Source organism: Micromonospora sp. ATLC16, from assembly GCF_057196645.1.
In genome coordinates this window covers 1-55937 of the sequence record NZ_JBXUOW010000008.1, presented here as the reverse complement: position 1 = coordinate 55937, position 55937 = coordinate 1, and the positions used below count along the sequence as shown (strand labels likewise).

Sequence of the window (55937 nt, the reverse complement as noted above, 5' to 3'; positions counted from 1 at the left end):
GGGGCTGCCGCCGCTGTGGGGCTTCGCCGAGGTGGTCGCCTCGACCGTCAGCGGGGTCGAGGTGGGGCAGCGGGTTTACGGCTATCTTCCGCCGGCCGGGCACCTGGTGGTGCGGCCGTCGAGAGTGGATGGATCAGGTTTCCGGGACGCCAGCGCGCACCGGGCCGAGCTGCCCTCGCCGTACAACGGGTACCGCTCGACCGTCGATGACCCGGCGTACCGGGCCGACCAGGAGGATCTGCTGATCCTGTTCCGGCCGCTCTTCTTCACCTCGTTCATGCTTGCCGACCAGATCGTCGACAACGACTGCTACGGCGCGACGTCGCTGGTGTTCTCGTCGGCGTCCAGCAAGACCGCGTACGCCGCCGCCGTCGAACTGCGCGGGCGCGGCCCGCGCCTGGTCGGGCTGACCTCGCCCGACAACCTCGCGTTCACCCGGGCGCTCGGCTGCTACGACGAGGTGCTGCCGTACGACGGGATCGCCGCCCTCGACCCGGTGCCGACCGCCTACCTGGACCTGTCCGGTGCGCCCGTCACCCGGGTCGGCCTGCGGCGGCACCTCGGTGACCGGCTGGTCCGTGACATCGCGGTCGGTCTGACCAACCAGATCCCGAACGCCGATGCCGCCGGGGAGGTCTTCTTCGCCCCGGTGCAGATGCGCAAACGCCGCCTGGACTGGGGGCGCGACGGGCTCGACCGACGCTTCGCCGACGCCTGGGGGCGCTTCGCCGAGCTGGCCGGCGGATGGCTCGACGTCCAGCTCGGCACCGGCCCGGCCGCGCTGGAGCGGGCCTGGCTCGACGTGCTCGCGGGCCGTACTGCGCCCCGGGTGGGGCGGGTCGTCCAGCTCTGACCGGAGCGGAGCCGGCCGGAGACAGCGGCGACCGGGTGTGGGATGGATCACCGTTGGCGTTCCCTCCCTGTGCAACGATCGTTGGGCGTCATGCCGACTGCCCGGCTCCGTCGGTCTGCCCGAGCATCGCTGGCAGGCGGGCGGGAAGGCGCCACACCTCATACCCCTTTGGAGAGCACGATGTCCCTCTCTCCGGCTCGGATCCTCGCCGCGCTGAACGCGGTGCGACCGTCCGACCAAACATCCCCTGTCATGGGCAAGGCGGTGGTGATCGGCGGCAGCATCGCCGGCCTGCTGGCCGCCCGGGTGCTCTCCGATCACGCCGAGAGTGTGGTGGTCATCGACCGCGACGACCTGCAGGCGACCGGTGGGCGACCGGGCGTGCCCCAGGGGACCCAACTGCACGCCCTGCTGCCCGGCGGCTTCCTCCAGTTGGAGCAGCTGTTCCCCGGATTCCGGGACCAGGCGCTGGCCCAGGGGGCGATCGAGGCGCCGCCCGCGGCCCGGCGCAACTACCTGGACGGCCGGCTGAAGGTCGTCGTACCGGACGACGCCGACAGCCTGGCCGGCAGCCGGCCGCTGCTGGAGTCGTTGATCCGGCAGCAGGTGTTGCGGCTACCCAATGTCAAGACCGTCACCGCGCGGGCCACCGGGCTGGTGTTCGACGGTCCGGTGACCAGCGGGGTCCGGTGCGAGGTCGGCGGTTCGCCCGGTGTCGAGCACGCCGACCTGGTGGTGGACGCCATGGGACGGTCCAGCCGGCTGTCCGACTGGCTGGCCGAGGCCGGGTGGGAGCGGCCGGCGCTGCGGCGGATGACGGTGCACCTGAATTACGCGACCGCCCTGTTCCGGCGCCACGAGGCGAACCCGGAGCACGCGGTGGTGCTGGCGCTGCACAGTCCGACGAGGTACGTGGACGTGGCCGGTGCGGCGTTCTTCGCGATCGAGGACGGTCGGTGGATGGCGATGATGGCCGGTTACGGGGAGCACCGTCCCGGCCGTACCGCCGAGGATTTCGTCCGCCGGCTGCGGGAGCAGTTCCCGCCGGAGTTCGCGACGGTCGCCGACAGCGAGATCCTCGGCGACGTGCAGACCTACCGGCACGCCGACAGCCGGCGTCGGGACTTCCACGCGGTGACCCGGCTGCCGGGCGGGCTGGTCAGCGTCGGTGACGCGGTCGCCTCGTTCAACCCGGTGTACGGGCAGGGCATCACCGCCGCCGCGCTGCACGCGGCCTGCCTGGCTCACTACCTGCGGCCCGGTCCGGACCTCGCGCTGCCGGCCCGCCACTTCTTCGCCCTTCAGAGGATCGTGGTCGATGCAGCCTGGTCGATCTCGACCTCGGCCGACCTGGCGTTGCCGCACGTCGAGGGTCCCTACCCACGCGGCTACCGATTCTCCAGCTGGGTGAGCCGGCAGATCGTCGCGGCGACCGTCACCGACGTGACCACAGCCCGCCGGTTCAACGACGTCGTCTCGATGCGCAGGCACCCGAGTTCGCTGGCCACACCGAAGGTGATCCTCGGCGCCCTGCGCGCCAACCGGCGCGTGCGCTGACGTCCTCCGCGCCGTGCCTCCCTCTCACCCCCGAGCGGCCGAGCCTCGGCCGGCGACCGCTGGAGGACTGGGATCCGGTCCACCACGCCCGCGCCGAGGTGCGGTTCCCGGACCGGCCGGGTCCGCCGACGTCGCCGGCTGAGCACCGCGCGCTCACCTGCGTCGCCTTGTCGACCGGTTGGGGCCTGCCGCTCTCCGGGAGACCTGGCTCCGCGTCGCCGGAGTCGACCTGCCCGAGGCCGTCCGCCGCCAGGTGACCGCCGGTGGTGCCGGCTCGCCGAGTCACTGAGGCTCCTCGCCGGACCGTCGAGGTCAGGCCCGATGCTTGCGCTCATAGCAATGTACGCATATTTTAGGGGGCGGTGAGAGGGGACACGGGTGGGTGCCGGGCACGATCACGGGCAGCAGGCTGCCCGGGCGGGGGAGAAGCACCGCGGGCGACTGTGGGCGGCCTTCGCCCTGTTGGCGATCTTCATGCTGGTGGAGGCGGTCGGAGCCTGGGTGACCGGCTCCCTGGCCCTGCTGTCGGACGCCGGGCACATGTTCACCGACGTGCTGGGCATCGGCATGGCGCTCGCCGCGATCACCGCCGCGAGCCGGGCCTCCCGGGACGGTCAGCGCACCTTCGGCCTGTACCGGATGGAGGTCCTGGCGGCGCTGGCCAACGCGGTGCTGCTCTCCGGGGTGGCCCTCTACGTGCTGGTGGAGGCGCTGCGGCGGTTCGACGAACCGCCGGAGGTGCTGGTCGGCCCGATGCTGGCGGTGGCCGTCGGCGGGCTGGTCGCCAACGTGGTCGCCTTTCTGCTGCTGCGCGCCGGGTCGACGGAGAGCCTCAACGTGCGCGGCGCCTACCTGGAGGTCCTCGGTGACCTGCTCGCCTCGGTCGGCGTGCTGGTCGCGGCCGGGGTGATCGCGCTGACCGGCTGGTGGTACGCGGACCCGATCGTCGCCGTCGGGGTGGGCCTGTTCATCCTGCCGCGCACCTACCGCCTCGCCCGCGCCGCGCTTCGGGTCCTGGTGCAGGCCGCGCCGCCGCACCTGGACGTCGCCGAGGTACGCGACGGGCTGCGCGGGCTCGATGGCGTCGCCGACGTGCACGACCTGCACGTGTGGACGCTGACCTCGGGGATGGAGGTGGCCTCGGCACACCTCACCCTGGACGCCGGAGCCGAGCTGACCCCGGTGTTGGCCGCCGCCCGCCAGCTACTGCACGACCGCTTCACCATCGAGCACGCCACGTTGCAGGTCGAACCACGCGATGCCGAAGGCGTCTGCGGCGGCGCCCACTGGTGAGTCGGTCAGCGCAGCTGGACATCGTTCATCACCGTGCCCAGCTCGCGCTCGGCGATGTGTCGACTCTCATGGCGCGGGTACGACCTCCTGCCCCAACGGCCAGATCGCCGCCGGGACGAGCTTGAAGTTGGCCACGCCGAACGGGATTCCGATGATGGTCAGGCAGAGGCCGACGCCGGCGACGATGTGCGAGAGCGCCAGCCACCAGCCGGCCAGCAGCACCCAGATGATGTTGGCCAGACCCGAGGCCACCCCGACGCCGGGCTTGGGCGCCAGGGTCCGGCCGAAGGGCCACAGCGAGTACGACGCCAGCCGCAGCGACGCCACGCCGAACGGGATGGTGACGACGAGCACGAAGCAGATCAGGGCGGCGATACCGTAGCCGATCGCCAGCACCAGGCCGCCACCGAAGATGAGCCAGAGCACGTTCAGCAGGAATCGGATCATGCTCCCATGATGACCGCTGCGGGCCACCGGCCACCCGGGAGGCGGCGGGTGGCGCGGGCGGGTCAGCCGGTGACCCCGGTGACGTTGCCGCCGGACCTGGTGACGCGGTAGGTGACCTGGGCGCCACTCCAGTAGTGGAAGGTGAGGGTGACCGCCGCGCCGTCGCGGACCTCGCCGAAGAAGGTATCCGTCAACGTGATCCGGTTACCCGGGTAGTCGGGGCTGAAGGCCACGTCGAACTCCTTGAACGACGTCCAGTCGTGCGGGCCGGCGTTGCTGCCGTCGGCGTACCTCGCCTCCATGGTGGCGAGCTGGTCACCGTGGAACTGGGTCGGAATGGCGAAGGCGGCCGTCGTTCCGGTGGCGTTGGACAGGACCGCAGTGTCGTAGCTGATCACGTCGATCCGCCAGGGCACACCGGCCGAGAAGCGGGCCTGGAGGCTGGCGTTGACTCCGTACGCCCGGTTGCCGGCCAGCCGGGTCAGCGCGCTCGCGGTGATGGTGAGCTGGTTGCCGGAGACCGTGTAGTCGGTGCCCTGCGTCAGATTCGCGCTGCCCTGGCGCAACCCGGAGAAGGTGGTGCCGTTCAGGTTGAGGGTCAGCGACTTCGCGGTGATCGAGCCGGTGCGCGGCACGTACACCTGGTCGGACGACGCGGTGCCGGAGCGGGTCGTCCAGCTCGACCTGATCTGGGCCCACAGCTCCGGGTCCTTCCACTGGAAGGCGACCCGGTCGAAGTGCTGGCCATTGTCCCAGAGCTGAGTGGTGATCCGCCTGGATCGCGCGTAGTGCCCGAGGAACTCGAAGAACTTGAGCTTCTCGCCCTGCTGGATGGTGCCGGTGTGCCGGTCGAAGCCGAGCAGCCCGTACTCGCCGATGACGACCGGGATGTTGCGGGTCACGAAGGCGTCGTGCACCCGGTCGAAGGAGTCGGTCAGATCCTGCCGGGTGGTGGCGTCGAAGCGGGTGCCACCGGCGACGTTGACGCTGAACGGCCAGTAGCCGTAGAAGTGCACGGTCGCGATCAGGTTGCGGTCGTCGAGCTGGTTGATCGTCGTGGTCAGCTCGTTGATCCGGGCCTGCTCGGATGAGGTGTGCAGGGTCGGCAGGACCAGCATCCGGGTGGCGTTGGTGCCGCCCGAGGCGCGCACGATCCGGTGGAAGTTCACGTTCAGTTCGTGCAGCAGCTCCGCGTTCTGGGCGTCGCCGGAGCTGTTGGCGAACTGCGGCTCGTTGACGCTCTCGAAGTGCAGCCTGGGCGAGTGGTCCCGGAACGCCGCGGCGATCTGGGTCCACAGCGCGTTGTAGCGGTTGAGCACCGTGGTCCGGTTCGTCGGCATCTCGTGAATCCACTGCCACGAGTCGTGGTGCAGGTTGATCATCACGTAGAAGCCGTCGTCCAGGGCCCAGCCGACGACCTCCTTGACGCGGTTCAGCCAGGCCGCGTCGATCGTGTACGACGGCGCGGGGCCGTGGTGGTTGCTCCAGGTCACCGGGATCCGGATGCTGTTGAAGCCCTGCGCCCGTACGGCGTCGAGTTGGGCCTCGGTGACGCGTGGGTTGCCCCACGCGGTCTCGTCGGCGCCGACCGCGTCGAAGGTGTTGCCGAGGTTCCAGCCGGGCTGCATCGCGGCCACGTAGGCCATCGGGTCGCCGGCCGGCGGCGGGGTGCTCGGCGGTGGGGTGGTGCCGACGCTGCCGGTGCAGGCGACGCCGTTGAGCGCGAACGTGGTCGGTGCGCTGTTGCTGCCGGACCACGACCCGTTGAAGCCGAACGAGACGGTCTGGTTGGTGCCCAGGGCGGCGTTGTAGCTGACGTTGCTGGCGGTGACGTCGTTGCCCGACGAGGTGACCGTGGCGTTCCACGCCTGGGTGACCCGCTGTCCCGAGGGGAACGTCCAGGTCAGCCGCCAGCCGTTGAGCGGGTCGCCGAGGTTGGTCACCGCGACGTTGGCGGTGAATCCGCCCGGCCACTGGCTGGCCGCGGAGTACGCCACCCGGCATCCGGCCGCCGCGTGGGCGCTGCCGGCGGTGATCAGGCCAGCCCCGGCGAGTAGTACGGCGATGCCGCTGGCGACCACGCCGAATCGCCAACGTGTCCTGCGTGGTGTGCCCTTCAGCCCAGCCATGACGCTCCTCGCGTGGTGATGGTGTCGACGGGGTGGCTGGCCGGGCGTCGCCGGGCCACCGGAAACATCCGGCCGGCTCGCACCATAAGTTGGGATCATCAACTTTGTCAATCGACGCTCCGCGATATACGCACCTTCTGTGCAGGTGGGGACGGCGGTTTGGCGGGGGCCGCACCGGATCAGCGCACCGGAACGGTTGAATTTGGGCTTTCAGAGGATCGGTGACGACCCGTGGGGCGGGAGCGACGCCGGAGCCTGGAGTTGTACGCGATCCTCGCCGTCCAGGCGGGCGTGGCCGCTGCGCTCGCCTGGACGCTGGCGCACGAGCTGCTGAACCACCCGTCGCCGGTTGTTCGCCCCCAGCGCCGCGTCGGCACCATCGCCGCCGCGATCGGCCGGCGGCCCCGCCGCACTCTCGAACTCGCGCGGTACGCGCACGGGTTGCTCAGGACGACGTGGTTGAGGTAGCTCGTGGTGTGCCGCCACAGTCCGGCCAGGGCCGGGGAGGCGGGGGTCAGTCCGTTCTCGCGGCGCATCCGTCGCGCCGGTGGATCTCGCTCGTTGTCGATGTCAGGGGAGTTTCGTTTTTTGGGCTGATCGGTGCGGTCCGGCGTGCGCACCAGGCTGGCCGGCGACCCTCCGTGGCCATGATCATGCGAAGGGTGTCGAACGAGAGGTAGCTGATCGACCAACGGGTGAAGGGGTGGGGTGTTGGAGACCAAGGATCCGACGGACATCGTCCGACTGGCGACGGCTGAGGCACGCCGGCGGATCGCCGGTGAGACAGAACTGATCGGCATCGTGGGATCTCGCACGTCCGACCTGGGTGGTGCCCTGCGGGACGTGCTGCGCGGTGCACTGGTGGCGCAGCGGGTGTCGGCACCGACGCGACTGATCGCGCTCTGCCGCGACCTCGCCCTCGGGCCGGAAGCCTTCGACCTGCTGGGTCACCACCTGCTGGGTGCCCTGGTCGGCTACCGCCCGGGACCGGACGCGCTGGTCCGGGTGGGCGGGGCGCTCGGACTCGCGCGACGGGAGCTGTTCACCCGTCAACACCCCGTGCCCGGCGATCCACCCCGGCCCCCCAGCCGGGTCGGCCGAGGCAACAGCGCCGCCGTCCGCTACCGCTCGGTCAAACCGCCGGAGCACCTGCCCTCGCCACCGAACTGGACCTGCACCGGTTGCGGACAGGAGTGGCCGTGCGCGGTCAAGCAGAGCCAACTGCTCGCGGAGTTCGGCGGGGCCCGCGCCGCGCTCGCGGTCTACCTGGGCTCCTGTCTGCTCGCCGCCGCCCGGGATCTACCCGGGCTGCCGCCGGCCCGGGCGCGTAACCGCTTCCTCGGCTGGCTGCCCCGCCGGCCGTGATGAGCAACCGTCCGCCGGTCGACGACCGGCGGACGGGCTCAGGCCGCCTCCGGCAGGCTTGCGCGGACCGGCCGGTTGGCGCCGGCTCCGCTCGGGTGCCCGATCAGTTCGCCGCCGGCTCGGGCGCCCGTTCGGTGTCGTTCGCGGCGGGTGCCGCCGGCTCGTCCAGGTCGGACTGCTGGTTCGCCGGCTGGCCGGCGAACCAGTCGATGCCGCCCGGCCCGCCTGCCGCCACCGCCGCCGTCGCGCGAGCAACCGGATCCACCAACGGGCGGGCACCGTCCTCCGGCCCGGCCCCGACTTTGCCCGAGCCCGACTGTGGGTTGCCGGGCCTGCCAGTCGCGGCTCCGTTGCGGTCCTGGCCTGCCGGGTCGGCGGGGTCGGTGACCGTCCGCTCCGGATCCGACCCGGCCCGCTCGGCGTTCCCCTCGGTAGCGGCTGCCGCCCCCTCGGCCTGGGCATCGGCCGCCGAGGTCACCTCGCCACCGCCCGCCGTGGCCGCGTCGCCACCGGTCCGGGAGACCCCCAGTCGGGCGGCCACCATCGGGTACTCGGCGGTCTCGCCGCCACCGGCCGCAGCCGCCATCACCGCTGCGGCCGCCAAATCGGCGACCCGCTTGGCCTCCCGCTGCACCCGGGCCCGGGTCTCCTTGGCGTGCCGCTCGGCGGCCTCGACGGCCCGGCGTACCTCGTCCAGTCGCTGGCGCTCCGCCACAAGCTCGTGGCCGGTCTCCTCCAGCAGCTGCCGCATCCGGGTCAGCTCGGCCTCGGTGGCGTCCTTGGCGCGGCGGGCCTCGTCGAGCTGCTGCTCGGCGTCGTCCAACTGCTCGTGCAACTGGGCCAGTGCCTGACGCTGCTCCCCGACCTCAAGCTGGACGGCGTGCAACTGTTCCTCGGCTACCGCGGCCTGCTCGTCGCTGAACTTGCGCACCTCGGCCGCCTGCTCGTCGGCGCGCTTGCGGACCTCGGCCGAGTACTGCTGGGCATCGGCGATCATCGAGCTGACCCGCTGCTCGGCGGCGGTCCGTTGCGCGGCCAGCTCACGCTCGACGGCAGCCCGCTGCTCGGTCAGGTCCTCCTCGGCCGTGGCCCGCCGCTCGGCCAGTTCCTCATCGACCGAGGCCCGCCACTGCGCCAGCTCCTGCTGGCTCTTCGACCGGGCCGCCTGGATCTCCTGGTGGATCTGGGTACGCGCCGAGGTGGTCAGCGCCTCCGCCGCCGAGCGGGCCTGCTCGACCTGCTGTCGGCACTGCTCGCCGATCCGCTGGGCCTCCTGCTGGGCGCGCTCGTGCGCGGCCTCCCCGTCGGCGCGCAGCTTGTCGGCTCGCTCGCGGGTCTCGGCCAGCCCCGCGTCGGCCGCCGCCCGCAACTCGTCGTACTTCTTCTCGTGCTCGGCCCGCCGGGAGGCCAGTTCCTCCTCAAGGTCGGCCAACGCCTTGACGGTGCGTTCCCGCGCGTTGGCAAGCGTCTTCTCCGCCTCCGCCTGGAGCTTGGTGGCCCGCTGGGTGTGCGTGTCGATGATCGAGGCGGCCTGCTTCTCTGCCAGGTCCAGGATCTGGCCGACCATCGGGCCCACGTCCTGGAAAGTGGCCTTGTCCACTTGCGCCGGTCGCTGCCGCAGCTCGGCCATCTCGCTCTGGACCGCCTGGAGCTTGCCGCTCAGCTCCCGCAGCCGCGCCGTGGCCCGGTCCCGCTCTGCCGAGACCGCGGCCAGTCGACTGTCCGCCTGCTCGACATAGCGTTCCACCTGCCGTTTCTCGTACCCGCGCAGGGTGACCTCGAAGTTCGGCCGCGAGGCCAGGTCGTCGCGGACTGCGAACGGCTCCTCGCCGATGGACATGCCCCATCCTCCGTAGGATCGAAGAGCGCCACGCCGGCGGGCCGGCGACGGATGACGCGCAACGTTACCGCTGCTCCGACTACTCTGTCCTCCCACCCCGGTACGGATTTCGAGCCGACTGACGGATGGTCTGGCATCGGCGTCCCGCCCGATCGCACGTGGCTGCGCGCCCCGGGTGGGCGCTAGGGACTGGCCGTAGACGCGGCCTGACGTATCGACCCTGCTCGCCGGCGTCGAGAGGGGGCTGGTGGGGCGGCGAAAGTGAAACAAGCCCGCGTCTTGACACGTAGTTAGGTTAGGTTAACCTAACCTCATGTCGAGCGGACTGATGGTGAACGACGCCGAACAGAGCATACGCGGTGTCGACCTGCGCCTGGGCTACCACGGCACCACGGTGGTGCACGGCCGCACCTCGACGCAGGTGCTGCCGGTGGCGATAGCCCTACTGGTGATCACGCCGGCCGTGGTCGCCGCCCGGCCCGAGCTGGACCTGATGACGCTCGACGACGACACCCCACGGGTGCTCGGCGTCCGGCGGGAACGCACCCGACTGGTCGCGCTCGGCGCGGCGGCCACCCCGGTAAGCGCACCGACCCGACCCGGAGAGGCACCATGACCCACACTCTGCCCATCGCGCCCTGGCGGCTGTTCGCCGTCGAGGTCCGCGCGGTACGTCGGCTCAGCCCGTCCTTCGTCCGGGTCACCTTCACCGGCCCCGACCTGGACCGCTTCGCCGACAACGGGTACGACCAGCGGATCAAGTTGGCGTTACCGCTGCCCGGCCGGACCGGCGTCCGCCTTCCGCAAGGGCCGGACTGGTACGCGCAGTGGCGGACCCTGCCGGATCACGAGCGCAACCCGATCCGGACGTACACGGTTCGTGCGGTCCGGCCGTACCTGAGCGAGGTCGACGTCGACCTGGTGCTGCACGGCGACGGCGGACCGGCCACCCGGTGGGCCTGCCGGGTCAGCCCCGGCGACGAGATCGCCATCGTGGGCCCCGACTCGGCGTACGGCGGCGACCACGGCGGGGTCGAGTTCCAGCCCCCGTCGACCGGGCGCCTGTTGCTGGCCGGGGACGAGACGGCGGTGCCGGCGATCAGCGGCATCTGCGAACGGTTGCCGCTGGACGCGCGCGGCCGGGTGTTGCTGGAGGTCCCGGAGGCCGGTGACGCGCAGTCGCTGATCACGCCGCCCGGCATCGAGGTGACCTGGCTGCCCCGGGGCGCCGGTGGGTACGGCAGCCGGCTTGTCGCCGCCGTCGCCGCAGCCGCTGACGACCTGCTCGCCAGCACCCCAGTCGACGGAGGTCGGCCGCAGTCGGTCGACGAGGCGGACGTGGACCACGAGATCCTCTGGGATGTCCCCGACGCACCCCCGGCAGCACCGCTCTACGCCTGGTTGGCGGGCGAGGCCGGAGTCATCCGTACCATCCGCCGGCACCTGGTCGCCGAGCGCGGCCTGGATCGCCGCGCCGTGGCCTTCATGGGCTACTGGCGCCACGGCCGCCCCGACGCTTCCTGACCCCCTCCCCACCCTCCCTGTTGATCATGAGGTTGGCGGCAGTGTAGGAGATCAACACCGCCGCTAACCTCATGATCAACGACGCAGGGGAGGTGGGGAAGAGGGGGGTGGGTGGGGGGTCAGGGGAGGGGGTGGGAGATGTTGCGGGCGTGGTCGGTCAGGGCGGCGGCGACGACGGTCGCCTCCAGTGGGAGCACCTCCAGGCAGCGGCGTACGGCGGCAGCCATCAGCGCGTTCGGCACCCGCATGGACAGCGTGCAGTGCGGCACCCACCGGCCCGGCCGGTAGTGCTCCACCAGCGTCACCCCGCCCGCGACGAGCAGGTCGTGCACCCGTCGGTGGTGCGCCAGCAGTTCCGGGGTGGGTACCGGACCCAACCACAGCACCCGGCCGACGAACTGACCGGCGTGCTGGAATGACAGCCGCAGCGGTGCCGCCACCGTGGTGCCGGCCAGCGCCGCGGTGACCTGCTCCGGGTCGAAACGCGGCGCGACCGCGAGCGAGACGTGGGGCCGGTGCCGCTGCTCCAGCAGGGAGCGCATGCTCTGCACCCCCTCGGCCTCCAGCGCGTCCCACAGCATCCGGATCCGCCGGGTGGCGACGGTGTCCAGGTAAAGCTCCAACGCGGCGACCACATGATCACTCTAGGGTGGCGTCCGAGGTAGGTCACTCACGGCCCGGGGCGCGGCGACGCCGACCGTCCCAGCGGTTGCCGATCTGCCCGTTCGGCGGTCCACTGAATTACATGGGTGTCATCAAGGTGGGCACGTCCTCGTGGGCGGACCGGACGCTGGTGCGTTCCGGCTGGTATCCGCGTCAGGTGAACACCCCGGCCGGTCGCCTGGGCCACTACGCCGACCGGTTCGGGTTGGTCGAGGTGGACACGTCGTACTACGCGGTGCCCGCACCGGAGACCGCGCAGGGCTGGGTCGACGCCACACCCGACGGGTTCACCTTCAACGTCAAGGCGTTCAGCCTCTTCACCGGCCACCCGACGCCGGTCGCCACCCTGCCCGCCGACCTGCGCCCGACCGGCGGACCGACCCGGATCCGCCGGCGCGAGCTGCCGACGGCCGCGTACGACGAGCTGTGGAGCCGGTTCCGGGCGGCGCTGACGCCGATCGCGGCGGCCGGCCGGCTCGGTGCGGTGCTGTTGCAGTTTCCACCGTGGCTGGCCCGTGGCGAGGCGGCCCGGCGACGGATCATCGAGCTGGCGTCGCGCTGCCGGCCGTGGCGGGTGGCCGTGGAGTTGCGGCACGCCTCATGGTTCGACGGGACGGCGGCGCTGGAGACGCTGGCCTTCCTACGTGACCAGGAGCTGACCTTCTGCTGCGTGGACATGCCGCAGGAGCATCCGGACCCGGTGCCGCCGATCCCGGTCGCCACCGCAGACCTGGCGATGGTCCGGTTCCATGGCCACAGCAGCGCCTGGACCAGCGGCGACAAGGAAGACCGGTTCCGGTACGCCTACGGCGACGAGGAACTACGCCGCTGGTCCGAGCTGCTGGTCGACCTCGCCGGACAGGCCGACGAGCTGCACGTGCTGTTCAACAACTGCTGCGCCGGTCAGGCCCAACGCGACGCGGAACGGCTGTCCGGCCTGCTCGACGGGGCCTCCCGGCGGGCCGTACCGTCCTGACCGGACCACGCGGTGGCGCTCACCCGCGCCAGGTTCCCTCCGGGTGCATCCCGGTCGCCTCCTCCAGCGCGTTGTCCGGCAGGTCCCCATCGGCGGCGTCGTCCGGGAAGCTGCGCCGCGACGGCGCGGGGTCCGGCGGCGCCCCGGGCCCGGCCACCGGCGCACGGGTCGGCTCCACCGAGCCGAACCCGTGCCGCCCGGCGGGCCGGTCAGTCGTGTCGCCGGCGAGGGGGGCGTCCGCGCGTCGTTCACCGCGTCGTCCCTCGGGCACAGCGGTCTCCTCGCTGCCCTCGTCCATCGGGGAGTCCCCACCGGCGCCCCACGGCGGATCCGCGTCGAAGCCGTCGGTGGTCCCCCAGGGTGCGACACCCTCGGGTGCCCGGTCCTGCCTGTCCCTGTCCGTCATGGCCACCTCGCTGATCGGTGTCCGGTGGCCGCTCTGGGCGACACCGGCGCCCCGGCACCTGAGTGCGCCGGCGTTCGTGTGGTTCCGCCGTCAGCGGCCGGACATCGTCATCTGTCGGATCGCCTTGGCCGTCGCCATTCCGCCGGCGCCCTTGCCCATCGTCTTCGACGTGTGGCCCATGCCGCCCACGCGGCCGAGCACGCCGCGCATGACCTGCCCTGGCTTCTGCTGCTCACCCATGTACGCGGTGACCACGATCAGGGCGCCGGTCAGGGCCGGAATCGCCCATTGCAGCATCTTCAACTGGCGCTGGCACGACGCCACGTTCGCCGGGGTCTGCTGGTTTGGCTCGGTGACCCCCTCGACCGACGGCTGTCCGGCCTTGGCCAGCCGCATGCCGAGCAGTCGGCTGTACCCGGTGACCGCCAGGGCGCTGACGGTCAGCGCGGTCTTCACGGCGCTGGCCCGGCCGACCCCGGCCTGGGCGACCATGCGTGGGCTCTCGGTCACCAGCTCGCCGACCGCCCCGGCGAGGTGGGCGCCGATGGCCGCCGCGTTGACCGGCGTCCACCGGCTCCAACCGGTCGACGCCATCGAGAGTCGTTGGGTCGAGTCACCCATCCGGGCTGCGGCACCGTTGACACCGAAGGCACCCATCAGGGAGCCGCCGAACCAGGCCGCCAGGCCCAGGTCGTGCATCGAACGCAGTGCGGTGTGGCTGTCAGACATTGGATCCCCTTCCACCGTGTCGGGCGCAGCGGCTTACCCAGGTTCGGAACCGCTAATCGCCCGGTCGGGGCGGGATGAGCCGGTCGGGGTGGAACGCCTCCCCGCCTCAGGTGCCGGTAGCTCGGTCACGCGCTGGGTAACCGAGGATTTCGACCAGGTTGCCCGTAGCGGCGGTGAAAGCCTCGTAGATCTCGTCATCGAAGTGATTGCGCCAGTCGCCGGCCTTACCCTTCCGGTAGTGGGAGATCCGACCCGAGTTCTCTTGTTCCTTCCGCATCCGCGAGAAGCTGTAACGGTCGAGGAGGTCCGCCAGCTCGGACGGCGGCAGGGCAATCCCGCAGTGCCGCATGAGCTGATCCACCTCGTCGAGCTGCTGCTCGCCGGTCAGGGCCTCGTATCGGAACAGGCGGAACTTGTCCGACGGCTTCGCAGTCGCCCACGACCGTAGGCTCTTGAACAGATTCCGTTCGGAGAGGCGGTTGATGGCGTACAGCATGCCTTCCTTCATTGACTTGTCCTGCAAAACTTTCCGAGCCTGCGGAATGTCGCCCATGGGGGCATGCGAGTTACGTAGAGAGAAGTAGCTCGAGACGACAATGTCACGGGGATCCCGGATGACGAAGAAGGCGCGATGGTTGTCGGATTTCGAGATCGCCTTGAAGCGTTTGTAGGAGCGGAAGACGGCCAGTGCCGCACGGCCCGGCGGGATGTCGTGGAGGCGGCCCTTGTAGAAGCGTGGATCGTACGGCAGCAGGCCGGAGTGGCGGTAGACGACGGGATCGCTGAACAGCGCCTTCACCCACTGGCTGCCCGTTTTGTGAACGGTGCAGTGGTAAATGTTGTCGTATTCGCAGCGCGCGACCACCGGTACTGTCAGCCGCATCCGACTGTTGTGGGCTTCGAGCTGTGCGCGCCGAATGACGACACGTACCGAATTGGGTGCGTGCTGCTTGGCGAAATCGAGCGTTCGATTGATCATCATCCGAACCTTTCCCGTGTGCCTACAAGACGAGGTTGATCACGTTTCTTCTCGCCTGGGTCGTGTCGGCCGCAAACCTCCGGGCTGCGCCGTCAACAATGCGCTAGGAATATCCCTGACGGCCCTATTAATGTCAATCCCGAAGTGGATCTTATCGGCCGCCCGGCGGTGGCCGCGTCAGCGGGCCGGCAGGCTGGCCGTGAAGTCGGCCACCCGCGCGGCCAGCGGCCCGTCGGCACGTACCCAGGTGAAGTGGTCCAGGTCGGTGCCCGGCACGCCGTAGCGCTCACGCTCGACGGGAGCTGCGGTCAGCTTGGCGCAGAGCCGGTCCAGGCTGGGATGCGGGGTGTACTGGTCGCCGTCGACGCTGATCGCCAGCACCGGGGTGTGGATCCGGCGTATCGCCGCCTCGGTGTCCACCCCGTCCAGCTCGGGAAAGTGTCCGGTGCGGGCGATGTGCGCCCAGTCGCGGATCACCCCACGCGCCTGCCGGCCACCGAAGCCCCATCCGGGCCAGACCCCGAGCAACCGGGCCGTGGCGGCGATGCCCTGGGACACCGGCAGCAACCCGTACCGCCGAGGGCCGGTGAAGTCACGCCAGTAGGGGATGCCGACCGCGATCAGGGCCAGCCCGTCCACCTCGTCCTCGCCGTGCAGGGCCAGGTGCACCACGGTGACCAGACCGCCGAGGGAGTGCCCCAGCAGCAGGGTACGCCGGCCGTTCAGCCGGGGTTTGAGGGCCGCCCGTACCGCCCCGATGTCGGCGGCCAGTTCGGCGTAGCCGTACCGGGAGCTACGACTGGGCGGGGGAGTGCTCTCGCCGGTGCCGCGCAGGTCCGCCACGACCACGGCGAGCCCGGCGGCGCGCAGCGCGGCGGCGAACGGCCGGTAGTAACGGGCGCGGACCCCCATCGCCGGTGCGATCAGCACCACCGGGGCGTCGGCCACACCGACGGGTTCCGGGTAGACCTGGATGCCCAGCCGGGCACCGTCAACCTGGACGAATTCCTGCTGGTACTCCACCGCGTTCACGCCAAACAGGCTACGGGCGGGTAGGTAGCGGCTGGGGGTCGCCCCCGCCGGGACTGCGTCCCAGCGAGGTGTGCCCCGGAACCGGCCTGGTTCCGGGGCACGCCGTGACCCGTCTGGTGCGTTCAGGAGACGCTGATCGCGCCGTTGGAGCCGCGTACGCAGGCGACCGAGCGGGCGGCGGTGGTGGCCGCGCCGGAGAGGCACTGGCCCAGTACCTCGTGCCCGGCGGCGTTCGGGTGCCACGACTCCTGGCAGGTCTGGAAGTAGCTCACACAGGTGTTGGCGATCCGCTGGATGGCGATCTTGTCCTTGCCGGAGAGGCTGGTCACGAAGGTGCCGTTCGGCGGGTTGTCCATCAGCCGGATCGGGGTGGCCAGGGTACCGGTCGGGCTGTTCGTGTTCTCGCAGAGCCGGGCGCCGTCGAAGGCCCGCTGCACGTTGAGGTAGACCAGGTCGGCACCGGTGAACTCGGCGGCCAGGGTGTCTCGGGCGGAGCGCACGATGGTGCCGAGCCCCTGCGAGAACCGATGACCGGGAGCGAGGCTCGCCCGGTGGATCGGGCAGCCGGCCGCGTACCGCTCGGCGCCCAGCGCGCGGAACTTGTCCCGGGTGTCGTCCCGGTTGTCCTCGGAGTGGTACGTGGGGGCCAGGTCCAGCGGCAGCGGGTTGGTGTAGTCCTGCAACACCACCCGGTGCTGGCCGTCGGCGTCCACTTCGCGCAGGGTGGTCAGGATCTGGCGTACGGCTGCGGTGGTCTCCGCCGTCGCGGCGGTGATCTGAGCGGCGGTGGCCAGGTCGGCGTCGCTGCACGGCTTCTGCTCCACCGGCCCGTTCAGGTACGCCCAGAACTCCCACCAGCCGGTCCAGGCGTCGGCGATGAACTGGTTGGCGCACTTCTCGGCGACGCCGCCGAAGGTGAACGAGCTGTTGTTCGAGCCGAGCCCGATCAGCACCAGGTCGATGTCATGGGTCTGGGCGACCGCGCGGAGCTGGTCGAGTTGGGCGGCGACCTGGCGGCCGTTCGTCCGGGCCGACGAGGCGGCGGCGACGTCGTGCGGCTGGCCGCCCGAGCAGGCCAGATTGAACCGGTCCTGGATGCCGGGCAGTGTCGCCCGGTGCAGCGAGGCGTTGGCGGAGCGGTGGCAGAAGAAGGCGTTGCTGTTGGGTGCTGTCCACCCCGGGAAACTCCGCGCCACGCCGGTCGCGTCGACCACTGGCTGGTAGGAGCCGGCACCCTCGCCGCTGATGAAGCTGTCACCGAGGGCCACCGCCGCGGTGGGTGGTGCGGCCGAGGCGGCGGGGGCCGCGACGGCGGTGGAGAGGGCCGCTGCGGTGACGGCCAGGGCCATCGCGGCGGCGGTACGACGCAACGCGGACATCGGCTTCCCATCCGTTCATAGAAATGTGAAAGATCCTCCGTTGTGGTGATGAGATCACGCAGGTGTGACGAACGTCAACAGTGGGAAACATCTGTGACGGACGGGTCCAGCGGGTCGCGGAGGCTCCCGTGGCCGGCGTCGCGCACCGTCGCCGGGGCATAAGGCCGGCAGCCGGGACGTTGGCCACAGCAGGTCCGCCAGCAGCGGTACCGGCGTGCCGGGCGGGTGTCCGCACAGGTCGTCGGGGGGTGCGGCTACGCTCGCTGCGGCGTGCCCGCGCCGAGCAGACCGCCGACGGCGCGGGGGAGCACATCGCCGAGACCGGGGAGTACGACCAGTTGACCGCAGAGCCTGACACCCTGTATGGGGCCGACGACCTCACCCACCTCGAGGGGCTGGACGCCGTCCGTAAGCGGCCCGGCATGTACATCGGCTCCACCGACAGCCGTGGCGTGGGTCACCTCGTTAACGAGATCCTCGACAACTCGACCGACGAGGGCGTCGCCGGCCATGCCACGAGCGTCGAGGTCGTCCTGCACGCCGACGGATCGGTGCAGGTCGACGACGACGGCCGGGGCATCCCCACCGACGTGCACGCCCGCTCCGGCATCTCCGGTGTCGAGCTGGTGCTCACCCGCCTGCACGCCGGCGGCAAGTTCGGCGGCTCCGGCTACAAGACCTCCGGCGGCCTGCACGGCGTGGGCGCCTCGGCGGTCAACGCCCTGTCCCGCCGCTTCGACGTCACCGTGCGCCGGGGCGGCAAGGTGCACGCCATGTCGTTCCGGCACGGGGTGCCCGGCGTCTTCGACGGCGACGGCCCGGACGCGCCGTTCACCCCCGGCCCGGGGCTCCAGGTCATCGGCGCCATGAAGCGCGGCCGCCGCACCGGCACCTCGATCCGCTACTGGCACGACCCCCGCTACTTCGAGACCGGTGCCACCCTCGACCACGACGCCGTGCGGGCCAAGCTGCGCCACACCGCGTTCCTGGTCCCGGGTGTCGGTTACACGCTGCACGACCGCACCACGGAGGAGCCCACCGAGGAGCGCTTCCACTATCCCAACGGCCTCACCGACATGGTGGAGTTCCTCGTACCGGCCGGCGACCGGCCCGTCTCCGGCACCCTGCTGGTCACCGGGGAGGGGACGTACCGGGAGAACGCCGCCGACGCCAACGGCGTCATGCAGTCGAACGTCCAGCGCCGGGCCGAGGTCGAGATCGCCTTCCGCTGGGGCACCGGCTACGAACGCACTGTCGAGTGCTTCACCAACACCATTCGCAACGCCCACGGCGGCACCCACCGCAAGGGCTTCGAGCGGGCGTTGGCGCGTACCCTCGCCGACGCCGTACGCAACACCCGGGGCCTGCTCAAGGCCAAGGAGGACGCGCCCACCCTGGACGACGTGCTGGAGGGCATGACGGCGGTGGTGCACGTGCGGGTGCCCGAGCCGCAGTTCACCTCGCAGACCAAGGACGAGCTCTCCACCGCCGGCATCACCAAGGTCGTGCAGGGCCTGGTGGAGCGGCACGTCAGGTCCTGGCTGGACGACCGCAGGACGCGCACCGAGGCGCGTACGGTCCTCCAGAAGATCGTCGACGCGTCCCGGGTACGCCTCACCCAGAAGCAGCAGAAGGACGCCGCCCGCCGCAAGACCGCCCTCGAAGGCGCGGCCATGCCCGCCAAGCTCGTCGACTGCCGCGCCTCGGGAATCGACAGAAGTGAATTGTTTATCGTGGAAGGGGACAGCGCCCTCGGAACAGGCCGACTTGCCCGGTCTTCGGAGTACCAGGCGCTTCTTCCGATTCGGGGCAAGATCCTGAACGTGCAGAAGGCCAGCCTTCAGCAGGTGCTCGACAACGCCGAGTGCGCGGCGATCGTGCAGGTGCTCGGCGCCGGCTCCGGGCGTACCTTCGACCTGTCGACGCTGCGCTACGGGCGGGTGCTGATCATGGCCGACGCCGATGTCGACGGCGCACACATCCGGACGCTGCTGATCACCCTCTTCGCCCGGTACATGCGACCGTTGATCGAGGCGGGCCGGCTCTACGCCGCCATGCCACCCCTACACAAGATCACCACCAAGGGGCGCAATCCGGATACCGTCTACACCTACACCCAGGCGGAGATGGAGTCGACGGTGCGCCGGTTCGAGAAGGCCGGCAAGCAGATCGTCACACCGGTGCCCCGGTTCAAGGGTCTCGGCGAGATGGACGCCGAGGAGTTGTGGGAGACCACCATGAACCCGGCCACCCGCGCGGTACGCCGGATCAACCTGGACGACGTCGACGCCGCCGAGCGGATCCTCGAACTACTGATGGGGGAGAAGGTCGAGCCGCGCCGCAACTGGCTGATCGACTCCGCCGACCGGGTCGACCGCGCCGCCATCGACGCCTGACCACCGCGTCTCTCGGAAGGAAAGCTGAGCCATGGCACGCCGCAAGGAGACGAAGGTCGACCATTCCGCGTTCGACCGGGCCGGCGCGCGGATCATCGACAACCCGCTGACCACCGAGGTGTCCGACTCCTACCTGGAGTACGCCTTCTCGGTCATCCACTCCCGGGCGCTGCCCGACGCCCGCGACGGCCTCAAGCCGGTGCACCGCCGCATCCTCTGGTCGATGTACGAGCAGGGCCACCGCCCGGACCGGGCGCACGTGAAGTCCGCCCGGATCGTCGGGGACGCGATGGGCAAGTACCATCCGCACGGCGACACCGCGATCTACGATGCGATGGTCCGGCTGGCGCAGGACTTCTCGCTCAACGTGCCACTCATCGACGGGCATGGAAATTTTGGTAGCCCGGACGATGGACCGGCAGCGGCGAGATACACCGAGGCTCGGATGTCGCGGGAGGCGATGCTGCTCGTCGGTGAGCTGGGCGAGGACACCGTCGACGTCGAGCCCAACTACGACGGCTCACTGACCCAGCCCACCGTGCTGCCGGCCGCCTTCCCGAACCTGCTGGTCAACGGTGCCGCCGGAATCGCGGTCGGGATGGCGACCAACATGATCCCGCACAACCTGGGCGAGGTCGTCGCGGCGGCCCGGTGGCTGATCCGGCACCCGAACGCCACCCTCGACAAGCTGATGGAGTTCGTGCCCGGTCCCGACCTGCCCACCGGCGGCATGCTGCTCGGCCTGGACGAGGTGCGCCGGGCGTACGAGACCGGCCGGGGCGTGGTGCGGATGCGCGGCAAGGTGGAGGTCGGGCCGCTGGAGGGCAGCCGGGGCCGGCAGGCCATCACGGTGGTCGAGTTGCCGTACGGCGTCGGTGCGGAGAAGGTCATCGCCGCGATCACCAACGAGGTGAACAAGACCAAGCGGCTAACCGGGATCGCCGACGTCAAGGACCTCACCGACCGGGAGAGCGGTACCCGGCTGGTCATCGAGTGCAAGGTCGGCGTGAACCCGCAGGCGCTGCTCGCCGACCTCTACCGCTTGACCCCGCTGGAGCAGTCCTTCGGCGTCAACAACCTGGTGCTCGTCGACGGGCAGCCACGCACCCTGGGGCTCAAGGAGCTGCTGGAGGTGTTCCTGGCCCACCGCTACGAGGTGGTGACCCGGCGCAGCGCGTACCGCAAGCGCCGGCGGGAGGAGCGGCTGCACCTGGTCGACGGACTGCTGATCGCGCTGCTCGACATCGACAAGGTGGTGAAGCTGATCCGGGGCAGCGAGGACGCCCAGGCGGCCCGGAGCGGCCTGATGCGCCAGTTCAAACTCTCCGAGATCCAGGCCAACTACATCCTGGACACCCCGCTGCGACGGCTGACGAAGTACGACCGGCTGGAGCTGGAGGCCGAGCAGCAGAAACTGCGGGCCGAGATCGCCGAGCTGTCCACCATCCTGGACGACGAGAACGTGCTGAAGAAGGTCGTATCCGACGAGTTGGCCGCGGTGGTCAAGCAGTTCGCCGCGCCCCGGCGGACGACGCTTGTCGACGGTGACCTCAAGGAGGTGCTGGCCGCGTCCGCGCCGGCCGGGCCGTTGGAGGTGGCCGACGACCCGTGCCAGGTGATCCTGTCGGCAACCGGGTTGGTGGCCCGCACCGCGGCCGAGTCGGAGGAATCCGCCGAGGGGCGTCGCCGGCACGGCCGGGTCAAGCACGACGCGGTACGCGCCGTGGTGCACTCCACCGCGCGGGGGCGGGTGTTGCTGGTGACCAGTGCCGGCCGGGCGTTCAAGGTGGACGTGCTGCCGCTGCCGGTGCTGCCGGAGCAGGCCGGCACGGTGTCGTTGCGGGGCGGGATGTCGGCCGCCGAGCTGGTGCCCCTGGAGCCGGGGGAGACCGTGGTCGGCCTGGCGCCGCTCGGCGCTTCCGCGGAGGGCTCCCCGGGCCTGGCCCTCGGTACCCGGCAGGGCGTGGTGAAGGTCTGTGCCCCGGACTGGCCGGTGCGATCCGACGAGTTCGAGGTGATCGGGCTGCGGGACGGCGACGAGGTGGTCGGGGCGACCTGGCTGGTCGACGGCACCGAGGCGCTCGCCTTCCTGACCAGTGCGGCCTCGCTGCTGCGGTTCCCCGCCGCGACCATCCGCCCGCAGGGGCTCAAGGGCGGCGGGATGGCCGGGATCGCCCTGTCGTCCGGGGCGCGGCTGGTGTTCTTCGGCGCGATCCGCACCGACGATCCGGAGCACGGTGAGCCGATGGTGGTCACCTCGACCGGTGCGACGGTCAAGGTGACGCCGCTGTCGGCGTACCCGGCGAAGGGGCGGGCGACCGGCGGGGTGCGTGCCCATCGGTTCCTCAAGGGTGAGACCGACGTGGTGGTCGGTTGGGTCGGTCCCCGGCCGGTGGGCTCGACGGCCAACGGTGAGGCGGTGGAGCTGCCGGCGGCCGACCCGCGCCGTGACGGTTCCGGCTTCGCCGTCATGCTCGGCCCAGCCGTGGTGGGTCACCAGATCGACCGCGATTAGGTACCTGCTGCTCGATTCTGGCGTGCCGGGCCCAACTCGTCCGGCACGCCGCAATTCATCGACGCCCGTCATTGACGTATGACGTATGACGACGATACGTTGGGGCTTGCTCGCTGGTGGCCCGACGTGTCGACACCACCATCCACAACGTCGGTGCCTGCGACAACGCGCGTCCTTCCCGACCGCGCGTGGTCCTAGTCGAAGGAGTGGATCAATGATTGGTGAGGTTCGTCCCGCCTCTCCTCCCAGGCGTCGGCAACGGTCGGTCGTGGCGGCGGTCGGTGCCGCCGTCCTGGCGGCCGGCAGCCTCGTCGCCATCAATGCGACACCCGCAGCGGCGGCGACAGTCGACCCCAACGCGTGGTACGTGTTGGTCAATCGCAACAGTGGTAAGGCATTGGATGTGTACGGTCTGGCGACCAACGACGGTGCGCGGATCAGTCAGTGGACGCGTAACGACGGCGCGAACCAGCAGTGGCAGTTCGTGGATTCCGGTGGTGGCTTCTACCGGGTGAAGTCGCGGCATTCGGGCAAGGTGCTGGATGTGTCGAACGGGTCGACGGCTGATGGTGCGGCGGTGGTGCAGTGGTCGGATCACAATGGCACGAATCAGCAGTTCCGGTTGGCTGACTCCGATGGTGGTCATGTCCGGTTGGTCAGTCGGCACAGCGACAAGGTTGTGGAGGTGCAGGGTGCCGCCACTGCGGATGGCGCGAACGTCGTGCAGTACGCCGACTGGAACGGGGCCAATCAGCAGTGGCAGTTGGCGCGGGTCGACGGGGGTGGCCCCACGTCGCCGCCACCGACCGGTGAGCCGGGCGCGGGGTGTGGTGGGACGCCGACGCTGGGCAACGGTACGCACACCATCCAGAGCGGCGGCCAGAGCCGCCAGTTCATCCTGCGAATCCCCGCCAACTACGACAGCAACACCCGCTACCGGTTGATGTTCGCGTTCCACTGGTGGGGCGGCACCGCCGGCGACGTCGCCTACGGTGGAGCGGACGGGGCCGCCTGGGCCTACTACGGGCAGCAGGAGCAGTCGGACAACACCGCGATCCTGGTCGCGCCGCAGGGCATCGGCAACGGTTGGGCCAACTCCGGTGGCGAGGACGTCACCTTCGTCGACGACATGATTCGTCGGATCGAAAGCGACCTCTGCGTCAACACCACGCAGCGCTTCGCCCTCGGGTTCAGCTACGGCGGGGCGATGAGCTACGCCCTCGCCTGTGCCCGCGCGAACGTCTTCCGGGCCGTCGCGGTCTACGGCGCCCCCCGGGAGCTGAGCGGGTGCAGTGGTGGCACCCAGCCGATCGCGTACTTCGGCATCCACGGCATCTCCGACAACATCGCCAGCGGGCGGTCGTTGCGGGACCGGTTCGTCCGCAACAACGGTTGCACCCCGCAGAACCCACCGGAGCCGGCGGCGGGCAGCCGGACGCACATCACCACCGTCTACTCGGGATGCCGGGCCGGCTATCCCGTGCAGTGGGGCGCGTTCGACGGCGGTCACACCCCCGGCCCGGTCGACGGCGGCGGCGACAGCGGCGCCAGGACCTGGACCAAGGGCGAGGTGTGGCGCTTCTTCGCGCAGTTCTGAACCGCAGCCGCAGCTGTGGGTGAAGGCGAGCCCGCTCCCGTCGATCCGGCGGGGGCGGGCTCGGCTCGCCATCGTTCGGATGCTGCGGGTGCGGTGGATGTTGCTCAGGCGACGCCGGCCGGCCGGAACTGGACGCTGACCCGGGGGCCGACCGGGCGGGCGGTCTTGGGTATCGCATGCTCCCAGGTGCGCTGGCAGGAGCCGCCCATCACCACCAGGTCGCCGTGGCCGAGCGGAAAACGCAGGCTGGTTGCGCCGCCACGCGGGCGCAGCAGCAGCTGACGCGGCGAGCCGAAGGAGACGATGGCGACCATGGTGTCGATGTGTGCGGAGCGGCCCTGGGTGTCGCCGTGCCACGCGACGCTGTCCCGGCCGTCGCGGTAGAGACACATCCCGGCGGTGACGAAGGGCTCGCCCAACTCGTCGGCATAGTGGCGGGTCAGCGCCGCGCGGGCGGCGGTCAGCACCGGGTGCGGTAACGGCCGGCTGGCGCCGTACCAGCTGAGCAGCCGGGGCACGTCGACCTCGGCGTCGTACATGGTGCGCCGTTCGGCCCGCCACGGCACCTCGCGCAGCAGCACGTCGAGCACCTGGTCGGAGCCGCGCACCCAGCCGGGCAAATGGTCGACCCAGGCGCCCCGGCTCAGCGGGTGCCGGCGCGGCTGCCCGGCCAGCGGGCCGAGGGTGGGCGCCGCGTCGGTGACCTCCAGCATCGACGGCTGGTACGCGGCCTGCGACATACCCGCAGCCTAGCAGGTATTTAGCACACCAGTGCTACCGGCGCGGCGCTGATGCGACGCCTGCTCGACGGCGCGGACCCGGCGGCGGACGCCGGAGGATAGGAGGCGGGGCGGCGGCATGGCTACCGGGCAGGACGTGCCTGCGGCGCGGTACCGCACCATCGCCGCGGACCTCGCCGCCAAGATCCGATCCGGGGACTATCCGGCCGGCGGGGCGCTGCCCTCCCAGCGTGACCTCAGCGCCGCCTACGGGGTCACGTTGATGACGCTGCGGCAGGCGTTGCGGCAGCTCAGCGACGAAGGGCTGATCGAGCAGCAGCCCGGCCGGGGCACCTTCGTCACCCCGCCACACCTGGCGTACCGGCTCGGCTCGCTGCGCAGCTTCGCCGACGACCTGCGGGATCAGGGCCACGAGGTGCGTACCGCCGTGGTCGGCCGCGCGGTGCGTCGGCTGCCCGCCCGGGTCGCCGGCACGCTGCGGGCCGGCCCCACCGAATCCGGGCTGCGGCTGGAGCGGGTCCGCGCGTTCGCCGGCCGCCGCGCCGTGCACCAGGTCTCCTGGGTACGCGCATCGCACGCGGACGGCCTGCGCGAGGTGGACTTCACCGCGACCTCCCTGTACGAGGCGCTCGCCACCCGGGGTGTCTCGGTTGCCCGGGCCACCGAGGCGATCCGGCCCGGCATCCTCGACGGGGCGCTGGCGGCACACCTCGACGACACACCTGGTGCTGCCGTGCTGATCAGCGACCGGACCACCTACACGCTGGACGGCACCGCCATCGTCGCCGACCGGGCGACGATCCTCGGCAGCATGATGGAGATCAACACCGACCGGGCCGCGCGGAGCCTGTCACTGCACTGGGGAGCCAGCCGCGACGCGTCGTAGCGCCTTCAGCACCGCGTCCACCACCCGCTCCCGTCCGCGCCCGTCCACGGCGGCCCAGGCGCGGGCGGACAACTCCGCCCGACGGGCCCCGTCGTCGAGCAGCTCCGCCAGGGTGCGTGTGGCGGCGCGGAGCGCAGGACCGCCGCCGGCCAGCGCGGGCAGCTCGCCGAGCCCGGCGGCCAGACCCGCCGCCACCACCCGGTGGTACGACTCGCGCTGGTTGTCCACCACGCAGACCAGCGCCGACGGGGCCCCGAGGCAGCACAGTTCCCAGGTGGAGGTGCCGGCCGCGCTGACCACCAGGTCTGCCGCGGCGATCAGGGTGGGCAGCGTGCCGGTGGGGGGCACCGGCAGCAGCGACTGCCCCGGGCCCGGCGTCAGCCCAGCTATCCGCCCGCCCAGTTCGGGCCGGCCGACGACGACTGTGAGTTCCATCGGCCGGCCGGTCGACAGCAGCGCCTCGGTCAGCACCGGTGCCGCGCCGGCCGCGTCGGTGCCGCCGAAGAAGGCCAGCACCGAGGGCGGCTGCACCGTCACCGCCGGGCGCGGGGCCGCCGGCCGGGCGGCCAGGACACCCTCCCGCAGTAGGGCGTACCCGCTGCCGGCGAGCAGCCTGCCCGCCGGCACCGCCAGGTCGGTGGCGAAGTTCTGGTCGAGATAGAGGTCGGCGTCCTGGCCCCGGGTGTCCCCGTCCACGATGGCCAGGGTCAGCACCCCGGCGGCCCGCAGCGCTCCCGCACCGGCGGGATCCAGCTCGTACGAGTCGAGGACCAGCACGTCGAGGTCGTGTCGGCGGGCCGTGGCGACCAGGTCGTCCGGGCTGTCCGGGCCGGGGTGCAACGGGATACCCCGGGCGGTGAGCTGGTCAGCCGCCCAACCGACGCCGTCGACGGTGCCGAAGACCTCGACGATCGCGCCCCGGGCCTGGAACTCCTCACCGAGGGCGAGACAACGGACCAGGTGCCCGACACCGCGCAGTGGCCCCGCGTCACAGCGCAGTCCGACTCGTAACGTGCTCAGCGCTCATCCAATCGCTTCTGCCGGACGTCGGCGTTCAGCGCGCGCAGCGCCGGCTGCCCGTCGAGCCAGTCGGCGAGCTTGGCCAGCGGCACGCTGACGTCACCGAAGTGGTCGGCCACCGCGCGGACCAGATCCCAGTCGCGAGCGGTGTCGAGGGTGAGGCGCAGCTGCGAACGGTCCGGAGTGAGGGTCACGCCGAGCACCCGGAACACCTCCGGATGCGCGTAAGCGTACGAGGTCACGTGCACCCGGTGATGGTCGGTGGCGAGCCGGTCGACGGTACGCAGCGCGTCCGCCCGGATGATCTCGACGTCCAGACCCCGGGGGAGGGTACGGGCGATCGACGTGCTGGCGTAGTCCAGCCCCGGCACGGCGCGATACACCGAGGCGACCAGGCTGACGATTTCCGGGTCCAGCAGCGGACAGTCGGCGGTGAACCGCATGACCGCGTCGGCGGGATGGTCGTCCAGGGCGCCGACGAAACGGGTCAGCACGTTGTCGACCGGCCCCCGGTGCCAGGCGACGCCGAGCCGGTCACACTCGGCGACGACCGCGTCGTCACTGCTGTCGCTGCTGGTCGCCACCACCAGGTCGGCCAGCACACCGCTGTCCTGGGCTGCCCGGACCACCCGGCCGAGCACGCTGCGTCCGGCCAGTGGGCGCAGCACCTTGCCGGGCAGCCGGGAGGAGCCCATCCGCGCCTGCACGATGCCGACGATCCGGTCCGTCACTGCTGTCCTCCCTGCTTCGTGGAGATGGCGGCGCGGGCTCGGCGTTTGGCGGCGCGGGCGCCGCGCCGGGCCATCCGGGCCGGAGCGATGGCCAGCAGCCCGACCTTGTAGCTCAGCGAACCGCTCAACAGATTGATCTTCGCCTCTGCCCGGCGCAGCGCCCGCTCCCGCGAGGTGAGCAGGTTCTCGGTCCACGTGAGCAGCGCCGTCAGCCGGGTGTTCTCGTCCTGCTGCCGTCGCCACGCCTCGCGGAGTTGCTGGTAGCTGCGCGGGCCCGGCGGCGGGTCGGTCGGTGCGACCGTGGTCGCCGCCGGCTGCATCGCGGCCTCGACGACCGTCCTGTCGAAGTCGCGTCCGGCGACCCCACCGAGCACCACGGTCAGCCCGGCAACGTCCAGCGTGGAGGTCCACGGGTGGGCGTACCCGCCGGTGAGCAGCTCGGCGGCGAAGCGCCACAACGTGCGGGCCAGGACCACGTCGACCGGCAACGGTGCGTCGGCCCGTCGGCCCCGGGCGAGCACCGCCCAGCGGTCGCCGTCGACGACCAGGTTGTCCGCCCCGGCCAGTGCCACCGCGCCGCCGAGATGTCCCTGCTCGGCCTGGCCGTCGAGCCAGTCGGCATAGCCGCGCAGCAGCCGGCGCAGCAGCGCCGTGTCGCGGCGCAGGCAGCCGTCGAGCAGCAGGCTGCGCAGCAGACGCCCGTCGGGCACCGGTCCGTCCGGACCATCCGGGTCGCGGTCGGCCACCTCCCGGCCGGCGTACGCTGCGGCCCCGCCGTCGTGCCAGTGCCAGCCCTGCGGCCCGTCCCGCACCTCGACCACCGCGTCGCCGGTCAGCGCGCCCACGACCAACGCCACCGGCAGCCGGGTGGGTACGCCGACCCCGGGTGGCAGGTGCTCCGACCGGTCGGCGCGCGGCTGCGGGTGAGCCGCCTCGCCGGGCTCGGCCGGCCCGGGGCCGGTGTCGGTCGGCTGCGTGGCCGGGTCGGTCTGCTCGTGGTCGGTGTCGGTCGGCTGCGTGGCCGGGTCGGCGGCCGGTCGGCGGGCGAGGACCAGCCAGGACGGGGCCAGGTCGGCGGCGCGACCGGCGTGCAGGGCGTCCACGGCCAGCCGGGCCGGATCGGTGAGGACGAACCGGCCGGTGTACCCGTCGGTGCAGGCGGCGTGCAGCACCGCGTCGAACAACCCGCTGCCGGTGCGCCGAGCCAGCTCGTCGACGGCCAGCAACGCGGTGGTCAGGTCGGGACGCGGGTACCCGGCGTAGCAGGTGCCGGGGATCATCCCGGCGGCGGCCAGCCGCTCGCGGGCCTGCCCCAGGTTCGCGGGACGGGCGGCGTCGAGCACCCCACCGACGGTCCACTCGGCATCGCCCCGGCCGGCATACCAGCTCTCGGCGGCGACCAGCCGGTGTACGCCGAGCGGGTTGTCCAGCCGCAGCAGCAGCTCACCACCGGGGCGGACGGCCGCCACCAGGCGGTCCAGCAGCCCGTTCCAGCCGAGCCGCTCACCTTCGACCGACTCGACCGCGTCCAACCCGGCACCGGCGATCACCACGTCGTACTCCTCGCCGGCCGGCAGGCCGTGCGGGCCGCTCACCAGCACCCGGTCCACCCGCCCGGCGAGCACCGCCGCGTCCGGGTAGCCGCGCAGCAGGCAGGTGATCCGGGCATGGGCCAGCGCGTCGAGCAGCGCCGGACCGTGCGGCCCGGCCAGCAGCACCCGGGCGCCGGCCGGCACCAGGCGAGCGGCCAACGCGACGAGTGGACCGTCGTCGGCCTCGTCCGTGCGGTCGGACCAGGCGGGCATCTCACCGCCGGGCAGCGTCACCGCCGACGTCGTCTCGGTTGTCACGTCGTCTCCTCCTGCGGGTACGCCCACCCCAGCAACTCCCGTAGCGCGGCGGGCGGGTGGCGGTGGTCGGTGCCCAGCTCGGCGTGAGCGATCGCGACGGCGGTCGGCAGGTGCACCTGCTCGCCGTGCAACTGCGGCCACTGCCGGCGGATGCGGGCGGTGCCGCCGAAGGTCGGGTCCTCGTCGGCCAGCACCATCGGATCGCCGTACACCGCCGGTTCACAGCCGGCCGCGATGCCGTAGAAGATGGCGCTGGTCAGCCGGTTGGACGCGACCCGGCGGTGCCGGCGCAGCTCGGCGAGCTGGCGGTCCAGGAACTGCGGGTCGGTGTCTTTCCACCAGTGCCCGCGGTATCCGTGGCAGATGACCCGGAAGCCGGCGTTCTCGTAGAGCCGGCGTACCCGCCGCATCCGGTGTTCGTGCCAGTACAGGCAGACCGTGACCGGGCCGGGTTCGGTGTCCCGGATGCGGGCGATCAGTTCCTTGTGGTCACCCTTGACGTGCTGGCCCTCCCAGCCGTGGAACGGGTACCAGATGGTGCCCTCCCGGGGCGGCCGGGACTCCTCCGCCGGCCGCATGGCAAGCAGATAGACGAACGGCGCCCCGATCACCGTGACGTTGCGCCGCCCGACCGACCAGGCCCGCCGCCGGGTCTGCTCCGACCAGAGCAGACTCGGCGTGCGCTCGGCGTACGGGTGGCCGGGGGCCAGGCCGTCGCCGATGTTCCAGCCGTGCTGGACGTACCCGTTGATCCGGGGCGGGTGGCCGTCACCCAGACCCGCGTAGCGGGCCAGCACGTGGGCGTGACCGTAGAAGTGGTTGGCGTGGTGCATCGAGGATCCCTCAGGCGGCGGGCCGGAGCGAGACGCCGCGCAGGGCCGCAGCCAACGCGTCGATGACGCGGTCCTGGTCGGCGTCGCGCAGTCCAGGGTAGAGCGGCAGCGACAACTGCTGGGCGTAGAAGGCCTCCGACACGGGGCAACTGCCGCGCCGGTAGCCGAGATCGGCGAAGGCCGGGTGCCAGTGCGCGGGGATGTAGTTGACCTGGACGCCGATGCCTGCGGCGCGCATCCCTTCGTAGATCTCGCGGCGGCGGCCGTCGAGCACCCGGATCGGGTACAGGTGCCAGGCCGGGTCGGCCCACGGCTTCTGGACCGGCAGCCGCACCCCGTCCAGGTCGGCCAGCGCCTCGTTGTAGCGGGCCACCAGGGCGGCCCGCCGGGCGACGAAGTCGCCGAGCCGGCGCAGCTGGCTGCGGCCCAGCGCACAGAGCACGTCGGGCAGGCGGTAGTTCAGCCCGAACTCGTGCACCTCGTACCACCACCCGCCCTCGTCGGGAAGGTGCAACTCGTCGTGCTCGCGGACCGTTCCGATGCTGCGGAACCGGCGGGCCCGCTTGAGAATCTCCGGGTCGAGCGCGGCGACCCCGCCGCCCTCGGCGGTGGTCAGATTCTTCGTCGGAAAGAACGAGAAGGTGGTCAGGTCGGCGAGTGAGCCGACCGGCCGACCGTGGTACCGGCCGCCGATCGAGTGCGCCGCGTCGGACAGCAGCAGCGCGTCGCTGCTCTCGACCGACTTGCGCAGCGCGTCGTAGTCGGCGGGGTGGCCGCCGTAGTCGACCGCCGAGACGACCCTGGTGCGTGGCGTGACCGCGGCGGCGGCCGCCGCCGGGTCGAGGCAGAAGGTCTCGTCCTCGACGTCGGCGAAGACGACCTTGGCGCCGAGGGCGACCGCGGTGCTCGCGGTCGCCACGAACGTCATCGGCGGTACGACCACCTCGTCGCCGGGCCCCACGCCAGCCGCCGCGTACGCCACGTGCAGTGCCGCGGTGCCGTTGGACACGGCAGCGACGCCGACCCCGCCGGTCCACCCGGCGAGGTCCGCCTCGAACGCCGCGACCTGCGGACCAGTGGTCAACCAGTCGCTTTGCAGGGTCTCCACGACCGCCGCGACATCCTCATCGGTGACCGACTGTCGTCCGTAGGGAAGCATCGCCATCACGCGGCGGTGATGCCGAGCATCTCACGCAGCTGGGGCACCGTGAGCCACTCGTCGTTGGTGTCCGACTGGTACGCGAAGCCGTCCGGCACCGGCTCGCAGCCGACGGGTGGCTGGTAGCCCCAGGTGGCGATGGTCGGCTGCACGATGAACCGGTCCTTGGTGATCAGCGTCCGGCGGCTGTCGTCCGGGGCGATCATCTCCTCGTGCAGCTTCTCGCCGGGCCGGATGCCGATCTCGTGGGTGGTGGCGTCCGGGGCGACCGCCTCGACCAGGTCGAGGATGCGCATGCTGGGGATGCGGGGCACGAACAGTTCACCGCCCTGCATCTGGTCGAAGGAGTCGATGACGAACTGCACGGCCTGGTCGAGGGTGATCCAGAAGCGGGTCATCCGCTTGTCCGTGATCGGCAGGCTCTTGCCCTCGGCGGCGAGCCGGCGGAACAGCGGAACCACCGAGCCCCGGCTGCCGACCACGTTGCCGTAGCGCACCACCGCGAAACGGGTCGGGTGCTGCGCCGCGTAGTGGTTGGCGGAGATGAACAGCTTGTCGCCGACCAGCTTGGTCGCGCCGTACAGGTTGATCGGGCTGGACGCCTTGTCGGTGGAGAGGGCGACCACCTTCTGTACGCCGGCCTCGATCGCCGCGTCGACGACGTGCTGCGAACCGGTGATGTTGGTGGCGATGAACTCCGACGGGTTGTACTCCGCGGTGTCGACCTGCTTGAGGGCGGCGGCGTGTACGACGTGGTCCACACCGTGCATGGCCCGGGTCAGCCGGTGCCGGTCCCGGATGTCGCCGATGAACCAGCGCAGCCGGGGGTCGTCGCCGAGCTGCTGGCGCAGCTCGTACTGCTTGAGTTCGTCACGGGAGAAGACCACCACCCGGGCCGGATCGGTCTCGGCGAGTAGGTGCCGCAGGAAGGTCCTGCCGAAGGAACCCGTTCCCCCGGTGACGAGGATGGACGATCCGCTCAGCTCGCTCAACTGGTGCTCCCGTGTGTGTCGGATTCGCGGTCGGCCTCGGCCGGCCGGGTGGGAACGCTAGACGCGGCGGGTTAACGGGCCCATGCCCCGCGGTTAACCACGTGCCGTGCGGCGGTGAATGCCGGGCACCCGGTTGGCGAACACCTGCCGTCGTCCCGGCGTGCCTGCCGACGGGCGCTTCATACTGCCTTTCCTTGAAGTGCTGTTCGGGCTGTGGTCGTGCTTGTCTGGTCGGCGCTCTTGCCGAGTATTGGATCTTCGCTGGGATGGCAGGTTGCCGTGGCCGGCTCATTGGGCGCGGGAGAGTCGGGCAGCCTTGTTGTCACCCGCGGAGCGTCCCGCGTGAGTCGGCGCAGGTCGGCCTGGGTGAGCGGCGCGGGCAGAGCGGTGCCTCTGTGTGGTCCGAGCTGAGATCTTGACAGGCATGCGCTCTGTCAATCTATAGTGCTACGACACTATGACAATGGAGCGCGGATGATTGACTTCTATCTTGACGTAGGGTCCGGCGTCTCGCCGTATCAGCAGCTGGTGCAGCAGGTGCAGCAGGCGTTGCGGGTGGGGCTGCTGTCGGTGGGCGATCAGCTGCCGACGGTGCGGGACGTGGTGGCCAAGCTGGCGATCAACCCGAACACGGTGCTGAAGGCTTACCGCGAGCTGGAGCACCTCGGGCTCATCACGCCACGCCCCGGCCAGGGCACCTTCATCACCCGTACGCTCGCCGACGACTCGCTCGCGGCCCACGAACCGCTGCGCCAGGAGCTGCGGGCGTGGCTCGGCAAGGCACTCGCGGCCGGCCTGGACGCGGACAGCATCGAGGCGCTGTTCATGACCACCTTCCGGACTGCCGTCGAGGTGACCCGATGACCCCTGCGCTGCGCACCGAGCGGCTGAGCAAGCACTATCGCGGCGGTCACCGGGCTCTGACCGACGTGACGTTGACCTTGCCGGCGGGCCGGGTCGTCGGCCTGGTCGGGCCCAACGGCGCCGGCAAGTCGACGCTGCTCAACCTGATCGCCGGCACGATCCGGCCGACCTCGGGCAGCATCGAGGTCCTCGGCGCCCGCCCAGCGGCGAACCCGGCACAGCTGAACAAGGTCGGCTTCGTCGCCCAGGACACCCCCGTCTACCCGGGCCTGACCGTCGCCGAGCATATGCGCCTCGGCGCCAAGCTCAACGCCAACTGGGACGCCGGGCTCGCGCAGCGGCGCATCGCGCAGCTCGGCCTCGACCCGGCGCAGAAAGCCGGGCGCCTCTCCGGCGGGCAACGCGCCCAACTCGCCCTGACCGTAGCCACGGCCAAGCGACCCCAGCTGCTGATCTTCGACGAGCCGGTGGCCGCGCTCGACCCGCTGGCGCGGCGCATATTCCTGCAGAACCTGATGGAGTCGGTGGCGGACCTTTCGGCCACGGTCCTCCTGTCGTCGCACCTGCTCGGCGATCTGGAACGGGTTTGCGACCACCTGGTCGTGCTGACCGGTTCCCGGGTGCAGCTGGCCGGCGACGTCGACGACATCCTGGCCGCCCACTACCGGCTGGTGGACCGGCCCGGCCTGCCCGACAAGCTGCCGCCGGGTGTGGAGGTCATCCAGGCCGAGCACAACGCCCGGCAGAGCACGCTGATCGTCCGGGACACCAGCGGCATGCTGCCCCGGCTGCTACCCGAGCTGCTGCCGACCGCGACGCCGCTCGAGCTCGAGGACATGGTCCTCGCCTACCTCAACCGCGCGGTCACCACACCCGCCGGCCCCGACTCCCGGCAGCCCCTGGAGGTTCCCCGATGATCTGGCTGACCTGGCGTCAGTTCCGCGTGCAGGCCCTCATCGGGGTCGCCGCCGCCGCTTGCCTCGCGGCGTACTTGGTCGTGCTCGGCCGGCAGGTCCGCGACAGCTACGACGCCGCGGTCAACTGCGGTGCCGGCTGCACCCTCGACACCGCCCGGGACACGCTGGACAACGACTACTTCACCACCCTGCTGCTGTGCGGATTCCTGGTCGTGCTCGTGCCGGCCCTGATCGGCGCGTTCTGGGGCGCGCCGCTGGTCGCCCGCGAGCTGGAGACCGGCACCCACCGCCTGGCGTGGAACCAGGGCGTCACCCGCGGCCGCTGGCTCGCGGTCAAACTGGGCGTGGTCACCCTCGCCGGAGTGGCCCTGACCGCCACCATCAGCACGTTGCTCACCTGGGCTGCGAGCCCCTACGACAGGCTGATCGGTGGCCGCTTCGATCCGCTGATCTTCCCGACCCGCAACATCGCGCCGCTCGGCTACGCCATCTTCGCCGTGGTCGCCGGCACCACGATCGGGCTGCTCACCCGTCGTACCGTCACCACGATGGCCCTCACCCTGGCTGCCTTCGCCGCGCTGCAGATCCTGCTGCCCGCCGCGATCCGCCCGCATTTGGAGCCGGCGGTCACCGAGTCGGTCGCCTACAACGCGAGCGCCGCGATTGAGGGTGCCCGGATCAACCTGAAGGGTGGCGTCGCCAAGATCGAGGGGTACGCCAAGCCCGGCGCCTGGGTGCTCTCCGCCAGCACCGAGCTGCTCGACGCCGCCGGTAAACCGCTGAGCGGCTCGGTGGTCGCCCAGTGCAGCACCGGCGACCGCACCCGTGACGACGCCTGTTACATCGAGCAGAAGGCGCACTTCGAGGTCGAGTACCAGCCCGCCGACCGGTACTGGACCTTCCAATGGCTCGAACTCGTCATGTACCTGCTGCTCGCCTGCGCCCTGGCCGCCTTCGCGTTCTGGCGCATCCCGCGCGGCCTCAACTAGCCACAACCGGACCGCCTCAGCGGCCAGGCCACCACGCCTGACCATCGGCCCTGCACGCGCTTCCCCACTAACGGAGACATCTCGTGGTCACTCGCCGTACCCTGCTCAGATCCGGCTCCGCCGGCGTGCTCGCCGTGTCCGCGGGCGCCGCCGGGCTGCTCGCCCTGAACACCGGTGCCGCCGCCTCCTCGGCTTCGGCCGATGAGGTCACCACGCCCACCAAGCCCGGGGCCACAGCCCTGCAGCGAGCGTTGGACACCATCGCGGCGACCGCGGCCGCCGGCGTGCTCGCCGAATTCCGCCATCCCGGAGGGACCTGGCGCGGCACCAGCGGCGTCGCTGAGCTCGGCACCACCACACCGGTCCCGACCGCCGGCCGATTCCGTGCGGGCAGCGTCACCAAATCGTTCGTGGCCACCGCCGCCCTGCAACTGGTCGATAAGCGCCGCATCGGCCTCGACGACGTCGTCGAGAGGTGGCTGCCCGGTACGCTCGCCGCCGGCGAGCGGATCACCGTGCATCAGCTGCTCCAGCACACCAGCGGCATCGTCAACTACACCAACACCCGCGCCTTCCGCACGCTCTACGGCACCGTCGACGGCATCCTCAGCCTGCGCGACCGCACCTGGACCCCAGCTGAGCTGCTCGCCTTCACCAATGGCCAGCCGCTGATCTTCGAGCCCGGCACCTCCTGGACCTACTCCAACACCAACTACATCCTGCTCGCACTCATCATCGAGAAGGTCACCGGCCGGCCTTACGCCTCGGAGATCGAACGGCGCATCCTGCGCCCGCTCGGCCTGCACCGCACCGAACTCCCCGGTGCGAAGTCGACCATCGCCGGGCCGCACCCGCACGGCTACCTGCCTCAGGAACAGGACGGCACGCCCACGCCGATCGACATCACCATGCTCAACCCGACCGTCGCGGGCGCCTCCGGCGAACTCGTCACCACCACGGCCGACCTCAACCGCTTCTACCAGGCGCTGCTCACCGGCCGGCTGCTGCACCCGACCCAACTCGCTCAGATGCGCACCGCCCGGACCACCGGCCACGACTACGACTACGGCCTCGGCCTACAAACCAAACTCCTGCCCAACGGCACCCGGCTCTGGGGCCACGAGGGCGACATCTTCGGCTACCAGACCCTCTGCTGGACCACCAAGGACGGCCGCCACCAACTCACCGTCGCCGCCACCCCATGGGGCACTGGCAACCTCGACCAACTCCTCGACACCCTAGTGTCCACCGCATTCGCCTCGTCCTCGCCGGGTCCACGCGACGCGACCACCCCCGAACAATGAGGCGCCCCTGTCAGGTGCCGGCAAGGCCCTGCCCGATCACGGACGCTCGAGAGGACGGGATCGGCTTGAGCCGGAAAGAGCCGGCGACCTTCTGCTGGTAGATCTCCCGAGTTGCCGGGTCCCAGGGGATGCACCAGCGTCCGCTCGGACCGCGCCGGGCGGGCACCTGCCCCAGACGCAGCCAGTTGTAGATCGCGTCGGCCGGGATACCGAGTTCCGCGGCGGCCTGCTTGACGCTCACCTCGCCGTCCTGGACCGCGACGGTGCGCGGCCCGAAGACCTTGTAGGCGTCGCGGACCCGAGCGACGCCGCCAGCGGTGAACGGCTTCCCCTTTCCGGTGGTCAGCCCGGCGGCATTGAGCATGTCGGCGAGCTCGGAGCTGGTGTGGGTGGCGCCGTGCTGACGGATCACCTCCAACGCGGCGGGCGGGGTGCGGCCGGGGCCGGGGCGGGCCACGGCCAGTTCGTCAGTGGCGCCGGTATGCCAGCGCACCCCGATCCGCATGGTATGCGCGTCCGGCTCGGGCAGCAGGGTGACGTCAGCGATCAGGCTTCGCAGCAGCCGTTTACGGTCACGAGGGCTGGTGGTCTCGGCGTGCCACAGCCGCGGCAGGTCCTGCGCGAGGGCCTGCAACGAGGTGGCGGCCGGCAAGGCCGGTTTGGCGGCCTGCGCGGTGGCCAGCGCCGCCTCCGCCTCGGTCAGCGCGGCGAGTCGGGTTTCCCACCGCGACTCCAAAGTCCTTGCCACCAAACGGTTTTCCGGCTCCACGTTGCTGAAGGCCCGCTCGGCGCGGTCGGCCTCGTAGCGGGCCTGTTGCACCGCCAGCTCCGCGGCGCGGTGGCTACGGGTGTGCCGCTCGGCAACCTCCTCAGCCGCAGAAACGGCCACCCCGATCTGCTCCGGCGTGATCGTGTCCAGGAACAGCGCGGCGACCGCGTCGTCCACTGCGGTGGCGGAGAAGTTGCGGCATTGCGGGGTGCGCGCGGAGTCCTTGACCTGGCAGCTGTAGGTGACCTTGCGGTCGCGGCGGTCGTAGCGGGTGCCGACGCGGCCCCCGCATACGCCGCAGAAGATGATGCCCTGGCACAGCGCGGTGCCTTCGCGCACTGGCCGGGCGTTCTTCTGGGTGTTGTTGGCCGCGAGTTTCGCCTCGATGGCCAGGTAGTCCGACCAGGTCAGGTAGCCCTCGTGGTGGTCTTCGATGACCACCGTCCACTCCTCGCGGGCCCGCTTGCGGCGCGCGGAGCGCACACTGCCGTCGGGCTGCACCCGGCGCACGTCGCGGGTCTTGCCGAACGTGTACGCGCCGGCATACGTCGGATTCTTCAACGCCTGCAACACCCGGGCATGCGTCAGCTTGCCCCACTTGAGCTGCCCCGCCCACGCGCCGCCCCACGCCCGCTGCGGGAACAACCGGCCGGTCTCGGCGAACGCGCGGACCACCCCCAACGCCGACCCGGTGCGCTCGAACTCGGCGAACAGGTCGGTGACCGCCCGTTGGACCTGCTCGTCGGGGTCCTTGACCACCGTGTGGTCGTAGTCGTAGACGAAGCCGACCGGCAGCGGATGCCGCAGCTCACCGCGCTGCGCCGCCGCGAGCTTCGCCCCGTGCAGTCGCCCCAACAGGAAGTGGAGTTCGATTTCCGACATTTGCCCCTTGAGGCCGAGCAGGATGCGGTCGTTGACGTTGGCGAGGTCGTACACGCCGTCGGTGTCGATCAGCAGCGTGTCGGTCAGCCGGGCCAGCTCCATCAGCCGGGTCAGGTCCGCGTTGGAGCGGCCGAAGCGGCAGCCTTCCAGGCCGAACACCGCGCCGACCTCGCCCATACACATCCGGGCCACGATCTGCCGGTAGCCGTCGCGTTCGGCGCCGAACCGGCCGGACACGCCCAGGTCGGCGTCGACCACGACGATCTGCTCGGCCAGCCACCCGAACTCCGCGGCGGTACCGACCAGGCCGTACTGGCGGTGGGTCGACTCGGTGTTGAACCGCACCTGCGCGACCGTCGACTGCCGCACGTACACGATCGCCAGCCTCGACAGATGCGAGCTGCTGATCTTCGTCGTCGGGGTCACCGTCGGCCGGCCCGCTGCCGCGCAGCAACGACTCGACCATGTTCGCCACGGCCATCACCGCCTGGCGACGATCCCAGCCCGACATCTGCTCCCGTTCCCTGACGGTCACCCCTGGCATCCCCGGCACTGACCGCCTCCGCCAGCGGCGCCCCGCTTGGGTCGATCGCATCGACCAGCGACCGCGCCGCCGTCAAGCCGTCCACCGCGAGGCGGTCGGTCGAGGCGGGCACGCCGCGGTCGGTCCATTCCTGAGCCACGGTGACCCGTCGCCTCCCCTCGACTTCGCACACGAAGAACAGCCCAGTGCGCTTGCGCTGCGAAAGCAGCACGGTCAAGCGCTGACCTTTCAATGGATGGAAAGGGTGAGTGATCACCAATGAGTCCGAAGAGTACCTTGACTGATGAGCCGTATAGGGCACGGGTTCCGACCTGCGTCGACCGGGCGGTTAGCGTCTCGATCCGACCGGGAACCGTGGCGCGTCCGGACGGCGGCTGCCTGCCCGGGGCCGCGTCCTGGGAGGAAAGATGACCGTCGAGGCCGAGACGACCCGGGCCGGTAAGACGGGCGGATCGGTGGCCCGGCCGGGATCTCCGCGCCCCAACCGCCGACGCTGGTTGGTCCCGCTGCTGCTGGTCGGCGGCTGGCTGCTCGGCACCGCCTGGCGGATCTGGTTGGCCCGCCACGCCAGCATGCCGTTCGCGCACACCGACGAGGACAGCTACCTCAACACCGCCCGCGCCCTGGCCGGCGGTCCCGGCGGATTCAGCAGCGAGAACGAGACCCTGCGCCGGATCGGGTACCCGCTGCTCATCGCGCCGGCCTTCCTCCTCGACCGGGAGTTCCTCGACACCTACCTGCTGGTACGGGTGATCAACGCGGCGCTGAACGCGACGGTCCTGCCGCTGGCGTACCTGCTCGGTCGCCGGCTGTTGGGACTGCGGCCCGGTCCGGCCCTGGCGGCGGCGGCCGGCGCGGCGACGCTGCCGGCGGTGGCCTTCCACGCCACGGTGGCGATGACCGACGCGGTGCTCGGGCCGCTGCTGCTGGCCTGGCTGCTCGCCGTGCACCGGCTGGTCGAGCGGCCCGGACCGGTCGCCGCGGCGATGTGCGGCGCCCTGGCGGGGGCGGCGCATCTGGTGCACTCGCGCGGGGTGGTGATTGTCGCCGGGTTCGCGCTGTTGGCTCTGGCGCTGGTCGTCCGCCGTCGGCTGGACCCGGCCGCGCTGCTGGCGGCGGTGCTGCCGGTGGTGGCCGCGGTGCTCGGCAACGAGGCGGGTGTACGGCTGCTCGGCGATACGGTGCACCTGCTCGGCAGCCCGGCCGGCGGCAACGTGGTGCGGGCGGTCACCTCGGTCCGAGGACTGTCGCAGGTGCTGGCGTCCGTCGGCACGCAGGTGTGGTACCTGACGGTCGTCACCTTCGGGTTGGCCGGGCTGGCCGGTGCCGAGGCGGCGACCCGGCTGTGCCGCCGGGGCGGTGCCGCCGCCAGGTGGACGTTCGGTGTGGCCCTGCTGACCACCGTGGGCGTCGCCGTCGGCGCGGAGGTCGTCCTGGCCGGTGTACCCGACCGTGTGCCGGACGCCATCTACGCCCGTTACGTGCAGATGTTCGCCCCGTTCTGGCTGCTGGTCGGCATCGGGCTGCTGTTCGGTATCGCGTACCGTCCGCTGCTGCGCCGGGCCGGGGCCACCGTGCTGCTGTTGGCGGCGGGCGGCGTACTGATCCAGCTTCGGCTGTCGCAGGCCGCCGCCGATGGTGCGCCGCTGCGTTGGGGCGGGTTCAGCGCGCCGGACCTGATGGCCCTGACCGGCGGGTGGCGACAGATGCGCCCGCTGGTCGGCTCCGCGATCGGGGTCGCCGGTTGCCTGCTGCTCGTGCTCGTGCTCGCGACCCGCCACCGGGCCGCGCGTACCCGCCTGCTGGCGGTCGTGCTCACCGCGCTGCTCGTGGTCAACGTGGCGACCATGCAGGTGATCACGCAGCGGCTGATCCGCCCGCTGGCGGCGGCCGACACGCCCGTGCCCAGCGTGACCCAACTGGGGGTCCGGGCGCCGGAGCGGGTCGCCGCCTCCACCGGCGTGCCCTACCAGCTCCGGTACAACCTCAGCCACCAGGTGACCTGGACCGAGGTGCCGTGGTTCCGCGACCGGCCGCCGGCCGACGCGGAGGTGGTCTTCGCCCGCTGGGCACCCGGCGAACCCAACGACTGGGACGGCATCCGGCACGGCTTCGTCCGGCTGGGCGGCGACCCGCAGCACAAATGGGCCGGGTGGCGGCGCGGGTGATTCCGCAGTGGCGGCCAACGTAACTCGTCGGCCACGTGAACAATGCGTGGACGGAAAGCCAAATATCAGCGGACGCGACGGTTGGCGCGCTCCAGAGAAATGGGTATCACGGTGATTTCCCGGCCGCCGTGGGTCTCCTGGCGGCCGGGCCCCTCGACAAAACGGAGCCGCCGGTTCATCTGGCGTACCACCGTGTTGTGGCCGAGCACCTCGCCGTCGAGCCGATCCAGCGCCAGCACGTCGAAGGCGTGGTCCACCGCCTCCCGCATCACCTCCAGCCAGGCGGGCAGCGTCTCGCCCCGTTCGGCCAGCCCCTCGGCGTCCAGGTAGAAACCCCACCCGCCGGTACGCGGGCCGGACAACCGCAGGTCGAAGTAGGTGACCGCGCCACTGGGCACGCCGTCGCGCAGGTAGGTCAGCACCCGGCGGGAGGGGTCCTGACGCACCGCCGACCACCACCGTCGGTGCTCCTCGGCGGTGATGACGTGACTGGTCTTGCTGACCTGTCGGTTGACCTCCTGATTACGCCAGGACAACATCAGGTTAACGTCGTCCTCGGTGGCGTCACGCAACACGTACCGCTCGCTTTCCGTCCCGTTTACCTGGTCACCGGGCACCCTAATCACGATTCACCTGGCTGTACACTCCGCCGCATGAAGGAATTGAGTCGGGCGCAGATTCGCGACCTCATGGGCGAGGTGCTCAAGAACCAGGGCAAAGCGTTGCCCGCCGACGACGCCGCCGATCTGCGCGAGGTTGGCTTCCGGTCGCTGGACTTCTCCGAGTTGGCGCTGCGCGTCGAGGACGCCACCGGGGAGGAGCTGAACTTCGACGCCCCCGGGCTGCGCCGGATCGCCACCGTCGGCGACGTGCTGGACTTCCTCGTCGAGTTGCAGCGGCAGTGAGCGTCGAGACCGCCCCGCAGGTCCCCGTCCAGCCGGCCGGAGTGGACAACCGGATCGTCGTCGACGGTGCCACGCTCACCTGGCGTGACCTGCCGGAGCTGACCCTTCCCGGGCCCGCTGCCGCGCTGGCCCACTCGGCCCGGCACGCGCTCGCCGCCGCCCGGCACCACGCCGTGCACGGCACCGAGCTGCTGCTCAGCACGGCCAGCCGGGTCGACGCGGCGATGCGCGCGGAACTGCGCGACGCCGGGTTCGCGGTGACGGAACTGGGCGGTGACCGCACGGCCGGGGATGCGACCTCGCCCGCCTCACGGACCGCTGAGCCCGGCCGGCTGTGGCTGCTGACCTCCGGCTCCACCGGTCGTCCCAAGCGGGTGGGGCACACCCTCGAATCGCTCACCACCGTCCGGGGGCAGCAGCCCGCGCGGACCTGGCTCTGCCCGTACGCCCCCGGCACGTACGCCTGGTGGCAGGTGGTCACGCTGTCGCTGACCCAGCCGGGTCAGCACCTGGTGGTGGTGGAGCCCGATCAGCTCGACGACTGGCCGGTGCTGGCGGCCGAGCACGGTGTGGACGCCGCCTCCGGCACCCCCACCTTCTGGCGACGGGCCCTGCACCGCGATCCGGCCGGGCTGGCCCGGGTGCCGCTGCGTCAGCTGACCCTCGGCGGCGAACCGGTCGACCAGACCATCCTGGACCGGCTGCGGGAGCTGTTTCCAGCCGCTCGGATCTCCTGGATCTACGCCTCCTCCGAGGTCGGCGCGGCCATCGTCGTGCACGACGGGCGGGCCGGGTTCCCGGTGGAGTGGCTGGACCGGGCAGCGCCGGGTCGCCCGACCATCGGGGTGCACGACGGAGAGCTGGTGATCACCTCGCCGTACCACGGCGCCGGGCTGGACGGTCCGGTTCGCACCGGCGACCGGGCGCAGGTGAGCGGTGACCGGGTGCTGATCACGGGTCGGCTCGACGCGGACGAGATCAACGTCGGTGGCAGCAAGGTCTCCGCCGGTGTGGTCCGCGACGTGCTGACCGCGCATCCCCAGGTGGCCTGGGCCCGGGTCACCGGTCGACGCGCCCCGCTGCTCGGTCACATGGTCGTCGCCGAGGTGGTACCGACCGGCAGCACCACGTTGGACGAGGCGACGCTGGTGCGCTGGTGCGCCGAGCAGCTGCCCGAGTACGCGGTGCCGCGCCGGATCCGCGTGCTGACCGAGATTCCCGTCAAGGAGACCCTGAAGAGCGATGTCTGACCCCACCACCCCCGCCCAACCCGTACCGCCCAGCTCCGTGGTGCTCGTCTCCGGCGGTTCCCGCGGTCTCGGCCTCGCCATCGTCACCGACCTGCTCGAATCGGGCCTGAAGGTGGCTGCCTTCGCCCGTACCGTCACACCCGAGCTGGCCAAGCTCGCCGACACCCATCCGGAGCGGACGCACGTCGGCTCGGTCGACGTGACCGACCTCGCCGCCGCGCAGGCGTTCGTCCGGGCGGCCGAGGATCGACTCGGCCCGATCGACGGCGTGGTGAACAACGCGGCCGTCGGGCAGGATTCGCTGCACGTGCACACCGCAAATGCCGACATCGCCCGGATCATCGAGACCAACCTGACCGCGCCGTTGCAGCTCACCCGGCTGGCCGTGCGGCGGATGCTCGCCCAGGGGAGACGCGGGCGGATCGTCAACATCACCTCGATCTGCGCGCAGCGCGGCTTTCCGGGTCTGGTGGCGTACTCCGCCACCAAGGGCGGGATGGACGCGGCGACCCGGTCGCTGGCCCGGGAACTGGGCGGGCGGGTGCTGGTCAACGCGGTCGCCCCGGGCTTTTTCGCCTCGGAGATGTCGGCGGTGCTCGGCCAGACCCAGCTCGACCAGATCGTGCGCCGTACGCCGACCGGTCAGCTGACCGAGCCGGAGGAGGTGGTGCCGGTGGTGCGGCTGCTGCTGCGCGACCAGACGAACATCAACGGCCAGGTCATCGTGGTCGACGGTGCCGCCTCGATCTGAACCGCCGTACCCGTCGTCCCGCACCCACGACGGTGCGGGACAACGGGTCTCCGCCCTGCTCGCCGCCGCACCACGACACCTGCGGGTGACGGCGGTGGCCGACTCGGGTGACGCCGTCACCCGCAGCCATCTCGGCGACGGACGCTGTGTCGGCTGGTACGCCCTACCGGTGCCCGGCTGGCGGGTCGCGATCGACGCCGAGCGCACCGCCACCGCGCCTCCCGTCGCGCTGGCCCGCCGGTTCGGGTCCCTCGACTTCTGGGGCCGGTGGACCCGCGTCGAGTGTCTGGCCAAGCTCGCCGACGTGCCGGTGGCCACCTGGTGGCACCGGCACGGCCTGGAGGTGCCGCCCGGCACCGTGTGGCTGTGGCGCACCCTGTCGCTGGACGACGTGGTCGTCACCGTCGCCTTCACCCCCGCCGACCCCACCGGCCGAAACTTCCGCACTTTCCCTGATGTTGCGGTGTCCGGCGCCGGCTGAGACCGCAACATCAGGGAAGTTGTGCGGGCTCCGGAGTTTCCGAGCGCGAGCTGGTGCTGCGCAGGCTCCAGACGATGGACACCGCGATCGTCGCGACGATGACGCCCAGGGTGACCGGGATGGGGAGCTTGCCGACCGGGGTCTCGGACAGGATGAGCTTGACCCCGGCGAAGGCCAGCAGCACCGCCAGACTGCAGTGCAGGTGCACGAAACGGCGCAGCCATATTCGCGAAGCATTCTTCGCGCGTCAAGGGCCGTGTCTACTCGTCCGGTCGGTCGACCTTGATCGGCTGGCCGTCGCGGGTGGCTCCGAGCACCGACCAGCCGCGCAGCGCCGCGAGGAACGGCAGCGACTGGGAGAGCAACTCGCGGACCAACTCGTCGCCACCCGATGGCCGATCGAACCGAGTACCCAGCTTGTCGACCAGCCGGGCGTGCAGCCGCCGTAGAGCCTCATCGGGATCCGCGTCGTCCGCCGCCGGCTCGCTGCTCGCCGGGAGCAGATGACGGCCCAGGTAACGACTGCTGATGGTTTCCTGGAGCCGCAGCAGGGCGTACGCCAGTTCCTCCGCCCGGGGTCGGAGGCCGCACCAAGGCTCACACCTCGCGGCCAGCAGCGCCGCGACGGTGATGGCGGCCATCTGTTCCAGGGCGGGCTCGATGTCGTAGTCCCGCCGTCGGGGCCGGTAGGTGAGGGCGACCAGTGGATACCGACGGACGGTGTCGTCGACCTCCCGCAGGCTCGCCGCCCAGGTCATGCACCGCTCCCGGGCCGCGTCGACCCCCTCGTCGGTCAGGCTTCGGACGAGCAGGCCCACCCCGTCGGTGCCGCGCACCTGGTCGTAGATGGTCAGCGCGAACCGGTTACGGACCGTCAGCCCGGTGATCAGCTCGATGAGGTAGGTGGCCAGCGCGGCGAAGAAGCCGAAGCCGAGGGCGGCGGCGGTCACGGCAAACAGCTTCTGCGCCCCGGTGTCCGGGGTGAGGTCGCCGAAGCCGAGTACGGTCAGCAGCCCGGTGGCGTAGTAGAGGGCGTCGACGAAACCGGCCGGCCCGTAACCGGTGACCCGGTGGTAGCCGTCCATGCTCGGCCAGACGACGAGCGCGACCCCGAGCACCAGCGGCCCGAGCCAGGCGAGGAACGTGCCGGTGACCAGGATCGGTCCCGCCCAGACCAGCGGCGTGCGGCGCGGCGTGCGGCGTCGGCCGGCGGTCAGCGACGAGGCTCGCCAGACCAGCCGCCGGACGGTACGGGCGATCGGTCCCTCCGCGTCCGGGTGCAGCACGGTGAGCCAGACGTCGACCACCACCACGGTGATCAGTGCCAGGCCCGCCGCCACCGCTACCAAGGTCATACGCAGAGGTATACCCGTCCGCCGGAACCGGCACCCCCAGATCAGATCCCAGCTCCGCACGACGTGTCGGCCACTCGGAGAGCGGTCGGCAGGTCAACAGGTCAGACGAGGTCCCAGCTCAGCGCGGTGCCGCGGGCCACGTCGGCGGTGAACCGGCGGCCCAGCACCCGGTCGATCTCCACCGGGGGGAGTCCACCGGCCGGGCGGATCGAGCGGACGTTGTGCACGGTCACCTCGTCACCGGCCCGCACGTCCGCCACCACGTACAGCGAGCGCCGGAAGCGCAGGCCCTCCTGCTCGGCCGGCGTCGGCCCGACCGCCGTGCCGCCCAGTGCCGCGTACGCCCGCTCCGACTCGACCACCAGGGCGGCCAGCTCGGTGGGGTTGAGGGAGAAGTCGGAGTCCACCCCGCCGTCGGCGCGGTCCAGCGTGACGTGCTTCTCGATGAAGCAGGCGCCGAGCGCCACCGAGGCGACCGGCACCCCGATGCCCGGGGTGTGGTCGGACAGACCCACCGGCACGCCGAACGCGTCGGCCAGCACCGGGATGCGGCGCAGGTTGCTGTCGGCCGGCGGTGCCGGGTAGGAGGCGGTGCAGGCCAGCAGGATGATTCCGCCCGCACCACCGTCGCGGGCGGTGCGTACGGCGGCGTCGATCTCGGCCAGGGTGGCCATCCCGGTGGAGATGACCAGCGGCTTGCCGGTGGCCGCGACCAGCCGGATCAGCGGCAGGTCGACCAGCTCCGACGAAGCGATCTTGTACGCCGGGGCGTCCAGTTCCTCCAGCAGCTTCACTGCGGTGGCGTCGAACGGGGAGGAGAAGACGGTCAGCCCGAGGGCGCGGGCCCGCTCGAAGATCGGCCGGTGCCACTCGTACGGGGTGTGCGCCTTCTCGTAGAGCCGGTAGAGGTTCTGCCCGCCCCACAGCTCGTGCCCGCCGGAGATGCGGAACTCCGGCGTGTCCACGTCGATGGTGATGGTGTCCGGCCGGTACGTCTGAAGCTTCAGCGCGTGCGCGCCGCTGGCCGCCACGGCATCCACGATGGACAGCGCGCGGTCCAGGTCTCCGTTGTGGTTGCCGGACATCTCGGCCACCACGAGGGGGCGCTCTCCGGCGCCGACCAGATGCGACCCGATCTTGAACGTCATTCCGATCCGTTTCCGTGCGTGCTTACCAAGCTGCGGTCCTGGGCCGGGCTGCCCGGTGCCGGTGCCGACCCGCCCGTCGTGGCATCCCCACCGGCGCTGCCGCGGAGCCGGCCGGCGAGCCGATGGGCCCGCCGCAGCGCCGCGTACGCCAGGTAGCTGTCGCGGCCGACCAGCCGGTGCTTGAGCCCCGGCACTCCACCTGGTCGGGGGTAGCCGCCGCGGGGCAGGTACCTGCGGTAGTGCGCGGCGACCCGGCGGAAGAAGTCCCGGCGCAGATGCGGATGCAACCGGTCGTCGTTGCCCAGCAGCACCAGGAAGTGGTTCACCATCAGGTCGAACAGCTCGGCGTGCCAGCGCCCGTCGGGATGCCGTCGACCCAGCCAGGCGAAGAGTCGGTCGTACTGCTCGAAGGAGTCGAAGTGCCGACCGCTACGTGTGGAGGTGATCGCTCCCTGGCGGCCCTGACGGTACAGATAGCAGACCCGGTCCAGCACGCTGATGCGTTCCGCGCCGATCAGCAGCGGGTGGCTGAACGGGATGTCCTCGTACCAGCCGGGGTGGAAGCGCAGCCCCAACTCGGCCATGAACTCCCGGCGTACCACCTTGTTCCAGGCGGTGTGCTGCACCCGCAGCAGGTGCGGCCGGTCGGCCAGCCGCACCACGTCGGGGGCCGGGCGCAGCAGCCGGCTGCTGGCGTCCACCTCCTCGCGCCCGCACTCGTGCACCCGCAGGTGGTCGACCATCATCACGTCGGGGCGGTCCACCCGCAGCCGGTCCAGCACGGTCGGGATCGTGCCGGTCGGCAGCCAGTCGTCGCTGTCGACGAACCACACGTACCGGCCGGTGGTCACGTCCAGGCCCGCGTTGCGGGCCGGTCCGAGGCCGACGTTGCGGTCCAGGTGCAGGACGCGCAGCCCGGGCTGCTCGGCGGCGTACTCGCGCAGCAGGTCACCGCACCGGTCCGGTGAGGCGTCGTCGACGGCGATCACCTCGACCTGCGCCGCCTCGGCACTTGGAATGTCGGCGTGGATGGAGTCCAAACACTGGCGCAGGTACGCCTCGACGCCGTAAACCGGCACGACGATGCTCAGCAGCGGCGTTGGCGTCGGCGGTGTGACCACCCGGAAACCTTCGGCCACCCGGGTTGACGAAGCTGGAACCTGACGTGGCCGGGTGCGGTGGAGTCTTTGAACAGCCGATGAGTGCCAGGTTAACGACGGGCACCTGTTCGATTGAAGGGCTGCCGGTCATCGATCTGGACAAATGCCGCGGCGGGAGTCGCTCCGGAGTGCGGCAGGGCGGCCGAGCCAGGCAGTTGCCTGCCAGCCGAGGTAGGGTGCCCGGCGGGCTGCGCCGACCGGTTGCCACGGGAGGCCGGCTGCTGCCGCCATCTCGGCGGCCACGAGGAGATGGGCGTGCGGGTGATGTGGTCGAGAACCGGGAGGTGGGCATGACGAGCACTACCCTCGCGGCGTCGGCGACCACCCCACGCGAGCGTACGGACGCCGACCGCCTGCCGTCGCTGACCGGACTGCGGTGGATCGCCGCGCTGCTGGTCTTCGGCTTCCACGCCGGCACCATGCGCATCATCGCCGATCCCGGCCCGCAGGCGGTGGTGGGCGAGATCTTCACCCTGGGTCTGTCCGGGGTGCAGTTCTTCTTCATCCTCAGCGGCTTCGTGCTGGTCTGGTCCGCCCGGCCCGGCGCCTCCCGGCGCCGGTTCTGGCGACGCCGGTTCGCCAAGATCTATCCGAACCATCTGGTGCTGTGGGCGCTGGCCATGCTGGCGATGCTCTGGTTCGCCGATCCGATCAACCCGGTGGCGGCGCTGGAGAACCTCCTGTTGGTGCAGGCGTGGGACCCCCGGCCCGGCCACTTCTACAGCATCAACAACGTCAGCTGGTCGCTCTCCTGCGAGCTGTTCTTCTACCTGTGCCTACCGCTGGTGCTACCGGCGGTGCGGCGGGCCCGTCCGTGGCTGCTGTGGGCCGTGGTGATCGCGGTGCCGCTGCTGATCCTGGCGCTCTGGCCCGGGCAGGCACTGGTGCCGGAGTCGGATCGCTGGTGGTTCACCCAGGTCTTCCCGCTGGTCCGTTCGCTGGAGTTCTGGATGGGCGTGGCCGCGGCCGAACTCATGCTGCGGGGCCGCTGGCGGGGGCCCCGGCTCCCCGTGGCCAGCCTGATCTTCGTCCTGACCTGGGTGGCGGCCTCCCAGTGGATCCGGGCCGAGTTCTGGGCGGCACTGCTGTCGGCGGCGTACGTCCTGGTGATCGCCGCGGCGGCCGACGCGGACGTGCACGGGCGGCGCTCGCCGTTGCGCTCCCGGACGATGGTCTGGCTCGGCGAGGTCTCCTTCGCGTTCTACCTGGTGCACGTCTTCGTGATCATGACGATCCTGCGCTTGACCGGCGACTGGGGCACCGGCCTGCCCGGCTGGTGGGGTCCGCTCGCGGTGATCGGATTCCTGCTGCTCACCCTGGGGCTGGCCGCTCTGCTGCAGCGGTACGTGGAACAGCCGATGATGCGTCGCCTGGCCCCTTCCCGGCCGCCGCGACCCGGCCCGTCGGACGCGGCGCGTACCGAGTCGCCGGGCGGCGCGGCGCGCTCCGGGCGGTCGGGCGCGGAGTGTTCCGAGGCGCCGGCTGGCCCGTCGGTGGTCGGGCTGCCCCGACAGCGGTCGTCCCGGGACGGTGTGGACCCCGCCTGAGGCGTCGATCATGGCGAGACCGTCCATCACGGACGGCAGGTTAGGGGTATCCTGACCTGCGCGTATCGACGTACCCGGCGACGCGCCGGGCGATTCGACACGCCCGGTGGCTGATGCGTCCCGGGCGGTCGAGGCGGTAGCGTGACGACGTGCTTCCCGCCGCGCCTGTCCGTCCTCTGTGGTGGTTGGCGCGCTGGGCCGCGCGGCTGCTGACCGGGCTCGCGGTCGCCGCCGCCTTCACCCTCGGTGCCTGGGCTCTGCCGGGCCACCCGGCCGCCGCCGACCGGTTCACGGCCACGGCAACACCGATCGAGACCCCCGTGCCACCGACGTCCGCCGGCTGGCACCAGGGCGCACCCGTCGATCTGGCCGCCGCTCGCGGCCAAGCCGCACCCCTCGACCCGGCCACCGCTCTCCAGCTGGCCGTACCGTTCGATCTGGTCGCATGCCTTGACCTGGTCTGCCTGGCGAAGCCTACTGCGCGGTGTGCCGGTGACTCAGCGGACTCGGCCAGAGGTTGCGCGTTGCCGACCGCGCGGGGCGCCGACGATCTCGCCGACCCGGCCGGGGTGTCCGCGACGCAGCCGACGGCCTGTGGTCGGTGCGGGCTGACGGCGCTCGGCAACGTCGCTGCGCGCGTCACGCGGGTCCCGGACGGCCTGTTCGATCTCCCGGGCCACGCCGGCGGCCCCGGTCGGGGGCGTTCGGGCCGCCCGCGCCCCACCGCACGCCTGAACCCCGGCGACCATCCGTCACCTCCGCACCGCTCGGTGCCGCACCCGCGCCGAGCCCCTGCCAGCCCGTTGCCGCCAGCCGCGACGTCGGTGCTCCCGGCACGAGGGGGCACCGCCCGAACGAACCCGCGACCGCGCCGCGACGCCATCCGCGATCCGCTGCCGGCACGGCCACCGTCGCCGTACCGATTTCCCGAGGTGCCGACATGGAGAAGACCGTTCTCTACCAGTTCCTGATCGAGGTGCCACGCGCCGCCGCCATCTGGTCGGTCCTGCTCGTGCTCGCGCTGGGCGTCCTCACCGTGCTCGTGGCCCGCCCGGAGCCGGCCGGTCCGGTGGAGAGACCCGCCGACGAGGACGCGCTCCGTGCCGCGACCGAAGAGGCCGACCTGCGCCGATACGTGGGCGAGGTGGCGGTCGCGGCAGCCGGTGCCGGGCAGAACGCCGAGCGACGGCGTACGGCATGGCGGGTGGCCCAGGCGGAACTGGACCGCGCCTGGGCCGCGTACGACCAGGCGGAGGCCGCCGCCCGGCGGCTGGCCGGCGTCGCCGGACTGCCGACCCCACGCACCCCCCGAACCCCGGCCGAGTACGCGGCCCGCGAGCGCTGGCTGCGCCGGGCCGCGATGGCGGCCCACTGGCGTGGTGACCTGACCGCCCGCCAGCTCAGCGATGTGCTGGCGGGCCGCTCCGGCTGGGACCCCCGGCGTCACCCGGCCGAGCAGGAGGTAATCCTCGCCCGGGTGGTGCGTGACAACCGCCTGGCGGCCCATCGATCGGCCGCCGAGCGGGAGCGGGACCTGTGGCGGGCGGCGGAACTGGCCACCGAGGCGGCCCGCGCCCTCTCCGCCGAGGCGTACGTGGCCGCCGGGCGGCTCCGACCGAACCGGCTGCCCGTCTCCGGTCGGGTCACCGTCGGGCGGCCCGACCTTGTCCCGCGCTGGCGTCCGGCTCGGCTTGGCTGAAATTCCATGAGCTGGGTCACAATGGCCGGAAATTCGGTCACTTTTCGTAGGTGAGGCCATTGCCGCAGCAATCTCCGTCGAGATTTTCACCGGCCGTCCGGTTGCTACCTGAAAGTGCCTGGAATGCCGTCGGTCCCATTGAGCGATGCCAGTTCTTCGGTACCCGAAAATTGCCGCGCCGGATGATGTTTAAGCAGGTCAGGGTGGTTTGGCTTCGAGGTGGCCGACCAGTAATGTCAGCGCGTCCGGTGCGGTAGCCGATCGCAGGAAGCGACGCCGTGCCGACCCGCTCAATCGTGATCTCACGAACCGGGGACCCACAGCGCCACTGGGGTGAATCCGTGAGCCTCGGCTTGCGGTAGGGCGACTTCCCGCCCGAATCCGTCAGCTAACCCGGTCGGCGGTGACGGAAGGAGTACCAACCCTCGTGCAGTCCGATGTGATCCCCCGGTTCCCCCGCCTCCACGGCACCGCGGTGCCCGTGCTCGCTGGCCCGACCGCCGCGAGCTGACCCCGGTCATCGCCACCGCCCGGGTCCTTTCCGGGCGTACCCCTTGAACGGCCTGTCCCGCTCACCCGGGCGGTCGTCGGTGCCCTGCTGCCGACCCGACCGCCGGTGCCGGTGTGCCGTTCTTCCCTCAACCCGTGGAGGAACCGTTGAAGCACACCCTCTCCCGCCGGCTCCGCCGGCGGGTCACCGAACGCCCCTATCAGCTCGTTGTCGGATCCGCCGTGGCCCTCGTCCTGGCCACCGGCACCGGCGCGGCCCTCGCCGGCACCGGGAACACCCCGGCAACCACGCAGGCCACGACCGCCGCCGCCGAAGTGCGCAGTGACACGGAGGTCGCGCCGAGTCAGGCGGAGGTCGCGCCGAGTCAGGTGGAGGTGGCGCCGACGACCGCCGCACCCAGCAGCGCCGCACCCGGCAGTGCCGCGCCGGCCAGCGCCGCCTCGCCGTCACCGAAGGCCACCACGGACCCGGACCTGGTCAGCAAGAAGGCGACACCCAAGCCGCCGGCCTCGAAGGTTCTGGACTACGACCACCAGGCCCAGAGCAACGGCTACTACTGCGGTCCCGCCGCGGTGCGTAACGCGCTAAGCGCCGCCGGTGTCGCGCGTACCCAGGACGCCCTGGCCAGCCAACTCGGCACCACCTTCGCCGGCACCAACTCGGCCGAGGACACCACCCGCGTCCTCAACGCCGTCGTCAAGGGCGACCCGTACGAGACCACGATGATCCGTGGCGGTGCGGCCACCCCGACCCAGATGGATCAGCTCCAGGCGGACGTCGTCGCCGCCGTCACCGACGGGCGGGGCGTCGTGGTGAACGTCGCCGGTTCCGTCACCGACACCGACGGCCGCTGGCACTCGTTCCCCGGGGGCCACTACATCGCCGTGGTCGGCTACCAGGACTCCGGCCGGCTGGTGAAAATCGCCGACTCGGCCGACGCCTCGTACCCGTCGTACTGGATCAGCACCATCGCCCTGGCCAACTGGGCCGCCACCCGCGGCTACTCGGCCTGATCGCACCCGTTCCGCTGCACCCGTTCCGCTGCACCCGGAAGCCCTCGGCCCGCGGGCCGAGGGCTTCCGTTTCCGGTACGTCAAGCGGCGGGGCGTGCTGTGTCGCCAGCTCGCCGTAGCTCGGGTTCGTCGGACGTGTGGGCGGTGTCGCGTCGTCAGGCGTGCGGGGCGTGCCGCTTCGCCAGGCCGACGAAGCCCGCCCAGGCCGCCGGGGTGAAGGCCAGCGTGGCGGCGTCGCGGTTCTTGGTGTCGCGGACCAGCACGATGCCGGGCAGGTTGTCGGCGACCTCCACGCAGTCGTTGCCGCTGGAGCCGCTGCGGGTGGACTTGCGCCAGGTCGCGCCGTTCAGATCCATGGCTTCACAACATCCTTCATGCGCTCGATCGACTGGCGGCCGGACAGTGCCTCGTTGCGCACCGTCTCCCACCGGGACAGCCACCGCGCGGGCGTAGCGCTCGGTCTGGAGCAGGCCCGGCACCGGCGTCGGCTATAACAGCGGAGCTGCCGGGCGTTGTGCTCGGCCTCCAGGTAGGGCAGCAACCACGCCGGCTGGCGCAGCACCTCGGCGGTCCGCAACAACTCCTCGAACATCCCGCCTGTCGCCAGGACCTCGTCCGCCCGCTTCGCGTACGGCCGATCCAGCGGGGGGTGCCCACCTCCACCGCCGACACCAGGGACGCCGAATAGTTCGTACGCCGTCCGAACTCCTCCTGGTTCATGCCCGCGGCCGTACGCAGCCGGCGAAGCTGCGTACGGATCAACTCATGCAGGTCGGAAGGCTGCTCGCGTTCCATGTCCCCTCCACCGGGTCTGTCAAGATCGCCAAGGGGCTGCCCAGGGCCGGATCGGGGCACCCGGCTCCCACCGTGGCCAGCGTCGATGCCTTCCGACCGTAGTGCCGTCCTCACCAGACTGTCACGCAACGGGGCCGCTCCCATCCACAGGGGACGGGGCGGTTCTGTCCCGGGGCCGCCCGAGCGCCTTTTCCTCGCGTCCGGGTGGCCCCTCCGATCGCCGACTGGGAGGTCGATGTGCGTAACCGGATTGCCTGGTACCTGTGCGACGCCGAGGTGCCGCACACCCCGTTACGGCCGATGTGGTGCTGCCGTGCCGACGGGCAACCCTGACCGTGCGGGCAGGCCCGGCTGCTGCTGCGCGTCGAGTACGACGGCAACCTGCCCGGCCTGTCGCGTGGCGCGGGGAGAGCGGGGGTAACGGGAGGCGCGGGGGCGACGCGGTGGTGGGCGTGGCGGCGACCCGACGGTGGGTGCGGTGAGGGCGGCGCGGTAGTGGGTGCGGTTAGGGTGGGAACGGCGGGTGGGGGCGATGCGACGATCAGGGTGACATCGGCCTCGACGTTTACACGTTTGCGGGGGAGCCATGGGGGAGCAGGAGCCGTACGCGGGGCTGGCTACGACGTTCGACACGGCCGCCGAGCTGTACGAGCGGGCCCGACCGGGCTATCCGGAGTCGTTGTTCGCCGACCTGGCCGAGACGACTCGCCTGGTGGTTGGGCCGGCTCGGGTGCTGGAGCTCGGTACCGGCACCGGTAAGGCCACCCGTGGGCTGTTGGCGCGTGGCTGGCAGGTGGTCGGCCTGGAGCCCGGACGGGAACTGGCCGCCGTGGCGCGTCGGGTACTCGCCGGCCGGGGCGACGTGCGCGTGGTGGTGTCGCCCTTCGAGCGGTGGGAAGCTGACGAAAACGTGCCGTTCGACCTCGTCTTCGCCGCCACGGCGTGGCACTGGCTGGATCCGGAGGTCGCCTACCGTCGGGCGGCCGAGCTGCTGCGTCCCGGCGGCCACCTGGCGATCGTGGCCACCGAGCACGTGTCACCGGAAGGTGGCGACGACTTCTTCCGGCAGGTCCAGCGGATCTACGCCGAGGCGGGCATGGGTGACGGGGAGGGCGGCCCGCAGCCACCCGAGGCGATCGCGGCCCCCGATGCGGCGGCGATGGCAGGCAGCGGGTTCTTCGCCAGCCCGACCGTGCACCGTTACGTCTGGAGCCGCGACTACACCGCCGACGAGTACCTGGCCGTGCTGTCCACGTACTCCAATCACATCGCCGCCGCGCCCTGGCAGCGACGGACTCTGTTCGACGGGATCCGGCACCTGATCGCCGCGCGCCCGGCCGGGACGGTACGCAAGCACTACCTGAACACCCTCCAGATCGCCGTACGCCTCGATTGACGGCCTCCCTGGCAGCATGGCGACGTGCTGATCTACAAGATCCTGCTGCCGGGCGAATGGGCCGAGTTCCAGGCTGCGGGCCGGTTCGACGGGTCACCGTTCGACCGGGACAGCGGCTTCATCCACTGCTCGTCGCGATCCCAACTGGCCGCGACGGCGGCGCGGGTCTTCGGCGATCAGCCGCAGCTTGTCATCGTCGCGCTCGACGCGTCCCTGCTCGGTGCCGCGCTGCGGTGGGAGGACGTCCCGAACGGTGGACCGTTCCCGCACGTCTACGCGGCGTTGCCTATGGCCGCGGTTCGCGGGGTCCACGAGGTCGCGGGTGCGGCCCGGGTGGACGAGGAGGTTTCCGCCGAGGGCCGGTGACCTCAAGTGGTGGGAGAGACGGGCGCGGCGACCGCGGTGCGTTGCGCCGGTGCGGTCCAGGCCGGGTCCAGTTCGCGCCGCGCGGCGGCCAGGAAGACCTCGGCGTACGAGTCGGCGGGGAAGTCGCCCAGGTAGCGGGCGCGGGTGGCCCAGCGGGCCTCGGCGAGTGGGTCGGTGTCGAGCAGCCGGGTCAGCACGTCGTCCAGGTCGGTCATGTCCCCGGGCAGCACGTAGCCGGCGGCGGCCAGCGGGAAGCGTTCGACGAACCGGTCGCCGTCGGTGCCCATGTCGGTCACCGCGTACGGCTTGCCCGAGTAGAGCCAGTCGGAGAGCACCCCGGAGACGTCGGAGACCAGCGCGTCCGCGCGGTTGACGCAGTCGGTCAGGGTGAGCTTGCTCGCGGCGGCGCCGTAGAGGTGCGCCCGGCCGGTGCGGGCCCGGTCGGCGGCGAGCAGGTCGTGCAGCCGCGCCAACTGCCGGGACGAGGCCGGGTTCTGCGCGGTGTAGGGGTGGGCCCGCAGGATGACCGTGGCCCCCCGGTCCACCAGGCGTCGGAGCAGGGGCTCCGCCACCGGCAGCGAGCAGTAGTCGGCGTCGGCGTTGTGCCCGGTCCAGGTGGGGGTGTAGAGCACCGTCGGGTTCGTCAGGCCCCGCACCGGCCGCGAACGCACCTCGATCGCCTCGACCTGGGGGCGGCCGACCACCACGAACTTCTCGGCGGGGATGTCGATCCCGGCCCGCGCGTACCTGTCGACGGCCGCCTCACCGGCGACGAAGATCCGGTCGAAGATCGCCGAGACCGGGTTGGCGCTGGGAGCCTTGTCGCTGTCACCGTGATGCAACTGCACGTGGGTGAGCTGGGTGAACCTGATGCAGTGACTGTTCTTTGCGCCGTGGTTGACGTAGAACGCCACCCGCAGGCTCGGCACCAGCACCTCGTCCATGCTCCGGGTGGTGGGGCAGTAGACCACCGGGGCGGTGGTGGCCGCCGCGATGGTGGCCAGGAACTCCGGCTCCCGCACCAGCACCACGAAAGGTCGGCCGATCCGTTCCAGGTACGGCAGCCACATGGTGACCTGGTACTCGGAGCCGGGCGGGGCGGAGAAGTGCAGGACGAACTCGGGCTGGTGCCGGCGCAGCGCCCGGGCCACCGCCGACCCGGTCGGGGACGGCCGGAACCGACGCCGGGCCAGGTCGAGGGCGACGGCCGCGGCGGCGCCGCCCACCAGCAG

At 71.4% G+C, this 55937-nt stretch carries 51 protein-coding genes, 2 pseudogenes and 1 riboswitch (1 of these 54 running past the window's edge); of the genes and pseudogenes, 27 read left to right on the top strand and 26 right to left on the bottom strand.

The window, feature by feature from the left end:
* The 3 genes from AC2CHE_RS05685 to AC2CHE_RS05675 all read left to right on the top strand — a co-directional run.
* Nucleotides 1–853, top strand: partial view of a DUF2855 family protein gene (locus AC2CHE_RS05685; RefSeq protein ID WP_484503826.1) — the 3' portion only. It extends 215 nt beyond the left edge of the window; the window shows 853 of its 1068 coding nt (coding positions 216–1068); its start codon lies beyond the left edge, outside the window; it ends in the stop codon at nucleotides 851–853.
* Between the two features lie 180 nt (nucleotides 854–1033).
* Complete coding sequence (locus AC2CHE_RS05680) at nucleotides 1034–2410, top strand: FAD-dependent oxidoreductase (protein ID WP_484503825.1); 1377 nt, start codon at nucleotides 1034–1036, stop codon at nucleotides 2408–2410.
* A gap of 378 nt (nucleotides 2411–2788) precedes the next feature.
* A complete protein-coding gene (locus AC2CHE_RS05675) occupies nucleotides 2789–3703 on the top strand; it encodes a cation diffusion facilitator family transporter (protein ID WP_484503824.1) in 915 nt (304 codons plus the stop codon).
* A 66-nt stretch (nucleotides 3704–3769) separates the two neighbouring features.
* Here AC2CHE_RS05675 and AC2CHE_RS05670 read toward each other — a convergent pair whose 3' ends face one another.
* Both AC2CHE_RS05670 and AC2CHE_RS05665 read right to left on the bottom strand, forming a co-directional pair.
* Complete coding sequence (locus AC2CHE_RS05670; protein ID WP_093403068.1) at nucleotides 3770–4150, bottom strand: YccF domain-containing protein; 381 nt, start codon at nucleotides 4148–4150, stop codon at nucleotides 3770–3772.
* Nucleotides 4151–4212: 62 nt separating this feature from the next.
* Nucleotides 4213–6279 (bottom strand): cellulase family glycosylhydrolase, encoded by a 2067-nt coding sequence (locus tag AC2CHE_RS05665; protein WP_484503823.1) that lies wholly within the window; start codon nucleotides 6277–6279, stop codon nucleotides 4213–4215.
* A 231-nt stretch (nucleotides 6280–6510) separates the two neighbouring features.
* On the opposite strand from AC2CHE_RS05665, the gene AC2CHE_RS05660 reads away from it, so the two are divergent.
* Together AC2CHE_RS05660 and AC2CHE_RS05655 are read left to right on the top strand one after the other, a co-directional pair.
* Complete coding sequence (locus AC2CHE_RS05660) at nucleotides 6511–6747, top strand: hypothetical protein (protein WP_484503822.1); 237 nt, start codon at nucleotides 6511–6513, stop codon at nucleotides 6745–6747.
* 243 nt (nucleotides 6748–6990) lie between these two features.
* A complete protein-coding gene (locus AC2CHE_RS05655; protein ID WP_484503821.1) occupies nucleotides 6991–7644 on the top strand; it encodes a hypothetical protein in 654 nt (217 codons plus the stop codon).
* A 103-nt stretch (nucleotides 7645–7747) separates the two neighbouring features.
* Here AC2CHE_RS05655 and AC2CHE_RS05650 read toward each other — a convergent pair whose 3' ends face one another.
* A complete protein-coding gene (locus AC2CHE_RS05650) occupies nucleotides 7748–9484 on the bottom strand; it encodes a hypothetical protein (protein ID WP_484503820.1) in 1737 nt (578 codons plus the stop codon).
* Between the two features lie 313 nt (nucleotides 9485–9797).
* Here AC2CHE_RS05650 and AC2CHE_RS05645 point away from each other — a divergent pair, with 313 nt between their 5' ends.
* Both AC2CHE_RS05645 and AC2CHE_RS05640 read left to right on the top strand, forming a co-directional pair.
* Nucleotides 9798–10100 (top strand): iron chelate uptake ABC transporter family permease subunit, encoded by a 303-nt coding sequence (locus AC2CHE_RS05645; RefSeq protein ID WP_484503819.1) that lies wholly within the window; start codon nucleotides 9798–9800, stop codon nucleotides 10098–10100.
* Nucleotides 10097–11008, top strand: coding sequence for a siderophore-interacting protein (locus tag AC2CHE_RS05640; protein WP_484503818.1), 912 nt, complete (start codon nucleotides 10097–10099; stop codon nucleotides 11006–11008). Before AC2CHE_RS05645 ends, AC2CHE_RS05640 begins: the two co-directional genes overlap by 4 nt.
* A 119-nt stretch (nucleotides 11009–11127) precedes the next feature.
* On the opposite strand, the gene AC2CHE_RS05635 is transcribed toward AC2CHE_RS05640, so the two are convergent.
* Nucleotides 11128–11643 (bottom strand): 2'-5' RNA ligase family protein, encoded by a 516-nt coding sequence (locus AC2CHE_RS05635; RefSeq protein ID WP_484503817.1) that lies wholly within the window; start codon nucleotides 11641–11643, stop codon nucleotides 11128–11130.
* A gap of 110 nt (nucleotides 11644–11753) precedes the next feature.
* Here AC2CHE_RS05635 and AC2CHE_RS05630 point away from each other — a divergent pair, with 110 nt between their 5' ends.
* Nucleotides 11754–12647 (top strand): DUF72 domain-containing protein, encoded by an 894-nt coding sequence (locus AC2CHE_RS05630; protein ID WP_484503816.1) that lies wholly within the window; start codon nucleotides 11754–11756, stop codon nucleotides 12645–12647.
* Between the two features lie 19 nt (nucleotides 12648–12666).
* Here AC2CHE_RS05630 and AC2CHE_RS05625 read toward each other — a convergent pair whose 3' ends face one another.
* From AC2CHE_RS05625 to AC2CHE_RS05605, 5 genes are all read right to left on the bottom strand, one after another.
* Nucleotides 12667–13053 (bottom strand): hypothetical protein, encoded by a 387-nt coding sequence (locus tag AC2CHE_RS05625; RefSeq protein ID WP_484503815.1) that lies wholly within the window; start codon nucleotides 13051–13053, stop codon nucleotides 12667–12669.
* A 90-nt stretch (nucleotides 13054–13143) separates the two neighbouring features.
* The gene (locus AC2CHE_RS05620) at nucleotides 13144–13782 is read right to left on the bottom strand and encodes a hypothetical protein (RefSeq protein ID WP_484503814.1); all 639 of its coding nucleotides are present in this window, start codon (nucleotides 13780–13782) and stop codon (nucleotides 13144–13146) included.
* A 106-nt stretch (nucleotides 13783–13888) separates the two neighbouring features.
* On the bottom strand, nucleotides 13889–14761 hold the full coding sequence (locus AC2CHE_RS05615) for a sulfotransferase domain-containing protein (protein WP_484503813.1): 873 nt from the start codon (nucleotides 14759–14761) through the stop codon (nucleotides 13889–13891).
* A 177-nt stretch (nucleotides 14762–14938) separates the two neighbouring features.
* A complete protein-coding gene (locus AC2CHE_RS05610) occupies nucleotides 14939–15784 on the bottom strand; it encodes an alpha/beta hydrolase family protein (RefSeq protein WP_484503873.1) in 846 nt (281 codons plus the stop codon).
* Nucleotides 15785–15915: 131 nt separating this feature from the next.
* Entirely contained in the window at nucleotides 15916–17172 is a 1257-nt protein-coding gene (locus AC2CHE_RS05605) for an SGNH/GDSL hydrolase family protein (RefSeq protein ID WP_484503812.1), read from the bottom strand.
* A gap of 338 nt (nucleotides 17173–17510) precedes the next feature.
* On the opposite strand from AC2CHE_RS05605, the gene AC2CHE_RS05600 reads away from it, so the two are divergent.
* The 3 genes from AC2CHE_RS05600 (at nucleotide 17511) to AC2CHE_RS05590 (ending at nucleotide 23680) form a co-directional block, all read left to right on the top strand.
* Complete coding sequence (locus AC2CHE_RS05600) at nucleotides 17511–19568, top strand: DNA gyrase/topoisomerase IV subunit B (protein ID WP_484503872.1); 2058 nt, start codon at nucleotides 17511–17513, stop codon at nucleotides 19566–19568.
* Between the two features lie 31 nt (nucleotides 19569–19599).
* A complete protein-coding gene (locus AC2CHE_RS05595; RefSeq protein WP_484503811.1) occupies nucleotides 19600–22083 on the top strand; it encodes a DNA gyrase/topoisomerase IV subunit A in 2484 nt (827 codons plus the stop codon).
* A 214-nt stretch (nucleotides 22084–22297) separates the two neighbouring features.
* Entirely contained in the window at nucleotides 22298–23680 is a 1383-nt protein-coding gene (locus tag AC2CHE_RS05590) for an RICIN domain-containing protein (protein WP_484503810.1), read from the top strand.
* Between the two features lie 104 nt (nucleotides 23681–23784).
* Here the strand turns inward: AC2CHE_RS05590 and AC2CHE_RS05585 are convergent, their stop codons facing one another.
* Nucleotides 23785–24420 (bottom strand): alpha-ketoglutarate-dependent dioxygenase AlkB, encoded by a 636-nt coding sequence (locus tag AC2CHE_RS05585; protein ID WP_484503809.1) that lies wholly within the window; start codon nucleotides 24418–24420, stop codon nucleotides 23785–23787.
* Nucleotides 24421–24538: 118 nt separating this feature from the next.
* Here AC2CHE_RS05585 and AC2CHE_RS05580 point away from each other — a divergent pair, with 118 nt between their 5' ends.
* Nucleotides 24539–25306, top strand: a complete 768-nt coding sequence (locus AC2CHE_RS05580) for a GntR family transcriptional regulator (protein WP_484503808.1) — start codon at nucleotides 24539–24541, stop codon at nucleotides 25304–25306.
* Here the strand turns inward: AC2CHE_RS05580 and AC2CHE_RS05575 are convergent.
* Nucleotides 25271–26152: a spore coat protein gene (locus AC2CHE_RS05575; RefSeq protein ID WP_484503871.1), complete on the bottom strand. Its 882-nt coding sequence runs from the start codon at nucleotides 26150–26152 to the stop codon at nucleotides 25271–25273. The genes AC2CHE_RS05580 and AC2CHE_RS05575 overlap by 36 nt on opposite strands.
* On the opposite strand from AC2CHE_RS05575, the gene AC2CHE_RS05570 reads away from it, so the two are divergent.
* Nucleotides 26141–26317, top strand: a complete 177-nt coding sequence (locus AC2CHE_RS05570; protein ID WP_484503807.1) for a hypothetical protein — start codon at nucleotides 26141–26143, stop codon at nucleotides 26315–26317. The genes AC2CHE_RS05575 and AC2CHE_RS05570 overlap by 12 nt on opposite strands.
* 5 nt (nucleotides 26318–26322) lie before the next feature.
* On the opposite strand, the gene AC2CHE_RS05565 is transcribed toward AC2CHE_RS05570, so the two are convergent.
* Genes AC2CHE_RS05565 through pseB form a run of 5 tightly spaced genes read right to left on the bottom strand, consistent with a single transcriptional unit; the run spans nucleotide 26323 to nucleotide 31891 of the window.
* Complete coding sequence (locus AC2CHE_RS05565; RefSeq protein WP_484503806.1) at nucleotides 26323–27057, bottom strand: cytidylyltransferase domain-containing protein; 735 nt, start codon at nucleotides 27055–27057, stop codon at nucleotides 26323–26325.
* Nucleotides 27054–28907, bottom strand: a complete 1854-nt coding sequence (locus AC2CHE_RS05560; protein WP_484503805.1) for a class I SAM-dependent methyltransferase — start codon at nucleotides 28905–28907, stop codon at nucleotides 27054–27056. The genes AC2CHE_RS05565 and AC2CHE_RS05560 overlap by 4 nt, the downstream gene beginning before the upstream one ends.
* Nucleotides 28904–29740 carry a hypothetical protein gene (locus tag AC2CHE_RS05555; protein WP_484503804.1) on the bottom strand — a complete coding sequence of 279 codons (837 nt, stop codon included), beginning with the start codon at nucleotides 29738–29740 and terminating at the stop codon, nucleotides 28904–28906. The genes AC2CHE_RS05560 and AC2CHE_RS05555 overlap by 4 nt, the downstream gene beginning before the upstream one ends.
* A 10-nt stretch (nucleotides 29741–29750) precedes the next feature.
* The gene (locus tag AC2CHE_RS05550) at nucleotides 29751–30908 is read right to left on the bottom strand and encodes a DegT/DnrJ/EryC1/StrS family aminotransferase (protein ID WP_484503803.1); all 1158 of its coding nucleotides are present in this window, start codon (nucleotides 30906–30908) and stop codon (nucleotides 29751–29753) included.
* Nucleotides 30905–31891, bottom strand: coding sequence for a UDP-N-acetylglucosamine 4,6-dehydratase (inverting) (gene pseB, locus AC2CHE_RS05545; RefSeq protein WP_484503802.1), 987 nt, complete (start codon nucleotides 31889–31891; stop codon nucleotides 30905–30907). The genes AC2CHE_RS05550 and pseB overlap by 4 nt, the downstream gene beginning before the upstream one ends.
* 474 nt (nucleotides 31892–32365) lie before the next feature.
* Here pseB and AC2CHE_RS05540 point away from each other — a divergent pair, with 474 nt between their 5' ends.
* The 4 genes from AC2CHE_RS05540 (at nucleotide 32366) to AC2CHE_RS05525 (ending at nucleotide 35965) form a co-directional block, all read left to right on the top strand.
* Nucleotides 32366–32755, top strand: coding sequence for a GntR family transcriptional regulator (locus AC2CHE_RS05540; protein WP_484503801.1), 390 nt, complete (start codon nucleotides 32366–32368; stop codon nucleotides 32753–32755).
* Complete coding sequence (locus AC2CHE_RS05535; RefSeq protein WP_484503800.1) at nucleotides 32752–33672, top strand: ABC transporter ATP-binding protein; 921 nt, start codon at nucleotides 32752–32754, stop codon at nucleotides 33670–33672. The genes AC2CHE_RS05540 and AC2CHE_RS05535 overlap by 4 nt, the downstream gene beginning before the upstream one ends.
* Nucleotides 33669–34661, top strand: coding sequence for an ABC transporter permease subunit (locus AC2CHE_RS05530; protein ID WP_484503799.1), 993 nt, complete (start codon nucleotides 33669–33671; stop codon nucleotides 34659–34661). Before AC2CHE_RS05535 ends, AC2CHE_RS05530 begins: the two co-directional genes overlap by 4 nt.
* Nucleotides 34662–34744: 83 nt before the next feature.
* Complete coding sequence (locus tag AC2CHE_RS05525) at nucleotides 34745–35965, top strand: serine hydrolase domain-containing protein (RefSeq protein ID WP_484503798.1); 1221 nt, start codon at nucleotides 34745–34747, stop codon at nucleotides 35963–35965.
* A 10-nt stretch (nucleotides 35966–35975) separates the two neighbouring features.
* Here the strand turns inward: AC2CHE_RS05525 and AC2CHE_RS05520 are convergent, their stop codons facing one another.
* Both AC2CHE_RS05520 and AC2CHE_RS05515 read right to left on the bottom strand, forming a co-directional pair.
* Nucleotides 35976–37991, bottom strand: coding sequence for a recombinase family protein (locus AC2CHE_RS05520; RefSeq protein ID WP_484503797.1), 2016 nt, complete (start codon nucleotides 37989–37991; stop codon nucleotides 35976–35978).
* 47 nt (nucleotides 37992–38038) lie between these two features.
* Nucleotides 38039–38416 carry a DUF5372 family protein gene (locus AC2CHE_RS05515; protein ID WP_484503870.1) on the bottom strand — a complete coding sequence of 126 codons (378 nt, stop codon included), beginning with the start codon at nucleotides 38414–38416 and terminating at the stop codon, nucleotides 38039–38041.
* A 151-nt stretch (nucleotides 38417–38567) separates the two neighbouring features.
* On the opposite strand from AC2CHE_RS05515, the gene AC2CHE_RS05510 reads away from it, so the two are divergent.
* Entirely contained in the window at nucleotides 38568–40328 is a 1761-nt protein-coding gene (locus AC2CHE_RS05510) for a hypothetical protein (protein WP_484503796.1), read from the top strand.
* A 65-nt stretch (nucleotides 40329–40393) separates the two neighbouring features.
* On the opposite strand, the gene AC2CHE_RS05505 is transcribed toward AC2CHE_RS05510, so the two are convergent.
* Nucleotides 40394–40954, bottom strand: a complete 561-nt coding sequence (locus tag AC2CHE_RS05505) for a GNAT family N-acetyltransferase (RefSeq protein WP_484503795.1) — start codon at nucleotides 40952–40954, stop codon at nucleotides 40394–40396.
* Between the two features lie 27 nt (nucleotides 40955–40981).
* On the opposite strand from AC2CHE_RS05505, the gene AC2CHE_RS05500 reads away from it, so the two are divergent.
* Genes AC2CHE_RS05500 through AC2CHE_RS05485 form a run of 4 tightly spaced genes read left to right on the top strand, consistent with a single transcriptional unit; the run spans nucleotide 40982 to nucleotide 43715 of the window.
* Nucleotides 40982–41233, top strand: a complete 252-nt coding sequence (locus AC2CHE_RS05500) for an acyl carrier protein (protein ID WP_093403117.1) — start codon at nucleotides 40982–40984, stop codon at nucleotides 41231–41233.
* Nucleotides 41230–42483, top strand: a complete 1254-nt coding sequence (locus AC2CHE_RS05495; protein ID WP_484503794.1) for an AMP-binding protein — start codon at nucleotides 41230–41232, stop codon at nucleotides 42481–42483. Before AC2CHE_RS05500 ends, AC2CHE_RS05495 begins: the two co-directional genes overlap by 4 nt.
* Nucleotides 42476–43234, top strand: coding sequence for an SDR family NAD(P)-dependent oxidoreductase (locus AC2CHE_RS05490; RefSeq protein WP_484503793.1), 759 nt, complete (start codon nucleotides 42476–42478; stop codon nucleotides 43232–43234). The genes AC2CHE_RS05495 and AC2CHE_RS05490 overlap by 8 nt, the downstream gene beginning before the upstream one ends.
* Nucleotides 43218–43715 (top strand): hypothetical protein, encoded by a 498-nt coding sequence (locus tag AC2CHE_RS05485; RefSeq protein ID WP_484503792.1) that lies wholly within the window; start codon nucleotides 43218–43220, stop codon nucleotides 43713–43715. Before AC2CHE_RS05490 ends, AC2CHE_RS05485 begins: the two co-directional genes overlap by 17 nt.
* A gap of 52 nt (nucleotides 43716–43767) precedes the next feature.
* Here the strand turns inward: AC2CHE_RS05485 and AC2CHE_RS05480 are convergent.
* The 4 genes and pseudogenes from AC2CHE_RS05480 to AC2CHE_RS05465 form a co-directional block, all read right to left on the bottom strand.
* A pseudogene (locus tag AC2CHE_RS05480) lies at nucleotides 43768–43935 on the bottom strand (tellurium resistance protein TerC); the annotation flags it as partial.
* A gap of 40 nt (nucleotides 43936–43975) precedes the next feature.
* A complete protein-coding gene (locus AC2CHE_RS05475; protein WP_484503791.1) occupies nucleotides 43976–45070 on the bottom strand; it encodes a potassium channel family protein in 1095 nt (364 codons plus the stop codon).
* 101 nt (nucleotides 45071–45171) lie between these two features.
* Nucleotides 45172–46224: a pseudaminic acid synthase gene (gene pseI, locus AC2CHE_RS05470; protein ID WP_484503869.1), complete on the bottom strand. Its 1053-nt coding sequence runs from the start codon at nucleotides 46222–46224 to the stop codon at nucleotides 45172–45174.
* Nucleotides 46215–47339 carry a glycosyltransferase family 2 protein gene (locus AC2CHE_RS05465; RefSeq protein WP_484503790.1) on the bottom strand — a complete coding sequence of 375 codons (1125 nt, stop codon included), beginning with the start codon at nucleotides 47337–47339 and terminating at the stop codon, nucleotides 46215–46217. The genes pseI and AC2CHE_RS05465 overlap by 10 nt, the downstream gene beginning before the upstream one ends.
* 329 nt (nucleotides 47340–47668) lie before the next feature.
* Between AC2CHE_RS05465 and AC2CHE_RS05460 the strand changes: the two genes are divergently transcribed.
* The 3 genes from AC2CHE_RS05460 to AC2CHE_RS05450 all read left to right on the top strand — a co-directional run bounded on the left by AC2CHE_RS05460 (nucleotide 47669) and on the right by AC2CHE_RS05450 (nucleotide 52148).
* The gene (locus tag AC2CHE_RS05460) at nucleotides 47669–48925 is read left to right on the top strand and encodes an acyltransferase family protein (protein WP_484503789.1); all 1257 of its coding nucleotides are present in this window, start codon (nucleotides 47669–47671) and stop codon (nucleotides 48923–48925) included.
* A 940-nt stretch (nucleotides 48926–49865) separates the two neighbouring features.
* Nucleotides 49866–50624: a hypothetical protein gene (locus tag AC2CHE_RS05455; protein ID WP_484503788.1), complete on the top strand. Its 759-nt coding sequence runs from the start codon at nucleotides 49866–49868 to the stop codon at nucleotides 50622–50624.
* A 277-nt stretch (nucleotides 50625–50901) separates the two neighbouring features.
* Nucleotides 50902–51042, top strand: a riboswitch (cyclic di-AMP (ydaO/yuaA leader).
* A 227-nt stretch (nucleotides 51043–51269) separates the two neighbouring features.
* Nucleotides 51270–52148, top strand: a complete 879-nt coding sequence (locus AC2CHE_RS05450) for a C39 family peptidase (RefSeq protein WP_484503787.1) — start codon at nucleotides 51270–51272, stop codon at nucleotides 52146–52148.
* Nucleotides 52149–52303: 155 nt separating this feature from the next.
* On the opposite strand, the gene AC2CHE_RS05445 is transcribed toward AC2CHE_RS05450, so the two are convergent.
* Together AC2CHE_RS05445 and AC2CHE_RS05440 are read right to left on the bottom strand one after the other, a co-directional pair.
* A complete protein-coding gene (locus AC2CHE_RS05445) occupies nucleotides 52304–52504 on the bottom strand; it encodes a DUF397 domain-containing protein (RefSeq protein ID WP_484503868.1) in 201 nt (66 codons plus the stop codon).
* Between the two features lie 81 nt (nucleotides 52505–52585).
* Nucleotides 52586–52943 (bottom strand): annotated as a pseudogene (locus AC2CHE_RS05440) (helix-turn-helix domain-containing protein); the annotation flags it as partial.
* 586 nt (nucleotides 52944–53529) lie between these two features.
* Here AC2CHE_RS05440 and AC2CHE_RS05435 point away from each other — a divergent pair.
* Together AC2CHE_RS05435 and AC2CHE_RS05430 are read left to right on the top strand one after the other, a co-directional pair.
* Nucleotides 53530–54339, top strand: a complete 810-nt coding sequence (locus AC2CHE_RS05435; protein ID WP_484503786.1) for a class I SAM-dependent methyltransferase — start codon at nucleotides 53530–53532, stop codon at nucleotides 54337–54339.
* A gap of 24 nt (nucleotides 54340–54363) precedes the next feature.
* The gene (locus tag AC2CHE_RS05430; RefSeq protein WP_484503785.1) at nucleotides 54364–54705 is read left to right on the top strand and encodes a DUF952 domain-containing protein; all 342 of its coding nucleotides are present in this window, start codon (nucleotides 54364–54366) and stop codon (nucleotides 54703–54705) included.
* A 2-nt stretch (nucleotides 54706–54707) separates the two neighbouring features.
* Here AC2CHE_RS05430 and AC2CHE_RS05425 read toward each other — a convergent pair.
* On the bottom strand, nucleotides 54708–55937 hold a 1230-nt coding region (locus AC2CHE_RS05425; protein ID WP_484503784.1), incomplete at its 5' end, for a CDP-glycerol glycerophosphotransferase family protein.

Bases quoted from the DNA above. Each gene is read 5' to 3' on its own strand.
- AC2CHE_RS05670 (WP_093403068.1), bottom strand. From the start codon at position 4,150: ATGATCCGATTCCTGCTGAACGTGCTCTGGCTCATCTTCGGTGGCGGC.
- AC2CHE_RS05530 (WP_484503799.1), top strand. From the start codon at position 33,669: ATGATCTGGCTGACCTGGCGTCAGTTCCGCGTGCAGGCCCTCATCGGG.
- AC2CHE_RS05580 (WP_484503808.1), top strand. From the start codon at position 24,539: ATGGCTACCGGGCAGGACGTGCCTGCGGCGCGGTACCGCACCATCGCC.
- AC2CHE_RS05535 (WP_484503800.1), top strand. From the start codon at position 32,752: ATGACCCCTGCGCTGCGCACCGAGCGGCTGAGCAAGCACTATCGCGGC.
- AC2CHE_RS05595 (WP_484503811.1), top strand. From the start codon at position 19,600: ATGGCACGCCGCAAGGAGACGAAGGTCGACCATTCCGCGTTCGACCGG.
- AC2CHE_RS05590 (WP_484503810.1), top strand. From the start codon at position 22,298: ATGATTGGTGAGGTTCGTCCCGCCTCTCCTCCCAGGCGTCGGCAACGG.
- AC2CHE_RS05630 (WP_484503816.1), top strand. From the start codon at position 11,754: ATGGGTGTCATCAAGGTGGGCACGTCCTCGTGGGCGGACCGGACGCTG.
- AC2CHE_RS05510 (WP_484503796.1), top strand. From the start codon at position 38,568: ATGACCGTCGAGGCCGAGACGACCCGGGCCGGTAAGACGGGCGGATCG.
- AC2CHE_RS05445 (WP_484503868.1), bottom strand. From the start codon at position 52,504: ATGGATCTGAACGGCGCGACCTGGCGCAAGTCCACCCGCAGCGGCTCC.
- AC2CHE_RS05460 (WP_484503789.1), top strand. From the start codon at position 47,669: ATGACGAGCACTACCCTCGCGGCGTCGGCGACCACCCCACGCGAGCGT.
- AC2CHE_RS05455 (WP_484503788.1), top strand. From the start codon at position 49,866: ATGGAGAAGACCGTTCTCTACCAGTTCCTGATCGAGGTGCCACGCGCC.
- AC2CHE_RS05665 (WP_484503823.1), bottom strand. From the start codon at position 6,279: ATGGCTGGGCTGAAGGGCACACCACGCAGGACACGTTGGCGATTCGGC.
- AC2CHE_RS05680 (WP_484503825.1), top strand. From the start codon at position 1,034: ATGTCCCTCTCTCCGGCTCGGATCCTCGCCGCGCTGAACGCGGTGCGA.
- AC2CHE_RS05640 (WP_484503818.1), top strand. From the start codon at position 10,097: ATGACCCACACTCTGCCCATCGCGCCCTGGCGGCTGTTCGCCGTCGAG.
- AC2CHE_RS05540 (WP_484503801.1), top strand. From the start codon at position 32,366: ATGATTGACTTCTATCTTGACGTAGGGTCCGGCGTCTCGCCGTATCAG.
- AC2CHE_RS05490 (WP_484503793.1), top strand. From the start codon at position 42,476: ATGTCTGACCCCACCACCCCCGCCCAACCCGTACCGCCCAGCTCCGTG.
- AC2CHE_RS05585 (WP_484503809.1), bottom strand. From the start codon at position 24,420: ATGTCGCAGGCCGCGTACCAGCCGTCGATGCTGGAGGTCACCGACGCG.
- AC2CHE_RS05500 (WP_093403117.1), top strand. From the start codon at position 40,982: ATGAAGGAATTGAGTCGGGCGCAGATTCGCGACCTCATGGGCGAGGTG.
- AC2CHE_RS05645 (WP_484503819.1), top strand. From the start codon at position 9,798: ATGTCGAGCGGACTGATGGTGAACGACGCCGAACAGAGCATACGCGGT.
- AC2CHE_RS05555 (WP_484503804.1), bottom strand. From the start codon at position 29,740: ATGCACCACGCCAACCACTTCTACGGTCACGCCCACGTGCTGGCCCGC.
- AC2CHE_RS05475 (WP_484503791.1), bottom strand. From the start codon at position 45,070: ATGACCTTGGTAGCGGTGGCGGCGGGCCTGGCACTGATCACCGTGGTG.
- AC2CHE_RS05615 (WP_484503813.1), bottom strand. From the start codon at position 14,761: ATGATCAATCGAACGCTCGATTTCGCCAAGCAGCACGCACCCAATTCG.
- AC2CHE_RS05605 (WP_484503812.1), bottom strand. From the start codon at position 17,172: ATGTCCGCGTTGCGTCGTACCGCCGCCGCGATGGCCCTGGCCGTCACC.
- AC2CHE_RS05435 (WP_484503786.1), top strand. From the start codon at position 53,530: ATGGGGGAGCAGGAGCCGTACGCGGGGCTGGCTACGACGTTCGACACG.
- AC2CHE_RS05620 (WP_484503814.1), bottom strand. From the start codon at position 13,782: ATGTCTGACAGCCACACCGCACTGCGTTCGATGCACGACCTGGGCCTG.
- AC2CHE_RS05650 (WP_484503820.1), bottom strand. From the start codon at position 9,484: ATGTCCATCGGCGAGGAGCCGTTCGCAGTCCGCGACGACCTGGCCTCG.
- AC2CHE_RS05625 (WP_484503815.1), bottom strand. From the start codon at position 13,053: ATGACGGACAGGGACAGGCAGGACCGGGCACCCGAGGGTGTCGCACCC.